The sequence below is a fragment of the Sinomonas humi genome (assembly GCF_000802235.1).
GTDB lineage: Bacteria > Actinomycetota > Actinomycetes > Actinomycetales > Micrococcaceae > Sinomonas > Sinomonas humi.
Window position 1 is genome coordinate 1 of the sequence record NZ_JTDL01000153.1, and the last position, 57,193, is coordinate 57,193.

General features: G+C 66.4%; 52 protein-coding genes and 2 tRNA genes (1 of these 54 cut by a window edge). 35 read left to right on the top strand and 19 right to left on the bottom strand.

Annotated features, from left to right (window positions below):
- Positions 1-562 (top strand): cytochrome c oxidase subunit I (locus LK10_RS20225; RefSeq protein WP_043128085.1); only part of this gene is annotated, 562 nt, incomplete at its 5' end.
- A gap of 82 nt (positions 563-644) precedes the next feature.
- Here the strand turns inward: LK10_RS20225 and LK10_RS20230 are convergent.
- Positions 645-1,235, bottom strand: coding sequence for a TetR/AcrR family transcriptional regulator (locus LK10_RS20230; RefSeq protein WP_043128088.1), 591 nt, complete (start codon positions 1,233-1,235; stop codon positions 645-647).
- A gap of 234 nt (positions 1,236-1,469) precedes the next feature.
- Here LK10_RS20230 and LK10_RS20235 point away from each other — a divergent pair, with 234 nt between their 5' ends.
- Complete coding sequence (locus tag LK10_RS20235) at positions 1,470-2,477, top strand: potassium channel family protein (RefSeq protein ID WP_043128090.1); 1,008 nt, start codon at positions 1,470-1,472, stop codon at positions 2,475-2,477.
- A gap of 48 nt (positions 2,478-2,525) precedes the next feature.
- Here the strand turns inward: LK10_RS20235 and LK10_RS20240 are convergent, their stop codons facing one another.
- On the bottom strand, positions 2,526-2,801 hold the full coding sequence (locus LK10_RS20240) for a hypothetical protein (protein WP_043128092.1): 276 nt from the start codon (positions 2,799-2,801) through the stop codon (positions 2,526-2,528).
- A 224-nt stretch (positions 2,802-3,025) separates the two neighbouring features.
- Positions 3,026-4,078 carry a YihY/virulence factor BrkB family protein gene (locus LK10_RS20245; RefSeq protein WP_052207637.1) on the bottom strand — a complete coding sequence of 351 codons (1,053 nt, stop codon included), beginning with the start codon at positions 4,076-4,078 and terminating at the stop codon, positions 3,026-3,028.
- Positions 4,079-4,284: 206 nt separating this feature from the next.
- Here LK10_RS20245 and LK10_RS20250 point away from each other — a divergent pair, with 206 nt between their 5' ends.
- On the top strand, positions 4,285-4,542 hold the full coding sequence (locus LK10_RS20250) for a type B 50S ribosomal protein L31 (protein ID WP_043128095.1): 258 nt from the start codon (positions 4,285-4,287) through the stop codon (positions 4,540-4,542).
- A gap of 146 nt (positions 4,543-4,688) precedes the next feature.
- Complete coding sequence (locus LK10_RS20255) at positions 4,689-5,747, top strand: lipoyl protein ligase domain-containing protein (protein WP_043128096.1); 1,059 nt, start codon at positions 4,689-4,691, stop codon at positions 5,745-5,747.
- A 21-nt stretch (positions 5,748-5,768) separates the two neighbouring features.
- Here the strand turns inward: LK10_RS20255 and pepN are convergent, their stop codons facing one another.
- The gene (pepN, locus tag LK10_RS20260; RefSeq protein WP_043128098.1) at positions 5,769-8,399 is read right to left on the bottom strand and encodes an aminopeptidase N; all 2,631 of its coding nucleotides are present in this window, start codon (positions 8,397-8,399) and stop codon (positions 5,769-5,771) included.
- Between the two features lie 98 nt (positions 8,400-8,497).
- Here pepN and LK10_RS20265 point away from each other — a divergent pair, with 98 nt between their 5' ends.
- From LK10_RS20265 to LK10_RS20275, 3 genes are read left to right on the top strand one after another with little or no spacing between them, the layout of a single operon-like run.
- The gene (locus LK10_RS20265; RefSeq protein ID WP_043128100.1) at positions 8,498-10,051 is read left to right on the top strand and encodes a circularly permuted type 2 ATP-grasp protein; all 1,554 of its coding nucleotides are present in this window, start codon (positions 8,498-8,500) and stop codon (positions 10,049-10,051) included.
- Positions 10,052-10,078: 27 nt separating this feature from the next.
- The gene (locus tag LK10_RS20270) at positions 10,079-11,005 is read left to right on the top strand and encodes an alpha-E domain-containing protein (protein WP_043128102.1); all 927 of its coding nucleotides are present in this window, start codon (positions 10,079-10,081) and stop codon (positions 11,003-11,005) included.
- Positions 11,002-11,853 carry a transglutaminase family protein gene (locus LK10_RS20275; protein WP_043128105.1) on the top strand — a complete coding sequence of 284 codons (852 nt, stop codon included), beginning with the start codon at positions 11,002-11,004 and terminating at the stop codon, positions 11,851-11,853. The genes LK10_RS20270 and LK10_RS20275 overlap by 4 nt, the downstream gene beginning before the upstream one ends.
- 7 nt (positions 11,854-11,860) lie before the next feature.
- Here the strand turns inward: LK10_RS20275 and LK10_RS20280 are convergent, their stop codons facing one another.
- Together LK10_RS20280 and glgC are read right to left on the bottom strand one after the other, a co-directional pair.
- Positions 11,861-13,330 (bottom strand): SDR family oxidoreductase, encoded by a 1,470-nt coding sequence (locus tag LK10_RS20280; protein WP_043128107.1) that lies wholly within the window; start codon positions 13,328-13,330, stop codon positions 11,861-11,863.
- Between the two features lie 11 nt (positions 13,331-13,341).
- Positions 13,342-14,751, bottom strand: coding sequence for a glucose-1-phosphate adenylyltransferase (gene glgC / locus LK10_RS20285; RefSeq protein ID WP_043128109.1), 1,410 nt, complete (start codon positions 14,749-14,751; stop codon positions 13,342-13,344).
- A 107-nt stretch (positions 14,752-14,858) separates the two neighbouring features.
- Between glgC and glgA the strand changes: the two genes are divergently transcribed.
- Positions 14,859-16,055 (top strand): glycogen synthase, encoded by a 1,197-nt coding sequence (gene glgA / locus LK10_RS20290; protein ID WP_043128111.1) that lies wholly within the window; start codon positions 14,859-14,861, stop codon positions 16,053-16,055.
- Between the two features lie 120 nt (positions 16,056-16,175).
- Here glgA and LK10_RS20295 read toward each other — a convergent pair whose 3' ends face one another.
- The 3 genes from LK10_RS20295 to LK10_RS20305 all read right to left on the bottom strand — a co-directional run bounded on the left by LK10_RS20295 (position 16,176) and on the right by LK10_RS20305 (position 19,606).
- Positions 16,176-16,625 carry an Hsp20/alpha crystallin family protein gene (locus LK10_RS20295; RefSeq protein WP_043128114.1) on the bottom strand — a complete coding sequence of 150 codons (450 nt, stop codon included), beginning with the start codon at positions 16,623-16,625 and terminating at the stop codon, positions 16,176-16,178.
- A 120-nt stretch (positions 16,626-16,745) separates the two neighbouring features.
- On the bottom strand, positions 16,746-18,833 hold the full coding sequence (locus LK10_RS20300) for an acyl-CoA dehydrogenase family protein (RefSeq protein WP_043128116.1): 2,088 nt from the start codon (positions 18,831-18,833) through the stop codon (positions 16,746-16,748).
- The gene (locus LK10_RS20305) at positions 18,830-19,606 is read right to left on the bottom strand and encodes a TetR/AcrR family transcriptional regulator (protein ID WP_081998724.1); all 777 of its coding nucleotides are present in this window, start codon (positions 19,604-19,606) and stop codon (positions 18,830-18,832) included. The genes LK10_RS20300 and LK10_RS20305 overlap by 4 nt, the downstream gene beginning before the upstream one ends.
- A gap of 90 nt (positions 19,607-19,696) precedes the next feature.
- Between LK10_RS20305 and LK10_RS20310 the strand changes: the two genes are divergently transcribed.
- The 3 genes from LK10_RS20310 to LK10_RS20320 are packed head-to-tail and all read left to right on the top strand — an operon-like array spanning position 19,697 to position 23,307.
- Positions 19,697-20,998 (top strand): acetyl-CoA C-acetyltransferase, encoded by a 1,302-nt coding sequence (locus LK10_RS20310; protein WP_043128118.1) that lies wholly within the window; start codon positions 19,697-19,699, stop codon positions 20,996-20,998.
- A 9-nt stretch (positions 20,999-21,007) separates the two neighbouring features.
- Positions 21,008-22,387 carry a 3-oxoacyl-ACP reductase gene (locus LK10_RS20315; protein ID WP_043128120.1) on the top strand — a complete coding sequence of 460 codons (1,380 nt, stop codon included), beginning with the start codon at positions 21,008-21,010 and terminating at the stop codon, positions 22,385-22,387.
- A 41-nt stretch (positions 22,388-22,428) separates the two neighbouring features.
- Positions 22,429-23,307: a MaoC/PaaZ C-terminal domain-containing protein gene (locus tag LK10_RS20320; protein WP_043128181.1), complete on the top strand. Its 879-nt coding sequence runs from the start codon at positions 22,429-22,431 to the stop codon at positions 23,305-23,307.
- A 41-nt stretch (positions 23,308-23,348) separates the two neighbouring features.
- Here the strand turns inward: LK10_RS20320 and LK10_RS20325 are convergent.
- Both LK10_RS20325 and LK10_RS20330 read right to left on the bottom strand, forming a co-directional pair.
- Positions 23,349-23,432 (bottom strand) — tRNA-Leu (locus LK10_RS20325).
- Between the two features lie 162 nt (positions 23,433-23,594).
- Positions 23,595-23,678 (bottom strand) — tRNA-Leu (locus LK10_RS20330).
- Between the two features lie 161 nt (positions 23,679-23,839).
- Between LK10_RS20330 and LK10_RS20335 the strand changes: the two genes are divergently transcribed.
- Together LK10_RS20335 and LK10_RS20340 are read left to right on the top strand one after the other, a co-directional pair.
- On the top strand, positions 23,840-25,162 hold the full coding sequence (locus tag LK10_RS20335) for a M20/M25/M40 family metallo-hydrolase (RefSeq protein WP_052207638.1): 1,323 nt from the start codon (positions 23,840-23,842) through the stop codon (positions 25,160-25,162).
- 11 nt (positions 25,163-25,173) lie between these two features.
- On the top strand, positions 25,174-26,367 hold the full coding sequence (locus LK10_RS20340; protein WP_043128122.1) for an acyl-CoA dehydrogenase family protein: 1,194 nt from the start codon (positions 25,174-25,176) through the stop codon (positions 26,365-26,367).
- Here the strand turns inward: LK10_RS20340 and LK10_RS20345 are convergent.
- A complete protein-coding gene (locus LK10_RS20345; RefSeq protein WP_043128125.1) occupies positions 26,364-26,591 on the bottom strand; it encodes a DUF5703 family protein in 228 nt (75 codons plus the stop codon). The two genes, LK10_RS20340 and LK10_RS20345, sit on opposite strands and share 4 nt — an antisense overlap.
- 91 nt (positions 26,592-26,682) lie before the next feature.
- Between LK10_RS20345 and LK10_RS20350 the strand changes: the two genes are divergently transcribed.
- Entirely contained in the window at positions 26,683-26,898 is a 216-nt protein-coding gene (locus LK10_RS20350) for a hypothetical protein (protein ID WP_043128126.1), read from the top strand.
- Positions 26,899-26,950: 52 nt separating this feature from the next.
- Positions 26,951-28,225 (top strand): cysteine--1-D-myo-inosityl 2-amino-2-deoxy-alpha-D-glucopyranoside ligase, encoded by a 1,275-nt coding sequence (gene mshC / locus LK10_RS20355; protein ID WP_043128128.1) that lies wholly within the window; start codon positions 26,951-26,953, stop codon positions 28,223-28,225.
- Positions 28,226-28,286: 61 nt separating this feature from the next.
- Here mshC and LK10_RS20360 read toward each other — a convergent pair whose 3' ends face one another.
- A complete protein-coding gene (locus LK10_RS20360) occupies positions 28,287-29,186 on the bottom strand; it encodes a proteasome assembly chaperone family protein (protein ID WP_043128131.1) in 900 nt (299 codons plus the stop codon).
- Positions 29,187-29,292: 106 nt separating this feature from the next.
- Here LK10_RS20360 and LK10_RS20365 point away from each other — a divergent pair, with 106 nt between their 5' ends.
- From LK10_RS20365 to LK10_RS20450, 18 genes are all read left to right on the top strand, one after another.
- Positions 29,293-30,042 carry an HAD family hydrolase gene (locus LK10_RS20365; RefSeq protein WP_052207639.1) on the top strand — a complete coding sequence of 250 codons (750 nt, stop codon included), beginning with the start codon at positions 29,293-29,295 and terminating at the stop codon, positions 30,040-30,042.
- A complete protein-coding gene (locus LK10_RS20370) occupies positions 30,039-31,217 on the top strand; it encodes a site-2 protease family protein (RefSeq protein WP_043128133.1) in 1,179 nt (392 codons plus the stop codon). The genes LK10_RS20365 and LK10_RS20370 overlap by 4 nt, the downstream gene beginning before the upstream one ends.
- Before the next feature lie 39 nt (positions 31,218-31,256).
- Complete coding sequence (locus LK10_RS20375; RefSeq protein WP_052207640.1) at positions 31,257-32,273, top strand: tRNA (adenine-N1)-methyltransferase; 1,017 nt, start codon at positions 31,257-31,259, stop codon at positions 32,271-32,273.
- A gap of 166 nt (positions 32,274-32,439) precedes the next feature.
- Entirely contained in the window at positions 32,440-34,191 is a 1,752-nt protein-coding gene (arc, locus tag LK10_RS20380; protein WP_043128135.1) for a proteasome ATPase, read from the top strand.
- Positions 34,192-34,214: 23 nt separating this feature from the next.
- A complete protein-coding gene (gene dop / locus LK10_RS20385) occupies positions 34,215-35,864 on the top strand; it encodes a depupylase/deamidase Dop (protein ID WP_043128136.1) in 1,650 nt (549 codons plus the stop codon).
- A gap of 93 nt (positions 35,865-35,957) precedes the next feature.
- On the top strand, positions 35,958-36,161 hold the full coding sequence (locus LK10_RS20390; RefSeq protein ID WP_043128138.1) for a ubiquitin-like protein Pup: 204 nt from the start codon (positions 35,958-35,960) through the stop codon (positions 36,159-36,161).
- Positions 36,162-36,168: 7 nt separating this feature from the next.
- Positions 36,169-36,978: a proteasome subunit beta gene (gene prcB / locus LK10_RS20395; protein ID WP_043128140.1), complete on the top strand. Its 810-nt coding sequence runs from the start codon at positions 36,169-36,171 to the stop codon at positions 36,976-36,978.
- Position 36,979: 1 nt separating this feature from the next.
- Positions 36,980-37,678 (top strand): proteasome subunit alpha, encoded by a 699-nt coding sequence (gene prcA / locus LK10_RS20400; protein ID WP_043128142.1) that lies wholly within the window; start codon positions 36,980-36,982, stop codon positions 37,676-37,678.
- 43 nt (positions 37,679-37,721) lie between these two features.
- Positions 37,722-39,098, top strand: a complete 1,377-nt coding sequence (gene pafA / locus LK10_RS20405) for a Pup--protein ligase (RefSeq protein ID WP_043128144.1) — start codon at positions 37,722-37,724, stop codon at positions 39,096-39,098.
- A 102-nt stretch (positions 39,099-39,200) separates the two neighbouring features.
- On the top strand, positions 39,201-40,136 hold the full coding sequence (locus LK10_RS20410; protein WP_043128146.1) for an FKBP-type peptidyl-prolyl cis-trans isomerase: 936 nt from the start codon (positions 39,201-39,203) through the stop codon (positions 40,134-40,136).
- Between the two features lie 54 nt (positions 40,137-40,190).
- Entirely contained in the window at positions 40,191-40,586 is a 396-nt protein-coding gene (locus LK10_RS20415; RefSeq protein ID WP_043128148.1) for an FKBP-type peptidyl-prolyl cis-trans isomerase, read from the top strand.
- 73 nt (positions 40,587-40,659) lie between these two features.
- Positions 40,660-42,633 carry a helix-turn-helix transcriptional regulator gene (locus tag LK10_RS20420; protein WP_043128150.1) on the top strand — a complete coding sequence of 658 codons (1,974 nt, stop codon included), beginning with the start codon at positions 40,660-40,662 and terminating at the stop codon, positions 42,631-42,633.
- A gap of 9 nt (positions 42,634-42,642) precedes the next feature.
- Entirely contained in the window at positions 42,643-42,999 is a 357-nt protein-coding gene (locus LK10_RS20425; protein ID WP_043128152.1) for a hypothetical protein, read from the top strand.
- Between the two features lie 26 nt (positions 43,000-43,025).
- The gene (gene tatA / locus LK10_RS20430) at positions 43,026-43,328 is read left to right on the top strand and encodes a Sec-independent protein translocase subunit TatA (RefSeq protein WP_043128154.1); all 303 of its coding nucleotides are present in this window, start codon (positions 43,026-43,028) and stop codon (positions 43,326-43,328) included.
- 44 nt (positions 43,329-43,372) lie between these two features.
- Positions 43,373-44,167, top strand: coding sequence for a twin-arginine translocase subunit TatC (tatC, locus tag LK10_RS20435; protein ID WP_043128157.1), 795 nt, complete (start codon positions 43,373-43,375; stop codon positions 44,165-44,167).
- A gap of 9 nt (positions 44,168-44,176) precedes the next feature.
- Positions 44,177-47,113, top strand: a complete 2,937-nt coding sequence (locus LK10_RS20440; protein WP_043128159.1) for a DEAD/DEAH box helicase — start codon at positions 44,177-44,179, stop codon at positions 47,111-47,113.
- Between the two features lie 50 nt (positions 47,114-47,163).
- On the top strand, positions 47,164-48,819 hold the full coding sequence (locus LK10_RS20445; RefSeq protein ID WP_052207641.1) for an amidohydrolase: 1,656 nt from the start codon (positions 47,164-47,166) through the stop codon (positions 48,817-48,819).
- A gap of 369 nt (positions 48,820-49,188) precedes the next feature.
- Positions 49,189-49,923 (top strand): polyprenol monophosphomannose synthase, encoded by a 735-nt coding sequence (locus tag LK10_RS20450; RefSeq protein ID WP_043128161.1) that lies wholly within the window; start codon positions 49,189-49,191, stop codon positions 49,921-49,923.
- Positions 49,924-50,046: 123 nt separating this feature from the next.
- On the opposite strand, the gene LK10_RS20455 is transcribed toward LK10_RS20450, so the two are convergent.
- From LK10_RS20455 to LK10_RS20470, 4 genes are all read right to left on the bottom strand, one after another.
- Entirely contained in the window at positions 50,047-50,388 is a 342-nt protein-coding gene (locus tag LK10_RS20455) for an RNA polymerase-binding protein RbpA (RefSeq protein ID WP_043128164.1), read from the bottom strand.
- A 123-nt stretch (positions 50,389-50,511) separates the two neighbouring features.
- Complete coding sequence (locus tag LK10_RS20460; protein ID WP_081998725.1) at positions 50,512-51,687, bottom strand: SPFH domain-containing protein; 1,176 nt, start codon at positions 51,685-51,687, stop codon at positions 50,512-50,514.
- A 43-nt stretch (positions 51,688-51,730) separates the two neighbouring features.
- A complete protein-coding gene (locus tag LK10_RS20465) occupies positions 51,731-52,195 on the bottom strand; it encodes an NfeD family protein (RefSeq protein WP_231567865.1) in 465 nt (154 codons plus the stop codon).
- Between the two features lie 123 nt (positions 52,196-52,318).
- Positions 52,319-53,167: a putative RNA methyltransferase gene (locus tag LK10_RS20470; RefSeq protein ID WP_043128195.1), complete on the bottom strand. Its 849-nt coding sequence runs from the start codon at positions 53,165-53,167 to the stop codon at positions 52,319-52,321.
- A 43-nt stretch (positions 53,168-53,210) separates the two neighbouring features.
- Between LK10_RS20470 and LK10_RS20475 the strand changes: the two genes are divergently transcribed.
- Positions 53,211-55,280, top strand: coding sequence for an alpha/beta hydrolase family protein (locus tag LK10_RS20475; protein ID WP_052207645.1), 2,070 nt, complete (start codon positions 53,211-53,213; stop codon positions 55,278-55,280).
- On the opposite strand, the gene LK10_RS20480 is transcribed toward LK10_RS20475, so the two are convergent.
- The gene (locus LK10_RS20480; RefSeq protein WP_043128167.1) at positions 55,277-55,924 is read right to left on the bottom strand and encodes a peptide deformylase; all 648 of its coding nucleotides are present in this window, start codon (positions 55,922-55,924) and stop codon (positions 55,277-55,279) included. The two genes, LK10_RS20475 and LK10_RS20480, sit on opposite strands and share 4 nt — an antisense overlap.
- A 10-nt stretch (positions 55,925-55,934) precedes the next feature.
- Complete coding sequence (locus LK10_RS20485) at positions 55,935-56,816, bottom strand: LysR substrate-binding domain-containing protein (protein WP_043128168.1); 882 nt, start codon at positions 56,814-56,816, stop codon at positions 55,935-55,937.
- Positions 56,817-56,942: 126 nt separating this feature from the next.
- On the opposite strand from LK10_RS20485, the gene LK10_RS20490 reads away from it, so the two are divergent.
- A protein-coding gene (locus tag LK10_RS20490) for an arylsulfotransferase family protein (RefSeq protein WP_197062009.1) crosses the window boundary here: on the top strand, positions 56,943-57,193 show its start. It continues 1,246 nt past the right edge of the window; 251 of the gene's 1,497 nt are visible here — the first part of the coding sequence; its start codon is at positions 56,943-56,945; the stop codon falls past the right edge of the window.

Sequence of the window (57,193 nt, forward strand, 5' to 3'; positions counted from 1 at the left end):
GCTCACCGGCATCATCCTGTCCTCGCCGCCGCTGGACTTCCACGTCTCCGACACGTACTTCGTGGTCGCCCACTTCCACTACGTCGTCTTCGGCACCGTCGTGTTCGCGATGTTCGCCGGGTTCTACTTCTGGTGGCCGAAGTGGACGGGCAAGATGCTCAACGAGCGCCTGGGCAAGATCCACTTCTGGCTCCTGCTCATCGGGTTCCACGGCACGTTCCTGATCCAGCACTGGCTCGGCGTCATGGGCATGCCCCGCCGGTACGCCGACTACCTGCCCCAGGACGGCTTCACCTGGATGAACCAGTTCTCCACGATCTCCTCGTTCGTGCTCGGCGCCTCGCTCATCCCGTTCTTCTGGAACGTCTACATCACCGCCCGCAGCGGCAAGCGGGTGACCGTGGACGATCCTTGGGGCTTCGGCGCCTCGCTCGAGTGGGCGACCTCGTGCCCGCCCCCGCGCCACAACTTCACCTCACTCCCGCGCATCCGCTCCAACCGTCCGGCCCTCGACCTGCACCACCCCGAACTGTCGATGCCCGTCGGGGAATACCGGTACTAGCAGGTGCCGACTGGGCCGAGGTCTGGACGGTCCCTACGACAGCCCAGAACTTGCGCTGCTCGTTCCGGGTGCCCTGCCTTTCTCAGGAGCGGGCGTGGGCGTCTATGAGGAGGGCGGCCATCGTTCTTGCACGCGAAGCGGCATGGGGGTCGCCTTCCGCGGCTGCGACGATCGCTCCCTTGATGAGGATGTGCATGGACCAGGCGAAGTCGTCAGGGTCGTCAAGGTCTGCCGCTGCGGCAAGCTGGGCCAGCTGTCGACGCGTCCCCTCCATGTAGTCGATGCTTGCCCTGCCGAGCGGGTGCTCACGACCCATCTCCATCATCACCTGTACGAAGGTGATGACCTCGGCCCTGCCGTGGCGGAACCAGAAGTCGAAGACGTCGAAGACGGCAAGCAGTGCGCCTTCGTGGGCGGCGTTGCGGGCGACGGCGGCATCTATCGCCTCGCTCCGTTCCCAGTACCACTGGTCCAGATAGGCGAGGACCACTTCGTCTTTAGAGCGGAAGTGCCTGTAGAAGGTCGCCTTGGCCACTCCCGAGGCCCGGATCAGCTCCTCGATCCCGACATCGCGGACGCCCCGCCGGGCAAACAGCTCGCAGGCTGCGGCAACGATCCTCTCGGACGCTCCGGCCGGCTGCTCGGCTGGCCCGGCCTGTCCTTGGCCTTGCATCTCCACTCCGTGGTGGTACCCATCGGCCTACGGGCCAGACACCTGGGGTGACCATGGCCGAGAGCACCAAGAGGGCGATGGCGTCCCCGGAGCCCAAGCGCGCGCTCGGGATGGTCCTCTGTTTCTGGCCCTCATCCAGGGGTAGGCCTAAAGCAACCGGGGTCCCGTGCCCGACACCGGCTTCGGATGGATTCCTCCGAGGGGCCATCGCGGGGAAGAGATCTGGAGGTTCCGATGTCCGGCATTCCTCGGTCCGCCCTTCCCGATCGGGAGGAGGTCCGCGAGCGGCTTGACGGGTTCCTGAATCCGCCGATGACGCTGGCAGGCGCCGCCATCGCGCTTGTCATCGTCTGCGAGGTCGTCGCGCCCCCCGGCCCGTGGGGCCCGGCACTGTGGGCGATCGCGGCAGCGTTGTACGCGATGATCCTGCTCGACTTCGCAAGCAAGCTGGCACTCTCGAGGGACCGCGCCGCCTACCTGCGCACCCATTGGCCGGACGCGGTGTTCGCCGTGCTGCCCGTCCTGCGTCCGCTCACGTACCTTCGCCGCCTGCACATCTACCGGCTTGTCGAATCCCTGTTCGCGCTGCTTTTCGGGCGCCATCCGGACGGGCGGGCGGCACGTCTGGGAGTGAGGATCCTCAAGCGCCGCCAGCTCGGCAAACTGATGCTCTCGACCCTGATGCTCACCCTGATCTTCGCCGAACTGTTCTATCTCGCGGAGATCAATGCGAAGGGAAGCCAGATCACTTCCTTCGGAGGCGCGCTCTGGTTCACCGCGTCCTACATCACCACCGTGGGCAGCGAGGTCTACCCAGTAACCTTCGCCGGAAGGGTGGTCGGGTGGGCCCTCATGATCTACGCCGTGACCGTCTTCACCTATCTGGCCGCTTCGCTGGCCTCTGTCATGGTGGGCGGGGACAGCGAGCAGGGCAGTGCCGATGCGCCCGCCTCCGGCCCGTCGTCGTCCTCCAGTGCGCCTGCCTCCGCTCCTGCCGCCCCGACCGGGAACGGGGCCGAACCGTCCTCCCTCCCTCCCGAGCCAAGCGAGGCAGCTGAGGGCGAGCCGCGCAAGGACGCGGAGTCCCCTTCGGACATGGGCGAGAAAGGCCCCGCATCAGGCGGAATGCCTGCGGGCGTGCCGCATGCCGAAGGGGACCAAGCACGCGAGCTGCTGCGCCAGGCCGAGGAACTGCTAGCCCGTGCCCAAGCCCTGCTAGCCCGCGCCCACGGCTCAGAGTAGCCGCCTCTCCTCAGGGCGAGGCGCCTGCCAAGGGCGCGGTCGCTGTTCTCAGACTTCTTCGAGGGCGTCGCCGAATTCCTTGAGGGCATTGCTCCTAGAAGACCGGGCGAGGAGGTGTCCGGCGGCCAGGATCCCCGCCAGAGGCCATTCGAGGATCCCGGCTGTGGCGAGCACCCCGACCCCGCCGACGAAGCCCAGGTCTTCGACGGGCGGCAGGCGGACCGAGCCGAGGCCTTCGAAGTTGATGGTCACTGTACGGTGGTGGGCCGCCTTCCGCCCGGCCTTGCTGAAGGCGCCCTGAGGGCGTGCGTTGGTGTCAGGCATCGTTGTCCTCCGTTGTCCGTGGCGCTGGCGGTTGCTGCTGGTGGACTGCTGGGTGCTGCGGGGAGACCCCGCGAGCCCCGCGAGAACAGTTGCGTCAGCGCAACCATATGAGTGTTGAGTACCCTCGATCGCGGCCGGGAAACGGCCAAGCGAGCAGTGCGACAGGACCGGGAGCGGCCGTAGGGAGGCAGATGTGGGGGAGGGTGCTGTGAGCTGGCCTGCTCTCATCGGCCGTGTCGGCGGCGGAGCTCGCGTGCCCGGCGGATGTCCTCTTGGGCCCGCTTCTGGCGTTTCCTGATCCCTGCGACGGACTTTGGCGGGAGCTGGATCTGCTCCTCGGCAGGCAGCCCGGCCTCTAGCTCGCGGCCGCGCTCGGTCTCGGCGTCGAACACGGCCCCGAGCAGGAGGGACATGTTCAGCAGCCATACCCACAGCAGGAGGATGATGACGCCGCCGAGCGCTCCATAGGTCCTGTTGTAGTGCCCGAAATTGCCCACGTAGAAGCCGAAGCCTGCCGTGGCGAGGGCGAAGACGGCCAGGGCAATGGAGGAGCCGACACTCATCCACCGGAACTTGGGCTGGCGGACGTTCGGGGTGAAGTAGTAGAGGACGGCGATCAGTCCTACCACGAGCACGACGGCGGCCGGCCACTTCAGGATGTTCCATCCCACCTCAGCGGGGCCTCCTAGCCCGATGGCATTGCCGATGGCATCGGCGATCGGCCCGCTGAGGACCAGGACCGCGGAGACCACTGCGACGACGACCACGTAGACGACCGTGATCCCCAGCATGGTGCCGAAGAGCCGAACCAATGAGCGCCCCTCTGCGATGCCGTAGATTCGGTTCATTGCCCGCGCGAAGGCGCGGACGTATCCTGAGGCGGCCCACAGGGCCCCAGCCAGGCCTCCGATGAGCGCCAGGCCCGCAGCTGGGGCGTGGACGAGGTCCTCGACGGGCTGTCGGATGGATGCGGCCGTGGCACCGGGAGCGATGTGCTGGATGATGTCCATCATTCCCGAAACCGTGTTCCCGCTCTGGCCGAACAGACCGAGAAGCGAGACGATCGCCAAGAGCGCCGGGAAGAGCGAGAGGACCGCGTGGTAGGTCAGCCCTGCGGCGAGGTCCATGCACTGATGGTCCATGAACCCGCGCAGCGTCCTGAGCGCGACGTACCGCCACACCGGCTCGGTCACCTCGCTCAGGCGCTGCGGCTCGCGCGGGTCGTCAGGGGAGCTCTCTGCCCAGCGCTGCGGGGACTCGGGCTCCTGATCACCCATGCGGGCCTCCTCGGCACACTCGACATCACACCGGCCATCCCGGCCCTCTTCCGATACCCTCAGGCCTTCCTCGCAAAGCCGATTGGCCTCCGGGGCTGCGATGGCGCCCGTCCGACCACATGCTAAAATTCATGGCTGGCCCTCCAATCGGTGGGCGTTCACACCTGGCTTCTGGCAAAATCCAGAGCCCTAGCAAAGGTCCCATTGTGAAGTCTGATATCCACCCCAAGTACGCGCCGATCGTCTTCAACGATCTCGCGTCCGGCACCAAGTTCCTGACCCGCTCCACGGCCACCTCGGACAAGACGATCGAGTGGGAGGACGGCAACACCTACCCGGTCATCGACGTCGAGATCTCCTCTGAGTCGCACCCGTTCTACACGGGCAAGCAGCGCATCATGGACTCCGCAGGCCGCGTAGAGCGCTTCAACGCGCGCTTCAAGAACTTCGGCAAGAAGGCCTGATTCAAGCCCTTGCTGTACGGAAGGCGTCGCCCAGAAGGGCGGCGCCTTCCGTCGTCGGGCCTTCCGTCAGTTCCAGATTCTTCCCTTCCGGTCCCCTCCGAGCTGTCGTTCCCTGGTCGTCTGGTCGGCGGGGCTAGGCTTGTCGGGTGGCTGAACATCACGGCGAATACAAGGTGCCAGGCGGCAAGCTCGTCGTCGCCGACCTCGTGACGGACGACGGCGTCATCACCAAGGCGAGCATCAACGGGGACTTCTTCCTCGAGCCGGATGAGGCCCTCGACGACATCAACGAGGCCTTGGTCGGCCTTTCGAGCGAGGCGCCGAATGTGGCGATTACGGCGGCGGTTCACGATGCCGTGGATTCGTCCGCCGTCATGTTCGGCTTCGATCCGGCCGCCGTCGCGGTCGCGGTCCGCCGCGCCTTGGGCCACGCTACGACGTGGGCGGACCACGACTGGGAGGTGATCCCGCCGACTGCCTTGCCGATCACCGAACAGGTCGCCCTCGACGAGGTGCTCACCCGCGAGGTCGGGGAAGGGCGGCGCAAGCCCACACTTCGCTTCTGGGAGTGGGACGAGCCCTCCGTGGTCATCGGGACGTTCCAGTCCTATCGGAATGAGGTAGATCCGGACGGGGTTGCGCGCTACGGCATCACCGTCGTCCGGCGAGTCAGCGGCGGCGGTGCGATGTTCATGGAAGCCGGGAACTGCATCACGTATTCGCTCTACCTGCCGACGTCGCTCGTTGACGGCCTCTCGTTCGCCGATTCCTATCCGTTTCTAGACGCCTGGGTCATGGAGGCCTTGGCCTCGGTCGGCGTCAAGGCCTTCTACAAGCCACTCAATGACATCGCCACAGAGGAGGGCAAGATCGGCGGTGCGGCCCAAAAGAGGTTCGGCAACGGCGCAATGCTCCACCACGTGACCATGAGCTACGACATCGACGCTGCCAAGATGACCGAGGTCCTGCGCATAGGCCGCGAGAAGATCTCGGACAAGGGGATCGCGAGCGCGAAGAAGCGCGTTGATCCGCTCAAGCGACAGACCGGGCTGGACCGCAAGGACCTTCTCGAAGCCATGATCGGAACTTTCGAGCAGCGCTACGGAGCGCGGCGCGCCGAGCTTTCCACGGAATCACGCGAGGCTGCGCGACGCCTGGCGGCATCCAAGTTCGGCACCGAGGCATGGTTGCACCGAGTGCCGTAGACGGCTCCGTTCACGCTTGCTTTACGTCGTCGCTGAGCGGGACTGGGCCACAAGGGCACGCCTCAGGTGGTCGCGCTGCTCGACGACGACCCGCCGCAGCGCGTGCGGAGCGTCCGCATGGCGGGCGAGCCACGAATCGGCGAGCCTCAGTACCTCGTCAGCATCGGGCTCGCCACTGAGCTGGAGGTCGCTGTCAGGGAACAAGCCCATTACGATCCTGCTGGCGAGTTCGTTCGACTTCTCGGCCCACACCTCCTCGAGAGAGGAGAAGTAGGCGTCCCGGTAGGGCAGCCTGAGTTCGTTCGGACCGAGCCCGAAGCCCTCGATGGTCGCCTTGAGGAGCTCGTTGGAGAGATCGTCCCGTTCGACGACGGCGCTCCACGCTTCTGCCTTTGCCTCGGGCGTAGGGCGGGCCGCGAGGGCGAGGCAATGTCCGACTCGTCCGCGGGCTGTCGCATCGCGGGCGAGTTCCGCCTCCAGATCCGCCTCGTCCGCGGCGCCTTGAGCCGCCAAGGCCTGCCACAGAGACCAGCGCAGGTCCGCGTCCGCGGCAATGCCCCGAATGCCGCCGTCGTCCTCAATCAGGGAACGCACGAGCTCGAGCTGGCCGCCCCCGAAGCGGCTGCCGCGCGCGAGCGCCCGGGCCCACGCAAGCTGCTCGTCGGAGCCCGGAGCGGACGCCTTCAGATGCTCTGCAACTGCGGCAAGGTACTCTTCGCGTAACGCGGGCCGTTCCCCCACGGATGCATAGCGCTCGATCGCGGTTCGGGCGTTGTCGAGCACGGTGAGGAGGACTCCGATCGTCGTCTCGGCTGGTCCGAAGCGCGCAACCGCGCGGACGTAGTCGCGTGCTGGGGATTTGCCGTCGCGCACCTCGTGCCACAGGGCGGTCCAACACAAGGCGCGTGCGAGCGGATCGGCGATGTCTCCGAGGGAATTGCGCACAGTCCGCTCCGACGCCGGATCGAGACGGACCTTCGCGTACGTGAGGTCCTCATCATTGACGAGGAGCAGGTCAGGAGAGGGGAGCCCCGAGAGTTCGGGGACTTCCGTCAGCTCGCCTGCCGGTCCGGCAGCGACGACGACGTCGACTGAACGGGCGCGCACAATCTTGCCGTCAGATGCCCGCGAGTAGAGACCCACGCGGAGACGATGCGGGCGCGGCGCCGAGATGCCGGTCGCGGGGTCGAACGCCGCCTGCCGAACCGCGACTCTGGCGAGGCGGTCGCCGTCGTACTCCACCTCCGGCACCAGCAGCGGTAGCCCCGCCGTCTGAAGCCAAGCGGCAGCCCACTCTTCCATCGGCTTGCCGGAGGCGCGACCCAACGCGTCGAGAAGGTCCGTCAGCGATGTATTCCCATAGGCGTGCTTCCCGAAGTACTCTCGGGCCGCGACGAAGAACGCGTCCTCGCCCACATAGGCGACGAGCTGCTTGAGCACGGAGGCGCCCTTCGCGTAGGTGATGCCGTCGAAGTTCTGCTCCGCGGCCTCAAGGTCCGGCACGTCGGCGACGATCGGGTGCGTGGTCGGGAGTTGGTCCTGCACGTAGGCCCACGCCTTGCGGCGGTTCGCAAAGTTCACCCACGCGGTATCCCAGTCCGTGGCCCTTTCCACGGCGAGAGTCCCCATGTACTCGGCGAACGACTCCTTGAGCCAGAGATCGTCCCACCAGCGCATCGTCACGAGGTCCCCAAACCACATATGCGCCATCTCATGCAGGAGCGTGTTCGCACGCCCCTCGTACTGTGAGTCGGCAGCACGCGAGGCAAAGACGTACTGCTCGGTGAACGTAACGATGCCCGGGTTCTCCATTGCGCCGAGGTTGTACTCCGGCACGAAGGCCTGCTCGTACTTCCCCCAGGGGTAAGCGGGTGAGAACACCGAATGGTAGAAGTCCAGACCACGTTTCGTGAGCGCGAAGAGGCGCTCGGCGTCGAAATGCTCGGCAAGTGAAGCGCGGCAGTAGGCAGCGAGCGGCACGGTGAGCGGGGCGTCGTCGTCCGCGCTCCCGACCCACACGTCTTGGGCGCGGTGGTAAGGGCCGGCGACGACGGCGGCGAGGTAGGTCGAGATCGGCGGCGTGGGCGCGAAGTCCCACCGCCCGACGGAGGGGTCTTCGCCTTCGGCGTGAAGCGTGGCTTGAGTGATGGCCGAACCATTGGCAGTGACGACCCACTGTGCAGGCGCGAGGACGGTGAAGGCGATCGACGCCTTGAGGTCCGGCTGCTCGAAGTTCGGGAAGTAGCGGCGAGCATCGGCAGGCTCGCACTGGGTGTAGAGGTAGGTCCGGCCGTCGGCGGGGTCGACGAAGCGGTGCAGTCCCTCGCCGCTCCGACTGTAGCGGGCCTGCGCGGTGACCTCGAGACGGTTCCGGCCCTCAAGCCCATCCAGCCGGATCCGCGCACCGTCGTACACGGTCGACTCGTCCAGCAGCCGACCGTTGAGCGCGGCCGACGAGACGCTCTCGCCCACGAAATCGGCGAACGTGGACGATCCCGGGACGGCGCTGAAGTCAATCACACTCGTGGTTTCGAAGGTCGCGCTGTCGGGATCCTCGGCTGCGCGGAGATCAAGGGTCACATGGTAGGACTCGACGTTGATGAGGCGAGCACGTTCGGCAGCCTCCTCACGACTCAGGTTCTCGTTCGACACGCGGCCATTCAACCACGCCCCTCCGACAGCCCAAGGTGCGGGAACGCGGAGACAGGCCGAATATGCACGGGCAGCCGATTGATGAAAAGCTGTCCTCTATGTCGGATCTCTTCGAGGACTACGCCGTCGCCGCTGCCCGGACGGGCGCGTACGACGAGATGTTCGCCCCCGACCAGGTGGCCCGCTCCACGTACCGCCAGCTGGAGGGTGCGCTCGCGAGCCTCGATCTCGCCGATGTCAGTTCCCGTGCCGATTCCATGGCGCGCACATTCCTCGATAGGGGAGTCACGTTCGACTACGCGGGCGAGGAGCGCCCGTTCCCGCTCGACATCGTGCCCCGGGTGATCTCGGCAGGCGAGTGGGACGTCCTCGAGCGCGGGGTGGCCCAGCGGGTGCGAGCCCTTGAAGCGTTCCTCAACGACGTCTACAGCAAGATGTCGGTAGCGTCAGACGGCGTCGTGCCGCGTCGGATCATCACGTCCAGCAAGCACTTTCATCGCCAGGTGCACGGCTTCGAGCCCGCGGGCGGGGTACGAGTGCACATCTCGGGCATAGATGTGGTGCGCGACGGTGCTGGCACCTTCCGAGTCCTCGAAGACAACGTCCGTGTGCCATCAGGGGTGAGCTACGTGCTCGAGAACCGGCGAGCCATGGCGAAGGGTCTTCCCGAGGCGTTCAGCCAGCAGCCGATTCGGCCTGTGGAGGAGTACCCGCGGCGTCTCCTCTCGGCGCTGCGCCGCACTGCGCCGGCAGGCGTCGACGAACCGACCGTCGTCGTGCTCACGCCAGGTGTCTTCAATTCGGCCTACTTCGAGCACACGCTTCTGGCCGGGCTCATGGGCGTCGAACTTGTCGAGGGCCGCGACCTCATCTGCCGTGGGAACCGGGTCTACATGCGGACGACGGCGGGCGAGCAGCGCGTCGACGTCATCTACAAGCGGATCGACGACGATTTCCTCGATCCGCTCCAGTTCCGCTCGGACTCGATGCTCGGCTGCCCTGGTCTCGTCAACGCGGCCCGAGCGGGCGGCGTGACCATTGCGAACGCCGTCGGCAACGGGGTGGCGGACGACAAGCTCGTGTACTCCTACGTGCCTGATCTCATCCGGTACTACCTCGGTGAGGAGCCGATCATCGCCAACGTCGACACGTTTCGGCTAGAGGAGGACGACGCGCGCGAGGAGGTCCTCGACCGGCTCGATGAGCTCGTCGTGAAGCCGGTCGACGGGTCTGGAGGGAAGGGGCTCGTCATCGGTCCCGACGCCAGTCCAGAGGAACTCGAGACGCTGCGTCGCCGACTCATCGAGGATCCGCGCGGCTGGATCGCGCAGCCCGTGCTCCAGCTCAGTACGGTGCCGACATTGAGCGGCAACAAGTTCGGTCCGCGCCACGTCGATCTTCGCCCCTTCGCCGTGAACGACGGCGAGGACGTATGGGTCCTGCCAGGTGGCCTGACCCGCGTCGCCCTCAAGGAGGGCAGCCTCATCGTCAATTCGAGCCAGGGCGGCGGGTCGAAGGACACATGGGTGCTCGCACAATCGCGGAACGTGCCGATCGAGGCGGAGCCGCGCCACTCGATCAGCATCCGGGAACGCACCAGCGTCTGGCCGGTCGAGAGCAGCTGGCGGGACCGGCAGGCAGAACAGCAGTGATCGCACCGAATTTCCAAGGAGGCTTCCTTGCTCAGCCGGATTGCTGAATCCCTGTTCTGGATCGGGCGCTACGTCGAACGCGCGGACGGTACGGCGCGAATTCTCGACGTCCATCTGGAGCGGCTCAACCACCTCCCTCCTGAAGACCAGCGCAGCGTGGCCCAGGAACTGCTCGGTGTCATGGGCTCGCGTCCCGACCACGACGAGTTCGGGCTCCCCGAACTCCTCCACGCCATCGCATACGACCGCACTCACGCAACGTCGATCGCCGGCTCTCTGGGCGCTGCGCGCGAGAACGCGCGCAGGGCCCGCGAGACGGTTTCCTCAAGCCTCTGGGAATGCCTCAACACCACGTATTACGGTCTGAGCCAGCATCGGAAGGACGTGGTGGGCACTTACCGCTTCTGCCACTGGGTGCTCGAACGGACCGCGATGGTCGGTGGCCTGACCGACACTACGATGAGCCACGACGAGAGTTGGCTCTTCCTAGTGCTCGGCCGTTCCCTCGAACGCGCTGACATGACGGCGCGAATGCTCTCGACCCGTGAGGTCCACACTGCAGGGATGTCGTGGGTCAATATGCTGCGGTGTGCGGGCGCCTACGAGTCCTTCCTCCGCACTCGGCGCGCGGCGTTCGACGACCGCCATGCGGCCGAGTTCCTGCTCATGGACCGGCTGTTCCCGCGCTCGATCGTCTACGCGCTTCGGGACGCCGATGAAGCCCTCGCCAAGCTGGATCCCTCCGACACTCGTCTGGGACACATCAACGACGCGCGACGGATCGTGGGGCAGGCGAGGACGTTTCTCGAGTTCCATCGCACCGACGACCTCATGGTCGAGCTGCCGGAGCACATGGAACGAGTCCAGCGCGCCGTGGCGCAGGCGTCGGACGCCATCTCACGGAAGTATTTCAATCGGGCTGACGAGCTGGCCTGGGTGGGAGAGGTTTCATGACGAGGCTGAGGATCGTCCACAAGACGGCCTATCGCTACAACCAGAGGGTGACGCTCAGCTACAACGAGGCACGCATGACTCCTCTCACGGAGCCGCAACAGGTGGTGCTCGAATCGCAAGTGCGTGTCCTGCCGTCCCAGGCGGCGGTGAGCACCTACCGCGACTATTGGGGAACCCGGGTGACCGCGTTCGACATGCAGTTGCCGCACGAATACCTTGAGGTCACCTCGACGACGACCGTCGAAGTGCACCGCGTCGAGAGGGTACCTGCCGAGGGATCGATCGTGCCTTGGGAACGGCTGAGGGGCACTGAGGTTCAGGACCAGTTCAGCGATTGGCTCCCGCAATCGCGCCTCTCCGGGCCCGGCGCCGAAGTACTCGCGCTCGTCCCCGAGATCGCTCGAGGACTCGATCCGAACGCGGCGGCTCATGCCGTCTTCGAGTGGCTGCGCGGAGAAATGCGTTACATGGCAGGTTCCACTGGTGTCACGACCGACGCCGAGCAGGCATGGAACCAGCGGCAGGGAGTCTGCCAAGACCTCGCGCACCTGGCGATCGGTTCTCTCCGCAGTTTGGGCATCCCGGCGCGGTACATCTCCGGCTATCTGCATCCTCGGTCTTCAGCGGACGTGGGCGAGGTCGTCGCCGGGCAGTCGCATGCGTGGCTCGAGTGGTGGGACGGCGACTGGCGCAGCTGGGATCCGACCAACCACAAGCCCGCCGGTGACTTCCACGTCACTGTCGCCCGTGGTCGCGACTACCGGGACGTGCCTCCGCTCAAGGGCATCCTCTCGGGTGGCGGGGGCTCCCACTTGGACGTAGGGGTCGAAATAATGCGCCTCGCCTAACCACCCGTCACCAGGGGGAGGGCTTGTAGTCCTTGAGGAACACCCCGTACAAGTCCGTGCCTTCCTCGCCCATTACGAGGGGGTCGTAGACTCGGGCGGCGCCGTCCACGAGATCGAGCGGGGCGTGGAATCCCTCGTCTGCGAGCCGCACCTTGGTGTAGTGCGGCCGCTCGTCGGTGATCCATCCGGTATCCACCGCGGTCATCAGGATCCGGTCAGACGTGAACATCTCGCCCGCACTTGTCCGGGTGAGCATGTTGAGCGAGGCCTTGGCCATGTTGGTGTGCGGGTGGCCGGGGCCCTTGTACTTTCGCCCGAACTGCCCCTCCATCGCGGACACATTCACGATGTACTTCCGGCGAGCCGTCGAACGCCGCATCGCCTCCCGCAGGCGGCTGATGAGCAAGAACGGCGCCGTCACGTTGCAGAGCTGAACCTCGAGCATCTCGAGGGGATCCACTTGGTCCACGACCTGTGTCCAGGAGTTGATGCTCGCCACATCGGGCACGAGCCCTCCCGCGTCGATGGCCGTTCCGGCCTCGATCCGTTCGAGCGACGCCGATCCCGTAGAGAGCGCCAACGCAGTGACTTCATCTGGAGCCAGGACGGGATGCCCCGTCAGGCTGCCGGCGATCGAGAGCGGGTGCCGATCATGGGCATGCCCGAAGGTGAGCAGTTCGGGGCCCCCGTTTGAGGCCAGGAGCTCGGAGGGCAGCGGCTCATCCTCGGCTTCGGCGAGCGGGCGGTAGGCAGTGGGGGACCGCCGGACGGTCTGAGCAGCGTTGTTGATGATGATGTCCAGAGGGCCCTCGGCGTCGACCGAGTCCGCGAGGGAGATGACCTGGGACGGGTCGCGCAGGTCGATCCCGACAATCCGCAGCCGGTGAAGCCACTCCGCACTGTCCTCCATCGCTGCGAAGCGCCGGGCAGCATCCTTGGGAAAGCGCGTCGTGATGGTGGTATGAGCGCCGTCGCGCAGGAGCCGCAGCGCGATGTACATCCCGATCTTGGCTCTGCCGCCGGTCAAGAGCGCTCGTCGGCCCGTCAGGTCCGTCCTGGCGTCCCGCTTTGCATGGCTGAACGCCGCGCACGCCGGGCAGAGTTGGTGATAGAAGGCATCGACCTGCGTATAGGGCTGCTTGCAGATGTAGCAGGCCCGCGCCCTGATCAGGTGACCCGCGACGTCGCCTGTCGCCGACGGCGAGAGCTTGTTGCCCTTTGTCTCGTCGTCAATCCGGTCGGGCGCCGCCGTCGCAGTCTGCGCGATGACGGCCCTGTCCGCCGCGGCGACGGCGTCACGCTTCTGGTTGCGAGTGTAGCGCCGGTGCGCTTTGAACATCTTGCCGGTAGCCCGGCGTACGGCGACGAAGTCCGGGTGCTCCTCGTCGTACTCGTGGATCTTCCCGAGTACCTTGAGGCAGGCTTGGATGTCCTCTGGGCTCAGGGCGTGGAGGCTCGCGGGATCGGTAGAGCTCATGACCTCCTAGTCTACCGGGATGTAGCCTCCGCGGATTCCGACGACGGCGCCGCACCGGCGGTCACGGGGCTGCCGTTGTCGCTTCCTCTGGAGGAACGGTCATCGTTGTCAGCCCGATCCTCGTAGTCAGCTGGATGCTTCGAGACCCACGCTGAAGCGAGCTTCCGCTCGTCCTCGTCGGGCTCCGGGACTATCTGGCCCTTGGACAGGACCGTGATCCCCGAATCCGTCACCTGGAAACCTCGCCGCTTGTCGAGGCGCACGTCGAGACCAATTGTCGCCCCCGGCGGAACGATCACGTTCTTGTCGAGAATCACTCGGTTGAGGACCGCGCCCTCGCCGATGACGCAGCCGTCCATGACGACTGAGTCGAGGACACGTGCCCCGGCGTTGACACGCACGTCGTGGGAGAGGACGGATCCCTCGACCGACCCGCCGGTCACCACCACGCCGCTTGCAACGATTGAGTCGAGCGCCGAGCCCACACTGCCGCCCACTCCTCGGACGAACTTGGCGGGCGGCGAAACGAACTGGCGGGTGTAGATCGGCCATTTGGCGTTGTAGAGGTTGAAGACCGGCAGCGGCGAGATGAGGTCCATGTGCGCCTCGTAGAACGAGTCGATCGTGCCTACGTCCCGCCAGTAGGTGCGGTCGCGTTCGGTCGAGCCCGGGATCTCGTTGCGGGTGAAGTCGTAGACGCCGGCCTCACCGCGCTCCACGAAGTACGGCACGATATCCCCGCCCATGTCGTGCTTGGTGTCGAGGCGTTCCGCGTCGCGCTTGAGCGCTTCCACGAGCGCGTCTGAGTCGAAGACGTAGTTTCCCATCGAGGCGAGGAACTGATCGGGATCATCGGGGAGTCCCGGGGTGGTGGGTGGCTTCTCGACGAAGGCTGAGATGCGGCCTGGGTTCGACGGATCTGTCTCGATCACGCCGAATTGGTTCGCCATGCTGAGCGGCTGACGCACGGCTGCGACCGTCGCCTTTGCTCCGGACTCAATATGCGACTGGACCATCTGGTCGAAGTCCATGCGGTACACGTGGTCGGCACCGACGACGACGACGATGTCGGGCTGGTCGTCGTGGATGAGGTTGAGCGACTGGTAGATGGCATTCGCGCTACCGAGGAACCAGCTCTTGCCGACGCGCTGCTGTGCGGGAACGGACGCAACGTAGTTCTGCAGGAGCGGAGTCAGTCGCCAAGTCTCGGAGATGTGCCGGTCGAGGCTATGGGACTTGTATTGGGTCAGCACGACGATCCGCCGGTAGCCCGAGTTGACCAAATTGGACAGCGCGAAGTCGATGAGCCGGTACGCCCCGCCAAACGGAACAGCCGGCTTTGCACGATCCGCCGTGAGCGGCATGAGCCGCTTGCCCTCTCCACCGGCCAAGACGATTGCCAATACTCGTTTCGGCGCCATGACGCACCCCCGTCTCTTCCTGATCGGCCCGTTGGGCCCCTCCATCGCTGGAGGAGGCCTCCCGGTTCACACTAGAACACGTACCCAGCAGCGACTACGTTGGTGCCGTGCGAATTGACATTGTGACCAAAGAGTTTCCCCCCGAAATCTATGGCGGGGCAGGAGTGCACGTCTCCGAGCTGAGCAAAGTGCTCGCACGAGAGGTTGATCTGCGTGTCCACGCCTTCGGCGCGCCCCGCGATTCCAACGTGGGCGGGGCAACGGTCACGTCGCACCAGGTTCCGCCGCAGCTCTCGGGCGCGAACGCCGCGCTGCAGACCCTCGGCATCGACGTAGACATTGTGCCCGAGGTCGCGGGAGCCGACGTCGTGCATTCGCACACGTGGTACGCCAACATGGCAGGCCACATCGCATCGATCCTGTACGGCATCCCGCATGTCCTGAGCGCGCACAGCCTCGAGCCGCTTCGGCCGTGGAAGGCGGAGCAGCTCGGGGGCGGATATCGTCTCTCGTCGTGGGTCGAGAAGACGGCCTACGAGGCGGCATCCGCGATCATCGCCGTTTCCCATGGGATGCGCGAGGACATCCTGCGCTGCTACCCGGAGGTGGATCCGGCCAAGGTGCGAGTGGTGCACAACGGCATCGACGTCTCGCTCTGGGGCAGGGACGAGGGCACCAACCACCTTGAGGCGCTCGGCGTCGACCCTGCCAAGCCATCGGTCGTGTTCGTCGGCCGCAACACTCGGCAGAAGGGTGTGCCCTACCTGCTGCGGGCGGCGGCCAAACTTCCCGCGGATGTCCAGCTCGTGCTGTGCCTCGGCGCCGCCGACACACCTGAGCTCGCCAAGGAGACGGGTGCGCTCATCGACAGCCTGAAGGCGGAGCGAGAAGGCGTGATCGTGATCGAGCGCATGCTCCCGCGCGCCGAGCTCATTCAGGTCCTGAGTCACGCGACCGCGTTCGCGTGCCCGAGCATCTACGAGCCCTTGGGCATCGTGAACCTCGAGGCCATGGCATGCGGTGCTGCGGTGGTTGCCACGGCCACCGGAGGCATTCCTGAGGTCGTCGACCATGGAGCGACAGGATTGCTCGTGCCGATCGAGCAGGCCACGGATGGCACGGGAACGCCCCTGGACCCGGAGAAGTTCGTAGCCGACTTCGGCGCGGCCCTCACCGAGGTCGTCTCCGACCCTGCTCGAGCCCGCAAGATGGGCGAGGCGGGCCGCCTGCGCGCCGAGCGAAACTTCTCGTGGGACAGCATCGGCAAGGAGACCCTCGAGGTCTACCGCTCCCTGCTCGCCTAGCGCTTCCCGCAGCGATCTTGCCCTGCCCTCCGTTCGGGGGAGCGAACGACGACGGCGGGCGCCCCGCGTGGGTCGCCCGCCGTCGTCGTGATCGCACCTAGGTCCCCGCAGAGCAGGTGATCAGTCGCGGCTCACGTTGATCTTCGTGGGGCCGGGGCCGCTCTCGGGTGCCGCGGGGACACGTATCTCGAGGACGCCGTCCTTGTAGCTCGCCTTGATGTCCTCCTGCCGTGCGCCACGCGGCAGCTGTACGGTTCGAGTGAACGAGCCGTACCGAAACTCGGAGCGGTAGCCGTCCTTGCCCCTGTTCTCGGTGCTTTCCTGCCGCTCTGCGCGAATGTTGAGCTCCCCGTCGCGGACGCTCACGTCGACGTCCTTCTCGGGGTCGATGCCCGGAAGCTCCGCGCGCACCACGAGCGTTTCTCCCTCTCGATACTCTTCAACGCGCAGCCACCCGGTGTCCCAATCGCCCTCCATGAAGCGCCGCACCTGCTCGGGGAATCCGAAACGGCGGAACGGCGGCGGAACCGGCATGTCCCAGCTCCCGCGACGGGACCATCCATCACCCATGGCAACCTCCTCGTGGGTTCGCCCAGTCCTTTGGCCGGGCCTTGCCCTCAGGCTAGACCTCGGCAATTGGCCGGGGAAGGTGCGGGAAAACGGCCCAGAGCGAACATGTGTGGCTGCGTTTCAGGACTTCCGCTCCGAGGTCTTCGTGTGCTTCTCCAGCCTGGGGGCTGCACCGGAGGCCCGCTGAGCTTCAAAGTACGCCGCCGCTTCTGCCTGCCGCTGCGCTTCCTCGCCTGTCGCGATGCTCGCCCGCAGATGCTCCGGGCCGTAGCCGAAGGCCGCGACGAGGTCGAGGGCGTGCGGGCGGAGTTTGGTCAGGAGCCTGTTGATGTACTCCCCGACAGTGCGCCCGCGTTGCATGCTCAGCCGGCCGTTCATGAGGTACCACGCAAGATGCTTTTCGACGAGCGAGAGTCCGAACAGGTCCCGGAGCCACGTGAGGACTTTCCGCGTCCCTGGATCGGCGATCTCCGCGAGCGCCTCGGTGAACGCTTCCCACTGGAGTAGCTCGCCGTGAGCACGGGCCGCCTCGATGAGCTCGTTCTGGTGCGCGTTGAAGCGCGCGGCTGCCTCGGCTTGGGGGAGGCGATTGGCTCCGTGCAGAGCCTGGGCTACTTCGGCGACCATCGTCTGGACCCGGTCGGCGAGCAGGAAGCGTTGCGTGTCCTCGTCACGGAGCGCCAGCGCGGCACGCTGCGCCCGGCCGCTGTCCCGGACGAATTGGGCGACGGCGCCGAGCCCGGTCTTGTAGGCGACACCGGTCGCCTGTCCGAGTGCGAACTTCGCGAGAGCACCGATGCTTACCGTGCGGAACTCCTTCGCATAGTCGTTGAGGAGCCGCTTGGCGACGAGCTGGAGGAGGACGTTGTTGTCCCCCTCGAAAGTGGCATAGACGTCGAGGTCCGCACGGAGGGAGGCGAAGCGGTTCTCGATGAGGAAGCCGGAACCTCCACACGCCTCGCGGCACTCCTGCAGGATATCGAGGGCATTCCACGTCGAGAGCGGCTTGAGTGCCGCTGCGAGCGTCTCCAGATCCTGCCGGTCCTTGTCGGTGTCGCTTCGGCCCGAGAAGACACCGTCGAACTTCTCGAGGAGCTGTTCGTGGGCGAAGCTCATGGCATAGGTGGTCGCGAGGCGGGGGAGGAGCCGGCGCTGGTGTCGCTGGTAGTCGAGGAGGACCTCTTCCGCGACCTCGGAGGATGCATTGAACTGCCTTCGCTCCGCGGCATAACGGAGAGCCACCGTGAGCGCGAGCTTCGACGCCACGGTCGCAGCCCCGTCCAGGGAGACCCGGCCTTGGACAAGCGTCCCCAGCATCGTGAAGAAGCGTCGGCCCGGGCTGGCGATCGGCGATGAATACGTGCCGTCAGTCGCGACTGACCCATAACGGTTGAGGAGGTTGGTGCGGGGAACGCGGACGTTGTCGAAGTGGAGGCGCCCGTTGTCGATGCCGTTGAGGCCCCCCTTGATGCCGTCGTCCTCACCTCCAACGCCGGGGAGGAACTCGTGCGTCTCAGCATCGCGCAGCGGAACGAAGAACGCGTGGACGCCGTGGTTGACTCCCTTCGTGATCAGCTGGGCGAAGACGACGGCGGCCAGCCCGTCCTTCGCGGCGTTCCCGATGTAGTCCTTCCACGCCGCCTTGAAGGGTGTGTGGATGATGAACTCTTCTGCCTTCGGGTCATACGTGGCAGTCGTGGCGATGCTTGCGACGTCCGAACCGTGGCCAATTTCGGTCATGGCAAAGCAGCCGGGGATGTCGAGGGACATGATGCCGGGCAGCCACTTCGCGTGGTGTTCCTCAGTTCCGAGGTGCAGCACGGCGGCACCGAAAAGGCCCCACTGGACGCCCGCCTTGATCTGGAGGGAGGGGTCGGCCGCGACGAGTTCCTCGAATCCGGCGATATTCGCACCGTGGTCCTCATAGCCTCCGTGCTCCCTCGGGTAGGCCCGGTGCACAGCCTTGTGGTCCACGAGGTACTTGAGCTGGCCGAAGACTCGCTCGCGGTGTTCGTGATGAGTGAGTCCCTCGATCTTGTGCAGCTCGGGGTGGCCGGCGAGTTCGCGGGCCTCGTGCCGGGTGGCGGCCCAAGGGCCGAGGAGCTGTTCGGCGAGCGCGGCGACGTCGATGCGGACGGAGTCGTCGGCGTCGTCGCCAGAGTCGGTGGACGGCGCGGCGTCTGGAAGTTCGAAGTCGAGTTCTGTCATGGCTGCTCCTTCTCACCTCTTTCCAGAGGCATGTTTGATGTGGTGGCGTTGGCCGCGGCTGGAAGGGCCTTCGACGACTCTGCCTCTGCTGTGATGCCGGCGTAGAGCCAGTCGGCGATGAGTCCGGCCATGGCCTCGAGGGTTGGTTTGGCGGGGTCATCGGGGGTTTCGAGCCAGCGTTCGCCCGCAGCGCGAACGAGGCCCATCGCAGCCGTGGGCCAGAACGTGATGGTGGCATGGCGTCCCGGCGAGAGGAGGCGGCGCATTGGCTCCTCGATCATTCCGCCGACGGCGCCGAAGAAGTTGCCGAAGGCTGCTCCGGCTCCGGCATCGGCTTGGCTCTCCGGCGGCACGCGCGTCACGAACTCGTAGACATGAGGAGAACTTGCGGCCATGCCGAGATAGGCGGTCACCATAGCGCGAAGGCCTTCGTAGGGAGACTCGGCGGCGCGAGCGGCCTCGGCGATGCGCTCCTGCATCCGGGTCAGCACTACCTCGCCCATTGCAGCCTGCAGGCCTGCCTTGTCCCCGAAGTAACGGTAGAAGACGGACTTTGATGTCCCGGCGTCGGCGGCGATGTCTTCCATCGGAACCTCCGGGCCAAGACGGTGCACGGCGTGGCGCGCGGCTCGGATGAGGTCCCTGCGTCGTTCCTCCCGGTGGTTCGCCCAGCGCGAGGCGCGGCCGTCGACGGTGGGCGGCGGCTCGTCGTCGTGCGCTCGCGGCGTCTTGGGGCCGCGCTCGAAACTCGGGTCCGCAAAGGGGAGGTTCACGATACCCAGCGTATCAGGTACGCTTGGTATCGGTAATTCAGCTCACATTCGTGCCCGCTCCGGCATGCGGTCCCACCCCCAGGAGGCATCATGACCACGCTGCGAAAGGCCGTCGTCGTCGGCGGTAACCGCATCCCCTTCGCCCGTGCGAACGGCGCCTATGCGATGACTTCCAATCAGGACATGCTCACGGCAGCCCTCGACGGTCTTGTGGCGCGCTACGGGCTGCAGGACGAGCGAATCGGTGAGGTGGCTGCGGGTGCCGTACTCAAGCATTCTCGCGACTTCAACCTCACTCGGGAGGCGGTCCTCGGTTCCGCGCTCTCACCAGAGACCCCCGCCTACGACGTCCAGCAGGCCTGCGCCACCGGTCTCGAAACGGTGCTCGGGCTCTGCGACAAGATCAAACTCGGGCGCATCGATTCTGGCGTCGCCGGTGGGGTTGACAGTGCGTCGGATGCCCCGATCGTGGTGAGCGAGGGGCTCCGCCATGCCCTGCTCGAGCTCGCTCGCGCAAAGACCGCCCAGCAGAAGCTCAAGGCGCTCTCCAAGATTCGCCCGAGGGACGTCGCACCCGTCGCCCCAGGCACGAATGAGCCCCGCACTGGGCTCTCTATGGGCGAGCATCAGGCCCTCACCACGGCGCAATGGAACATCAGCCGTGAAGCGCAGGACGAGTTGGCGCTCTCGAGCCACCGGAACCTCGCGGAGGCGTACGAGCGGGGATTCTTCGACGACCTCATGACGCCGTACCGGGGCCTCACCCGCGACGCGAATATGCGGCCGGATACCTCAATGGAAAAGCTCGGATCCCTCAAGACGGTGTTCGGCCGGCAGCTCGGGGACGAAGCGACGATGACGGCCGGCAACTCCACGCCCCTCACCGACGGCGCTTCGACCGTCCTGCTGGCCTCTGAGGAGTGGGCCGAATCGCGTGATCTGCCCATCCTGGCGGAGGTCGTCGATGGTGAGGCAGCCGCCGTCGACTTCGTCCACGGCAAGGACGGGCTGCTCATGGCGCCGGTCTTTGCCGTACCGCGGCTCCTAGGCCGTCTGGGTCTGACCTTCGAGGACATCGACTATTTCGAGATCCACGAGGCCTTCGCTGCGACCGTGCTGTGCCACCTCGCCGCGTGGGAGGACGAGGAGTTCTGCCGTGAACGGCTCGGCCTCGACGGGGCTTTCGGCAAAGTAGACCGCGCGAAGCTCAATGTGAACGGTTCGTCTCTCGCGGCTGGTCACCCGTTCGCCGCGACCGGCGGACGGATCGTCGCCGTGCTCGCAAAGCAGCTTCACGAGCGCGGGTCCGTCGGTGGCCGTCCGGCCCGCGGGCTCATCTCGGTGTGCGCCGCTGGGGGGCTCGGCGTAGCCGCCGTGCTCGAGGCTCGCTGAGGGGGCGGAGTGGCAGACAAGTACACATCCCTTGTAAGCCGCGGTTGGGGCCGCGACGTTGCCAAGCGCCTCGGCCTGCCCCAGCCCGTCGAGCTGCGCCGCTACCGTCCAGGCGAGGCGATCCTGTCGGGCCCTGCACTCCTCATCGGCTCGGGGCCTGCTGCCGAGGCGATTGCCTCTGCCCTTTCGAGCTGGGGGATCGAGGCGCGGCGCGAAGGGGCCGCGGACGCTGCAGCACCCAGAGCAGCGGACGACGGCGCGCGCTCGCCGAAGCTGGGCGCGATTGTTCTCGTGCTGGATGGGATCGAGCGGCCCGAAGACCTGAGCGCACCTCTGCTCGCGGCAGGCCGTGCGCTTCGGTCGCTCGCTCCGTCCGGGCGGGTCATCACACTTTCCCGTCGGGCCTCGACTCAGGATGAGCCGTCGCTCGGCGCCGCGCGCCAGGGAGTCGAGGGAGCCCTCAGGTCGCTCGCCAGGGAACTCCGAGCCGGGGCCACTGGGAACGGCATACTGCTCGCCGAGGACGTCCCCGTCGACGCCCCCAGTGTGCTTGGCGCCCTGCGTTTCCTGCTCTCGGGTCGCTCGGCGTTCGTCGATGGCCAATTCCTCACGGTGGGCACGTCAGCGGGCGGGCTGCCCGCCGACCCGGATCGCCCGCTCGAGGGGAAAGTCGCCGTCGTTACGGGCGCTGCTCGCAACATCGGGGCGGCAATCGCCAAGACCCTCGCAAGGGACGGTGCAAAGGTCATAGCCGTGGACATCCCGGCTGCCGGAGAGTCCTTGGCCCAAGTGGCCAATGATGTTCGTGGCACGGCGCTCCAGCTCGACATCACGAGGCGCGACGCCGGGGAGCGAATCCTCGAGCACGCCCTCGGCCGTCACGGGCGCCTTGACGTGGTGGTCCACAACGCAGGGATCACCCGGGACAAGCTGCTCGCGAACATGGATGCCGCGAAATGGGACTCGGTCATCGACGTCAACATCGCTGCCCAGCTTCGAATCAACGAGGCCCTCTTGGCCTCGGAACACTTCGGCGACCGCGCCCACATCGTCTCCGTCTCGTCGACAAGTGGGATTGCCGGGAACCGCGGCCAGACGAACTACGCCGCGTCCAAGGCAGGAGTGATCGGCATGGTGCGTTCGACGGCGGCGCGGCTGGCTGCGCGAGGCGGGACGGCCAACGCCGTGGCCCCAGGCTTCATCGAGACTGAGATGACGGCCAGAATGCCCTTCGCTACCCGTGAGGTGGCGCGCCGCCTCAACTCGCTCCAACAGGGCGGCCGGCCGCAGGACGTCGCCGAGGCCATCGCCTTCCTTGCTTCAGACGGCGCCAGCGGCATCTCCGGAAACGTACTGCGCGTCTGTGGCCAGAACTGGATGGGCCAGTGAGCGCGCCGGCGCGCGGTCTCGAGACCGTTGAGCTCCCCGAGATGCCGTCGCTCGCGCGGCTGTATGTCGCAGCAGCGCGAGACGCGGCGAAGAAGCTCGTGGGCAAGGCGACCGCGAGGGCGTCCCTCCCCAACGCCCGGCACCACGTCGTCGGCATACGGCCTGACCTGATCAAGATGACCGAGTACCAGACTCTCCTCGGGGAGGCGAAGCGGGACATTGCACCTGCCGGCTACGTCCACACGCTTGCATTCCCAGCGGCGATGTCGGTGATGGGCCGTGAGGACTTTCCGCTTCCTCTGCTCGGCATGGTGCACTTGAGCAATCACGTCGAATACCGCGTCCCGATCTTCTACGGGGACCTCCTCGACGTCACCGCCTGGGCCGAGAAGCTCGAGGGTCATCGCTCAGGGACGCAGGTAGCGCTCGTCGTCGAGGTCCAGCACGCGGGCAACGACGACGTCGCGTGGCGCGGCGTATCGACGTACCTCGCCAAGGGCGTCTACCTGCCGGGCACGGACAAGCCAGGCCTGAATGGACAGCGTGACGAGTTCAGGCCGCCGCTCCCGACTGCCATGTGGAGTCTTGATTCGGAGACGGGCCGTGACTACGCCGCCGTCTCGGGCGACTTCAACCCGATTCATCTGAGCTCGATCTCCGCGCGGGCGCTCGGTATGCGGCGCTCAATCGCCCACGGCATGTACACAGCCTCACGCGCTCTGGCGGAGGTGGGGTCCCAGAAGGGCGACACCTTCACGTGGGACGTGACTTTCGAGGCGCCGGTCTTCCTGCCGGCGCGAGTGTGCCTGAACATCAAGGATGCGGTGGACGGCGGCGGCGCGTGGGAGGAGTCCGAATTCGTGGGGTGGAACCCGTCGTCGGGACGCCGGCACTTCAGGGGTACTGTCACTCGACTCTGAAAGCGAAAGCCCCCGGCCTCAAGACCGGGGGCTTTCGACTGTGCGCGGAGGGGGACTTGAACCCCCACGCCCTAATCGGGCACTAGCACCTCAAGCTAGCGCGTCTGCCATTCCGCCACCCGCGCAGGTGGTCGCCGGAGTGCTTACACAAGGTAATCCTCGGAGGCAACGAGTAAATACTCTACACCATTCTGAAGCCATCGTCCGCCATCCAGCTGCGGCCTGCACCGGCAAGGAGGGCGTAAAAAATGGGAATGCCCCGGTCGAAAGACCGGGGCATTCCGTTGTGCGCGGAGGGGGACTTGAACCCCCACGCCCTAATCGGGCACTAGCACCTCAAGCTAGCGCGTCTGCCATTCCGCCACCCGCGCAGGTGATCACCGGAAGGTCCGCTTCTGCGGTTCCCTCCGGGCAGCGAGTAAGACTGTACACGATTTGCGGCTCCCGAAGAAATCGAATGAGTCCACCGACCATCACCAGGGCGGGGGATAGGCTGGCCTCACCGATCCGCCGCAGCCGAGGAGGAATTCCCATGTCTGACCGCCCGCTTGAGACGTCCCTTCGCGCCGAGGATGAAGTGGTCGAGATCTGCCAGAACCTCATCCGTTACGACACCAGCAATTACGGCGACGGATCAGGGCCGGGGGAGCGCGCGGCGGCGGAGTACACGGCCGAGCTCCTGGAGGAAGTGGGTCTCGAAGCCGAGCTCTTCGAGTCGGCTCCGGGGCGGGCGTCCGTCGTTGCCCGCATCGAAGGTGCTGACCCGAGCGCGACCGCTCTCGTCGTCCACGGGCATCTGGATGTCGTGCCAGCACAGAAGGAAGACTGGAGCGTCGACCCGTTCGCGGCCGAGCTTCGCGACGGTCTCATATGGGGCCGCGGCGCCGTCGACATGAAGGATATGGACGCCATGGTGCTCTCGGTAGTCCGCGAGCTGCAGCGAACAGGTGCGCGCCCTAAGCGCGACCTTGTGATCGCGATGTTCGCCGATGAGGAGGCCGGCGGCACTTACGGGGCCCGTTGGGCGGTGGACAACCGCCCCGAGCTCTTCGATGGGGCCAAAGAGGCAATCAGCGAAGTCGGGGGCTTCTCTGCTGAAATCGGGGGCCAGCGGACCTACATGCTGCAGACAGCCGAAAAGGGCCTCTCGTGGCTCAAGCTCACGGCGAGCGGGCGGGCAGGACACGGTTCCCAGACCAACCCCGACAACGCGGTCACTCGCCTCGCCCGCGCCGTCAGCCGGATCGGAGCCCATGAATGGCCGATCGAACTCACTGACACCACCCGCCGCTTCTTGGACGGCGTCACCGAACTGACAGGGGTCGAATTCGATCAGGAGAACCCCGAGATTCTCCTCAAGGAACTCGGAACGTTCGCCCGCTTCGTGGGCGCGACTCTCCAGAACACGTCCAATCCAACCGTCCTCAAAGCGGGCTACAAGGACAACGTGATCCCGGGAAGCGCGGAGGCGCGCATCGACGTCCGAACGCTTCCTGGCCAGGACGAACTCGTGCTGGAAAAGATCAAGGAGCTTGCTGGCGACGGCATCGATTTCGCCTTCGTGCACCACGACGTCTCGCTCGAGACGCCCTTCGAGGGCGCCCTCGTGGAGTCTATGGTCGGTGCGCTCGAGGCCGAGGACCCGGGGGCTCGGGTCCTGCCGTACACCCTCTCGGGCGGCACCGACAACAAGTCGCTGAGCCGCCTCGGCATCACTGGGTACGGTTTCGCACCGCTGCAGCTGCCCGCCGATCTCGACTTCGCGGGCATGTTCCACGGCGTCGACGAGCGCGTACCCGCCGAGTCGCTCCGCTTCGGCGCGCGCGTTCTCCGGCGGCTGCTCACCACCTACTGACCCGAGTGGCAATGCGCCGAGAGGAGGAGGACTTGGCCCTCGACCCGTCCGCTGTGCTTCCCGACGAGCTTCTCGAGCGCATCCGGTCCCGCGCTCCCGGCTACGACGAGCGGAATGAGTTCTTCCGTGAAGACTTCGAGGAGCTCACCGCGGCTGGATACCTCAAGGCGTTCGTCGCCAAGGACGACGGCGGGCTGGGAGCCAGCCTTGCCGACGTCGTCCGCCTCCAGCGGCGCCTCGCGGCCGCGGCTCCGGCTACAGCGCTCGGCGTCAACATGCATCTCGTCTGGACGGGCGTTGCCCGCGTCTTCCAAGCCCGCGGGGACTCCTCGCTTGACTTCGTCCTCGAAGAGGCTGCGGCCGGGGAAGTCTTCGCATTCGGCATCTCCGAGGCCGGGAATGACTCTGTGCTCTTCGACTCCACCACAACCGCCACTCCGCTCCCGGACGGTGCCTACTCCTTCACTGGGGTGAAGGTGTTCACGAGCCTCTCGCCGGTGTGGACCCGGATGGGAACGTTCGGCAAGGACGGGACGGGGCCAGAACCTCGGCTCGTCTACGGCTTCATTCGGCGGGATCAGCCTGGGTGGCGGCATCTTGACGACTGGGACACGCTGGGCATGCGGGCAAGCCAGTCGTGCACCACGATCCTCGAGGGCGCAGTGGCCCCGGCGGACAGGATCGCCCGTACCCTTCCCGTGGGTCCCAATCCGGACCTGCTCATCTTCGGGATCTTCGCCGTCTTCGAGACGTTGCTCGCTGCCGTCTACACAGGAATCGGGGAGCGCGCTCTGGAGTTGGCCGTCGCGGCCGCCCACCGTAGAAAATCCCTCAGAAACGGCGGAAGGCCGTACTCACAGGATCCTGACGTCCGCTGGCAGCTCGCCGACGCGGCGATTGCGGTCGACGGCGTTCTGCCGCAGCTCGAGCGCATCGCCGAGGACGTCGATGGGATCGCCGAGCGGGGGAGCGCCTGGTTTCCTGCACTCAGCGGACTCAAGCATCGGGCGACGGAGACCGCTCGTCAGGTGGTCGAGGCCGCGATGCGGGTGGGAGGCGGAGGCGGCTACTTTCGGTCAAGCGAGCTGCAGCGCCTCTACAGGGACGTGCTTGCCGGGCTCTACCACCCCTCGGATCCCGAATCTGCGCACGCAACTGTTGCGACCGCCCTCCTCGGTCCCATCGAGGATCCGGCAGGAAGCTAGGCCGTCCTTTCGACGACCATCACCTTGCGGCGCAGCCAATAGCGCCGCACCCCGCCCATGTAGAGCCTGCTCCGCTCGAGTTCCCATTTGCCGTATTCGGAGTGTTCGCGAACGCGCTGCCGTGCGGCCGCGATCGATTCTCCGGGGTTGACCGATAGGACGAGGTACTCGTACTTCCCTTGCGCGGCGCTGCGGGCCGGGCTCGAGCTGAGGATCTCCTTCATGGCCCTCGCTTTCTGACGTGCCGTTCCAAGACCTAGACCGGGCGCAACGCCCGTCTAGGCAGGTCCCCCGCATTCAGATTACCGTGGGGCCATGAGCATCGACCCACGCGTGGCCCTCGGTTCGCTGACGGCGGCACTCGAGGAGCACCTCGTGGCCGCGGCCTCCCGGCGTGGTGACGACGATCCGGCCGTCGAGGCTGCCTATTTCGCCATTGCCGATGCGTTCGAGGCCTACGCGGACGCGCTCTACGACGCCTACGGCGAGGACTTGCCGATGGACCTCCTCGACGACGGCGACGACGGCTAGGAGCCTGTGTACCTGTGCAGAGCGCATCGCGCGGGGCACTAGGCTTGAGGGCGTGAAGACTTGGCGTCAGGTTCCGGTTCCCTCCCTTCCCGGCCAGAGCGGGGCGATTCGGCTCTGGGACTCTGCGCGGAACGAGATGGCCGAGATCCCTGTGGATGCCGAGCAATCGATGTACGTGTGCGGCATCACCCCGTACGACGCCACTCATCTGGGCCATGCCGCCACCTACGTTGCCTTCGACCTCCTCAACCGCGTGTGGCGCGACGCCGGAAGCGCGGTTGCCTATGTGCAGAACACGACCGACGTCGATGACCCGCTGCTCGAACGCGCTGACGCAACGGGCGTGGACTGGCGCACGCTTGCCAAGGAACAGATCGCCCTCTTCCAGCGCGACATGGAGGCCCTGAACGTCCTCCCGCCTGATCATTACATCGGGGCCGTCGAGTCAATTCCCTGGATCGTTCCCGAGATCGAGCGTCTCCTCGAAGAGGGATTGGCCTACCAGCTCGCGGGCGCGGAGGGCGAGCCGGACGGCGACGTCTATTACGACGTCACCGAGGCGACGCGCCGTGCCGACACGCCCGAGGCTTGGCGCCTCGGGCAAGTCTCGCATCTCACAGTCGCCCAGATGATTGAGGTGTTCGGCGAGCGGGGCGGGGATCCTGAGCGCCCCGGCAAGCACAGCCCGTTGGATCCGATCCTGTGGCGCGAGGCCCGTCTTGGGGAGCCGCGGTGGGACGGAGGCACTCTCGGACGAGGGCGCCCCGGGTGGCACATCGAGTGCACCGTCATCGCCCAGCGCTTCCTTCCTGCGCCCTTCACCGTTCAGGGAGGGGGTTCCGATCTCCAGTTCCCGCATCACGAAATGGGTGCAGGCCACGCGTGGTCCCTCCACCGGGTGCCGCTCGCGCGCCACTTCGCCCATACGGGGATGGTGGGCCTCGATGGGCAGAAGATGAGCAAGTCACTCGGCAACCTCGTGCTCGTCTCGAAGCTCAGGGCTGCTGGGGAGGCGCCAGAGGCCATCCGGTTGGCCATTCTCGCAAACCACTACCGCTCCGACTGGGAGTGGACCGCCGAGGTCTTCGAGATTGCGAAGGCGCGGCTGAACCGCTGGCGCGAGGCGATTCCCCGCGCGGGGCGCGGGTCAGCTGATCTTCTCATCGCCGAGATCCGTGGCGCCCTCGCGGACGATCTCGACGCTCCTCGCGCCCTCGCAGCGGTCGACAAGTGGGCAGACGACGCCCTCGCGGGCACCGAAGGGGAAGCGTCCGACGGCGCGCTCGTCGCCGCCGCTGTCGACGCGCTGCTCGGCGTGCGACTCTGACAATTCAAACCCTCGCGGCCTGCCCCTGACGCCTCAGCTGGTCGCGGGTGCCGCTGACGCCTCAGTTGGTCGCCCCGCCGTCCTTGCCCCTCCGCTTGAGGTAGCGCTCGAACTCGCGAGCAATCGATTCCCCTGTCGCCTCAGGCAGGTCGGCAGTGTCCTTCGCCTCTTCGAGCTGTTGGATGTAGGCGGCGATTTCAGGGTCCTCGGTGGCGAGCTCGTTGACTCCGCGCTCCCAGGCCTCTGCGTCCTCGGCAAGCTCGTTGGTCTCGAGCGGCACCTGGATGAGCTCCTCGATGCGGTGCATCAGGGCAAGCTGAGCCTTAGGCGAAGGGGCCTGGGCGACATAGTGCGGCACGGCAGCCCAGAGCGAAACCGTCGGAATCCCGTGGTGGTCCGCCGCATCCGCGAACACCCCTACGATGCCCGTCGGCCCTTCGTACTGGGACGCTTCGAGATTGAGCCGCTCCCGGAGGTCGCCGGCCTCGCTCGTGGCGGTGACCGGAATGGGACGGCTGTGCGGGACATCCGCGAGGAGCGCGCCCACGACAATCAGGTAGTCGACGTCGAGATCCTCGACGTACTCCATCAGGTCCTCCGTGAACCCCCGCCAACGGTAGGAAGGCTCCGTGCCCTGCACGAACACGAGGTTGATGGGGTAGCCCTCGAGGCGCGCTGTGGACACGCGGGTTGAAGGCCAGCGGATGCGGCGGCGGCCGGAACCAGAGCGACGAACCGTCGGCCTCGTGAACTGGAAGTCGTAGTAGTCATCGGCGTCGATGGCACCGACCTTCTGAGCACCGAACTGGCGCTTGATGGCCCTGATGGCCTCACTCGCTGCCTCGCCGGCGTCGTTCCAACCCTCGAAGGCCGCGAGCATGACCGTAACCCGTTCGCCCTCTTCAGGCGTCGGAAAGAGGCCAGGATGGGGGGCCGGAGCGTCGGCGTCGAACTCATTCATCGCTCCAGACTATGACCAAGCGGGCCGCTTCGCAGGGCCTGTCCAGCAGTCGCCCGCAAGTTTCGCGCACGGAGGACAGGCTGAGGGTCCACGTAGACTGGTCCATATGCGCCTTCCCGCCCAAACCGACGCCGTGCCCGACGCCGATTCCGACACAGCACCCCTGCGTGCCGTCCTGTGGGACATGGACGGAACGCTCGTGGACACCGAGCCGTATTGGATCGTCGCCGAGGGGGAACTGGTCGCAGCTCACGGCGGGACTTGGAGCCATGAGCAGGCCATGCGGCTCGTCGGGCAGGCCCTCCCCACATCCGCAGGAATCCTCCAGGACGCGGGAGTGGCCCTGGACAAGCGCGAGATCATAGATCGGCTCACGGAACGCGTGATCGAACAGCTCGGCGAGGCCGTCCCGTGGCGGCCGGGTGCGCAGGAGCTACTCGCGTCGCTGTCCGAGGAGGGCGTCGCCTGCGGCCTCGTCACAATGTCCGAGCGACCGATGGTGGAGAAGATCCTCGATCAGCTGCCTACGGGGGCGTTCAGGGCAGTTGTCACGGGCGACGCCGTGACGCACGGCAAGCCGCACCCGGAGCCCTACCTCAAGGGTCTCGCGCGCCTCACGCACGAAATCGACGGGTTGACCCCGAGTGAGTGCGTCGCGATCGAGGATTCCACTCCCGGCGCGTCGTCGGCTGAGGCTGCCGGCCTCACGACGATCGTCGTCCCCAGCGCCGTTGCTGTCCCGCCCGAACTAGGCGCCGCGCAATGGGAAACGCTCGCGGGGCGTACCCCCGCCGATCTGGCCCGCGTCCTCCTCGCACGGAATTCGGCGGACTTCGTCGGTCAGGCGCGCGCATGACCTCCGGCGACCCACACCCCCAGCACGACGGGGGCGCGCACAGTCATGCGTCTGAAAGCCGGGCGCGCGACGGCATAAAGCTTGGTCGCATCGCGGGTGTTCCCGTCTACCTTGCTTATTCCTGGTTCCTCATCGCCGGCTTCACGGTTGTGGTGTACGGGCCCACGCTTGCGCTCCGCGAACCGCAGCTCGGCAACGGCGCCTACCTCGTGGCCTTCGCGTACGCCGTTCTCTTGCTGCTGTCCGTACTTGTACATGAACTGGCTCATGCACTCAGCGCGCGGTCCTTCGGGTGGCCGAGCCAGAAGATCGTCCTCAATCTATGGGGCGGCCACACTCAGTTCGAGGCCTTCACCGCTTCACCCCTGCGCTCCGTCGTCGTCGCTTTCGCGGGCCCGATTGCAAATCTGGTCCTTGCAGGCGCCGCGTGGCTCCTCGTGACCTCGGTAGAACTGACGGACGTGCCGAACATCCTGGCGAACATCTTCATGTGGGCCAACTTCCTCATCGGGCTCTTCAATGTGCTTCCCGGTCTGCCTCTCGACGGCGGCCGACTGGTCGAGAGCGTCGTCTGGAAGGTAACGGGTTCGCAGGAGAAGGGCACGATCGCCGCGGGCTGGGCAGGTCGCGTCGTGGTGGCAGGCATCGTCTTCTTCGGCCTCGTCCTCCCATGGCTCCAAGGCGAGGCGCCCGATATCTCGTTCACTCTCGTCATGCTCCTTGTGGCCGTATTCCTCTGGCAGGGCGCGTCGGCGTCGATCCGGAACGCCGGTTTCCGGAGCCGCCTTCCTAGCATCGTGGCTGGCCGGCTTGCAGTTCCCGCCGTGGGAGTGCCCAACTTCGCCTCTGTCGATCAGGCTGTGCAGGCGGGCGCAGGCCAGGGGGTCGTCGTCGTCCTCTGCGCGCCGGACGGCAAGCCGCAGGGCGTCGTCGATCCCGCAGCCATTGCCCGCGTACCTGACGAGGCCCGGGGGAGCACCCCCGTGACCGCCGTTGGATACGCGCTCGCGCCGGGCGCCTATGTGCCTGAGAGCGCATCCGGCCAGGAGCTTGTCCAGTACCTCGCCCAGCTTCAGGGCACCGAGTATGCCGTCATCGACGCGGCAGGCCTGGTCGTCGGTCTGCTCAGCCAGCGCGCCGTGGTGTCAGCTATCTCCGGCCGCCCGGCCCGCTAGCAGACCCCGCTCATCCCACCACATTCGAAGAAGGGACCCATGACCGAGAGCAGCACCCCGATCTCCCCCGAGCTCGTGCCCGAGCCCACCGGAGCCGCCAACCGACGGGGCCCGTTCCGGGTAGGGGAGCGCGTCCAGCTCACCGACGAGCGCGGGCGGATGAACACGATCACGCTCGAGGCCGGCGGGGCGTTCCACACGCACAAGGGGTTCCTCAACCACGACGTGATCATCGGGGAACCCGACGGCTCTGTCGTGACTAACACGGCGGGACATCAGTACCAGGCCCTCCGCCCGCTCCTCTCGGACTTCGTGCTGTCGATGCCGCGCGGCGCCGCGGTGGTGTACCCGAAGGACGCAGGCCAGATCATCACGATGGCGGATATCTTCCCGGGGGCCCGCGTGGTCGAAGCCGGAGTCGGTTCCGGGGCCCTCTCGATCTCCCTTCTCCGCGCCGTGGGCGACTCCGGCTACCTCCACTCGTTCGAGCGTCGCCAGGAATTCGCAGACATCGCGCGTGGGAACGTCGAGACCATCTTCGGCGGCCCGCACCCCGCGTGGCGGATTTCCCTGGGCGACTTCCAGGACGAGGTTGTGCAGGCGGAGGAGCCGGGATCGGTCGACCGTGTGGTGCTCGACATGCTAGCGCCGTGGGAGTGCCTCGATGCCGTCGCCACCGTTCTCGCCCCGGGCGGTGTCTGGATCAATTACGTGGCGACCGCGACCCAGCTCTCGCGTACTGCTGAGGCCATCCGCGCCGACGGGCGCTTCACCGAACCCGACGCGTGGGAGTCAATGGTTCGGGGTTGGCACCTCGAGGGACTCGCTGTGCGCCCGGAACACCGGATGGTGGGCCACACAGGTTTCTTGCTGGTGACTCGTCGGCTCGCAGGCGGCGTGGCCCCTCTGGTCCGCAGGAAGCGTGCCAAGGGTGAGTTCGCGCAGGAGGACCTCAATGCGTGGACGCCCGAGTCCGTGGGGGAGCGACCCGTGTCGGATCGCAAGCTCCGCCGCGCCGCCCGTGACGCCCGGGCAGGGAGGACCGAGGAGTCCTGACTGCTTCCTCCGGGTGAATTAATCTCCGCGGAACCTTTCCCCAACGCCGAACATTGCGTGAATGTAACGCTTAGCTTCTCTGGTGCTCAAAGCGGTTTGCACAGGGCTAAGGAGGGCTAGTGTCGAAGTATCGGAATGTTCCGAGGCACGGGAGGGTGTGAGAGTGATGGAAGAGCGTGACGGCACCGGAACGGGTCGTGAGGACGCCACCGCACGAGCACACGCTGAGCAGTTGGGCGTCCTCGAGCGTCAGGTGAATGTCCTCCGGGACAAGCTCCGGACGGTGGACCGGCAGCTCTCGGCGGCCACGTCGAACAACACTCGCATGGCAGAAATGCTCCAGACGGCCAAAGGCGAGATCGTCCGCCTGAAGTCCGCGCTCGAGCACGAGGGCCAGCCGCCCTACAGCTATGGGACGATCGTTCAGCTCAACCGCCGCCGCCCGGCCGGCGGATCGGCCGCTGCGGTCACTGACGAGAGCGCGGACGTCGTGACTGCTGGCCGCAAGATTCGCGTGGGCCTGAGCCCCCTCGTGTCCATTTCGGAACTGAGCGTGGGGCAGGAAGTCCTCCTCAACGAGGCGTTCGAAGTAGTCGCAGGGCTCGGCTACGAGCGCTCGGGTGAACTCGTCACGATCAAGGAGCTTCTCGGCGCCGACCGCGTCCTCGTCATCGGACGAGGCGATGAAGAGCGCGTCCTGCGCCTTTCAGGTCCGCTCCAGCTCGAACAGCTTCGCGTCGGGGACGCCGTCTCCGTAGACAACCGCACCCAAACCGCTCTCGAGAAAGTGCCCCGCTCTGAGGTCGAGAACCTCGTGCTCGAGGAAGTTCCAGACATCAGCTACGCCGACATCGGTGGGCTTGCGTCCCAGATCGAGCAGATCCGGGACGCCGTCGAACTCCCGTTCCTGCATCCGGGCCTCTACCGCGAGCACGGACTCAAGGCGCCCAAGGGCATCCTGCTCTACGGCCCTCCAGGCTGTGGCAAGACCCTCATCGCGAAGGCCGTGGCGAACTCGCTCGCGGCGCGGGCGATGGAACGCGCGGGGACCCAGGACGTCAAGAGCTATTTCCTCAACATCAAGGGCCCCGAGCTCCTCGACAAGTACGTCGGCGAGACCGAGCGGCACATCCGCCTCATCTTCTCGAGGGCGCGGGAGAAGGCCTCGGATGGAAGCCCGGTGGTGGTGTTCTTCGACGAGATGGACTCGCTGTTCCGGACGCGCGGAACGGGTGTCTCCTCGGACGTCGAGACGACGATCGTCCCTCAGCTCCTGAGCGAGATCGATGGTGTCGAGCGACTCGACAACGTGATCGTGATCGGCGCGTCCAACCGCGAGGACATGATCGACCCCGCCATTCTGCGCCCCGGACGTCTCGACGTGAAGATCAAGATCCAGCGCCCGGACGCGGAGGCGGCCGCCGACATCTTCTCGAAGTACCTCACGAGCGAACTGCCGATCCACCCTGCGGATCTGGCAGAGCACGGAGGCGATCGGGCGGCGACCGTGAACCTGATGATCCAGCGGACAGTCGAGGCCATGTACTCGACCGACAAGGCGAACGAATACCTCGAGGTCACTTACGCCAACGGCGACACCGAAATCCTGTACTTCAAGGACTTCAATTCAGGCGCCGTGATCCAGAACGTGGTGGACCGCGCCAAGAAGTCTGCCATCAAGGATCTGCTGACGACCGGCTCGAAGGGCATCCGGGTGGAACACCTCCTCAGGGCGGTGGCCGATGAGTTCCGCGAGCACGAGGACATGCCCAACACGACGAATCCAGACGACTGGGCGCGGATCTCGGGCAAGAAGGGCGAGCGGATCACTTACATCCGCACGATCATCCAGGGCAAGGGTGGAAGTGAGCCCGGGCGCACGATCGAGACGACGCAGAGCACGGGCCAGTACCTGTGACCCCAGCCGTGAAGGGGAATGAAATGCCGAGCACCGAGCACGGTCCCGAGGGTCTTCCCGCGGGAGGTGCCCTTCGCGTCATGGGGTCTGAGACCGAGTATGGGATCCACGCTCCCGCGACGCCTGGTGCCAACGCAACGTATCTCTCCTCCCAAGTCATTGCTGCCTATGCGAAGCTCACGCGGGAGCGGCTCCACGCCTCGCCGGGCGCGGGTTGGGACTACACCGACGAAACTCCGCTGCGTGACGCGAGAGGCTGGTCGGTACGGCGCAATCAGGCTCATCCCGACCTCTTGACGGATCTGGAGCCGGTGCTGACCGCGGAAGGCGTGGCTCTCGCCCACGGTCCGGCCGAGCTCGAGCTCGACGGGGATCAGGAACCAGCGCTCATGAACCTCGTGCTCGGTAACGGAGCGAGGCTCTACGTGGACCACGCGCATCCGGAGTACTCGAGCCCCGAGGTGACGAACCCCCTCGATGCCGTCCTGTGGGACTCGGCGGGGGATGCGGTCGTGCTCACGGCGGTCCGTGCTCTTAGCTCGGACTCCGAGCGTGGGCCGATCAATCTCTACAAGAACAATACGGATGGCAAAGGCGCATCGTACGGCTCGCACGAGAACTACCTCGTGCCGCGCGCTGTGCCGTTCACGGACCTTGTCCGCGGGCTCACTCCGTTCTTCGTCACACGTCAGCTCGTGTGCGGCGCGGGACGCGTCGGCCTGGGTCAGGACGGGCGCACTCCCGGCTATCAGGTAAGCCAGCGGGCGGACTTCTTCGAGGCCGAGGTCGGGCTTGAGACTACGATGCGGCGGCCGATCATCAACACGCGCGACGAGCCGCATGCTGTTGCCGACAAGTACCGCCGGCTGCACGTCATCGTCGGGGACGCAAACTGCAGTCACGTTGCGAACTACCTGAAATTCGGCACCACCGCTCTGGTCTTGAGTCTTGTCGAGGCGGGCGCAGCCCCCGAGATCGAGGTGCACGAGCCCGTGGGCGCCATGCATCGGCTGAGCCACGACACCGCCCTCCGCGAGACGGTGCGCCTCCTCGACGGCCGCCGGCTCACGGGACTTGAGGTTCAGTGGCTGTACCTGGAGGCCGCAGCGAAGCTGGCGGCAGACGCCGGCGTCGCCGCTGAGCATGGCGGAGACGGGCACACGGCGACAGTCCTCCGCCTCTGGGAGCGCGCTCTTACCGATCTCGAGACGGATCAGGACGCCGCGTCGGGCTACATCGAGTGGATGGCGAAGCAGAGGGTGCTCGAGGGCTACCGGGCACGCGACGGTCTCGCCTGGAACGATGCCCGGCTGGGCCTGATCGACATTCAGTGGTCCGATGTTCGCCCCGAGCGGGGCCTCGCGTACCGGCTCATCTCGAAAGGAAGCCTCGAGCGCCTCGTCGACGACCGCGACATTGCGCGCGCTGCGATCGACCCGCCGTCGGACACACGCGCGTGGTTCCGCGGCAAGAGCATCCAGAGGTTCCCGGCCAACGTCGCGAGCGCAAGCTGGGACTCCGTCGTCTTCTCACCCCCGGGCAGCTACCGGCTCCAGCGGGTTCCAACCCGCGAACCGCTCCGCGGAACGCGGGCTCTCACGGAGCCGCTCTTCGAGGGGCACAAGGACATTCAGGGCTTTCTCGATGCCTTGCTCGGGGAACACCAGACGTAAGGTTCCGCAGGCCGCGTCGCGGCCGTGAAAGAGTGACAGTATAGGTTCCAAAGCCCGTCGCAGGGGCGCCGGGTTCGACGCAAGGAGGCGGCCATGGCCGGTCAGGAGCAGAAGAGCAGCCAGTCACGGGACGAGAACGAGGACGTCGACCCGGGCACGCCCGCGCCCGCGCCCGCCGCCCCTCAGGCGTCCGAGGCGACAGAGGGTGTGGACGACCTGCTCGACGAGATCGACGGCGTGCTTGAGAGCAACGCCGAGGAGTTCGTGCGCGGGTTCGTCCAGAAGGGCGGCCAGTAGGCCCAGGATGAACGACTTCCTCGCAGAACGCGTCGCCGCCCAGTCGACGTCGTCCTTCACCGAGCACCTTGCTTCAGCCCGTCCCGACCTGCTTCCCTCCAATAGGCTCCTTCCCACCGACGCGTCCCATCTCGCGCCGCACGGCACGACCGTCGTCGCCATCGCCTTCGCTGGCGGCGTCGTCATGGCCGGCGACCGCCGAGCGACGATGGGGAGCATGATCGCGAGCCGGCATATCGAGAAGGTCTTTCCGGCCGATCGCTATTCCGTGCTCGGGATTGCGGGTACAGCCGGCCTTGCGATCGATATCGTCCGTCTCTTCCAAGTCGAGCTCGAGCACTACGAGAAGATCGAGGGGACGCGTCTGAGCCTCGAAGGGAAGGCTACAAGGCTCGGGGCCATGATCCGCGCGAATCTCGGCCTCGCCCTCCAAGGACTCGCCGTAGTCCCGTTGTTCGCGGGGTTCGACTTGGAACAAGGCGTGGGCCGGCTCTTCTCGTACGACGTCACAGGTGGCCGGTACGAGGAGCCTGAGCACCATTCGGTAGGCTCGGGATCCGTCTTCGCACGCGGCGCGCTCAAGAAGCTCTGGCGACCGGGGCTTTCAGAGGAGGACGCCGTGCGAATCGCTGTCGAGTCGCTCTTCGACGCAGCCGACGACGATTCCGCCACCGGGGGACCTGACCCTCTGCGCCAGTTGTGGCCGGTCGTCTACACGGTGACTCGGGCTGGGCACAGGCGGGCGTCCGAACATGAGCTGAGCCAGATCGCTGGGGACATCTTCGAGCAGCGCAGCATCGCCGGACGGGAGGCCTGAAATGACCCAGCCGTTCTATGTCTCGCCCGAGCAGGTGATGAAGGACCGAGCCGACTTCGCCCGCAAGGGCATCGCACGCGGCCGTTCCGTCGTCGTGCTGAGCTGCCGCGAGGGGATCGCCCTCGTCGCGGAGAATCCTTCGCCGTCGCTCCACAAGATCGGGGAGATCTACGACAAGATCGCCTTCGCTGCGGTGGGCAAGTACAACGAGTTCGAGAGCCTGCGGCAGGCAGGTGTCCGGTACGCCGACGTCCGTGGCTATTCGTATGACCGGGTCGACGTGACGGGACGAGGCCTTGCGAGCGTGTACGCCCAGAGCTTGGGGGCCGTCTTCACTGCCGAGCAGAAGCCTTTCGAGGTCGAGCTCACGGTGGCAGAGGTGGGGCACGACGTCGGGTCGGACCATCTCTTCCGGCTCACCTTCGACGGCTCGATCGCCGACGAGCGGCGGTTCGTCGTCATGGGCGGCGCGGCCGAACGCGTGGCCGAGTCCGTGATTGCGGGCTGGAGCGCCGAGGCTTCGTTCACGGAAGCGATCCAGCTCGCCGCGAAGGCGCTCCGAGAGGATCGCACCGAGACTCCGCTGAGCCTCGAAGTGGGCGTCCTCGATCGCCACTCCGAGACCGAGCGCGGCGTCCGCCGTGCGTTCAGGCGGATTGCCGGCGAGGAGCTCGACGAACTCCTGGCCGTGCCTATCTGAGGCCGACCTCGTCCCGGACCAGCAACTAGTTCTAAGGAGCCGCGTGGACCGCCGCATCTTCGGTGTCGAGACTGAGTTCGGCATCGCCTACTCAAGCCCTCAGGGCCGTCCACTCGCGCCCGAAGAAGTCGCCCGCTATCTATTCCGAAAGGTCGTGAGCTGGGGGCGGTCCTCCAACGTGTTCCTGGGCAACGGCTCCCGCCTGTACCTGGATGTGGGGTCCCACCCTGAGTACGCAACGGCCGAATGCGACGACGTCGCCCAGCTAGTGGCGCATGACAGGGCGGGGGAGCGCATCCTCGTCGACCTTATTGACGAGGCCCAGAAGCGCCTTCGCGAGGAGGGCTTCGACGGTAGCGTCTACCTGTTCAAGAACAACACGGACACCGCGGGCAACTCCTACGGGAGTCACGAGAACTACCTCATTCCGCGGCGCACCGAGTTCTCGCGCCTCGCGGAGATCCTCATCCCATTCCTTGTGACCCGCCAGCTCCTGTGCGGGGCGGGCAAGGTTCTCCGCACTCCTCACGGACCCATCTACGCCTTCTCTCAGCGAGCCGATCACATCTGGGAGGGACTCTCGTCGGCCACGACCCGTTCCCGACCCATCATCAACACCCGGGACGAACCGCACGCCGACGCAGAGCACTTCCGACGGCTCCACGTCATCGTCGGTGACTCGACCATGGCAGAGACGACCACCATGATGAAGGTCGGAACGGTCGATCTCGTCCTCCGCATGATCGAGTCTGGCGTCATCATGCGGGACCTTCGGATGGAGAACCCGATCCGCAGCATCCGCGAGATTTCCCATGACCTCTCGGGCCGCGCCGTCGTCCGTCTCGCCAACGGCTCGGAGGTCACCGCCATCGACATGCAGCGGGTCTACCTCGAGAAGGTCACCCAGTTCGTGCAGGAGTACGGCGCGCACACCCCGCACGTGCCCCGCATCCTCGACCTGTGGGACCGCACTCTGACGGCCATAGAAACGGGCGACACGTCTCGGATCGACACCGAGGTGGATTGGGCCATCAAGAAGAAGCTCATCGACTCCTACTGCTCCCGCCACGACGTCGATCTCGATTCTGCACGCGTTGCTCAGCTCGACCTGACGTACCACGACATCAGCCCCGAGCGCGGACTCTTCTTCCTCCTGCAGCATCACGGCGGCGCCGCGCGGCTGATCGACGACGCCGCGATCAAGGAGGCGATGGATACCCCACCGCAGACAACGCGCGCAAGGCTGCGGGGCCGGTTCGTGCAGGCGGCGCAGGCCGCAGGGGCGGACTACACAGTGGATTGGGTGCACCTCAAGCTCAACGATCGAGCCCACCACACCATCCTCTGCAAAGACCCCTTCGCAAACGAGGATCCGCGGGTGGACGAGCTCCTCGATACGCTCCGTCCCTTCGCGGGGTAGCGCCGAGCGAGCGCTCACAGGCAGAGCCGTTACCCTAGAGGGGGCCGGAGGGCCCCGACCGACGCCACGGACGTGGCGGACACCCCCACAGGAAGTTGATCAGTGCGCCGACTCTTTGCGCTCTTGCTGCCACTCGCCCTGCTCCTTGCGGGGTGCAGTTCCGGAGGCTCGTCAGGCCAGCCCACGACGCAGGCGACGAGTCAGGACGCGGGCGACGTGAGCGCCCTCAGCTCGCTCAAGGTCACGACCACGGACAAGGCTCCGACCGTGGACTTCGCGAAGCCGCTCACCGTCTCTTCCCTTACTGTGAAGACGGTCCAGGAGGGAACTGGCGCCGCTGTGAAGGCGGGCCAGTCCGCCGTCGTCAATGTCCTCGCCCTCAAGGGGACGGACGGCAGCGTCCTCGGTGACACGTTCTCGTCGGGCCAGCCGGAAAAGGTCCCTGTCGACAGCAGCCTCCAGCAGCAGAACGCGACCCTCTACAACGCGCTCGTCGGCGCCAAGGTCGGCTCCTACCTCGCGTACGCGACGCCCCCGGTTAGCGCAGAGCAGGGCGGCGACGGTACGACCACGCTCCTCATCCTCAAGATCACGGACGCCAAGGATGTCCCGGCGCCGCTCTCGGGGCCCCAGGGGGACACCGTTACGCCTCCTCCGGGACTCCCCAAGGTGACGACCGATTCCAAGGGCGTCCCGCAGATCGACGTCAAGGGCGTCGCGAAGCCCACCAAGCTCATCTCCCAGGACCTCATCAAGGGCAAGGGCGCCGTCGTCCAGTCGAGCGACACCATCGTGGCGAACTACGTGGGCGTCAACCTCTCGGACGGCACCAAGTTCGACTCGAGCTATGATCGGGGCACACCCGCTACCTTCGCGCTGAGCCAGGTGATCCAAGGCTGGACCGACGGACTGACCGGGAAGACGGTCGGATCACGGGTTCTGCTGGTCATCCCCGCCGCCCAGGCCTACGGTGATCAAGGCCAAGGCGGGGCGAAGGGCGATCTCGTCTTCGTCGTCGACATTCTCGGCGTCCAGTAGGATTCCGGCTCGAGCCCCTTCCGCTCACAGATCCGCCCAAAGAGAGGAACAGTCATGTCCTTCGGACAGCGCAAGTACGATCGGCAGAAGCCGGAGATCGAGTTCCCCGAGGGGCCGGTGCCCAGCGAGCTCAACATCGTCGACCTGATCGAAGGCGATGGGCGTGAGGTCGCGCCCGGCGACACGGTCTCAGCTCATTACGTGGGAGTCGCATGGTCGAGCGGCGAGGAGTTCGACTCAAGCTGGAACCGGGGGGCGCCGCTCGACTTCCGGGTCGGTGTGGGACAGGTCATCCAGGGATGGGACCAGGGGCTTCTGGGGATGAAGCTCGGCGGTCGTCGCCGGCTCGAGATCCCCTCCGACCTGGCTTACGGCTCGCGCGGTGCTGGCGGGGCGATCGGGCCCAACGAAGCCCTCATCTTTGTCGTGGATCTCGTCGGGATCCGCTGAGGCTTGATTCGCCACTGGCCGCGGACGATTTCGCCGTCCGCGGCCAGTCGCGTGTTCCGGGTAGCCTGCACATGTGTCCCAGAAGAAGACCGAACGTCTCCTGAATCTCCTGATCGCCCTCCTTCACACGGAACGGGGGATCTCCCGCGATCGGCTGCTCCGGGACGTCTACGAGTGGTCACCGGGCGGGAAGCGAGACCGCGAGGCGGTCGAGCGACAGTTCGAAAGAGACAAGGCGGATCTGCGGGCGCTCGGCGCGGAGATCAGCGAACGCCAAGGCTACGAACGCGAGGACAGCTCGGCGACGACCTCGCTCTATCGCATCGACCCCAGCCTCTTCCGCCTTCCTGAGATCGAATTCACGCCGCAGGAGCAATCGCTGCTCGCCCTCGCCGGGCTCGCCTGTCAGGGCGCCCTTGCTGCGGCGCCGGCCCGTGCGGCCCTTCGGCGGCTTGAGGCAGCCGGAGCGCTTCCCGACTCGCCACCGTCGCTTGTGCAGCCACGCATCCGCATTGCTGATCCTCGTTATGCAATCCTCGCCGATGCGGCCTCCAAGCAGGCCGAGATCAGATTCCACTACTACGCGACCAGCACGGGGCGCGAGGAGGAGCGGTCGGTTCAGCCCTGGGGTCTGGGACAGCGCTACGGACAGTGGTATCTCGTGGGCTTCGACGTGGCGCGGGGTGCCGCCCGTGTCTTCCGCCTCTCGCGGATCCGGGGACGCGTCCTCGTCGGGACTGAGCACTCCTTTGACCCAGCCCGAGCCGGCGCTGTCCACGAACAGCTCGAGGAGCTCGCGGCGATGCCCGCACAGCATGCGCGTCTCCGTATCGCCGAAGGGCGCGCTCTCGAGCTCAGGATGGCCTGGACTCAGCTCCCTGCAGGTGACGCGCCCGAGGGCTGGGATGTGGGGGAGTACACCTATCAGGACCTGAGCGTCGCCGCTGATTACCTCGCGGGCTTCGGCGACGCGCTCGCTGTCGAGACACCCGACGAGCTTGCTGATGCCGTTGTACGGCGCTTCGAGGGGGCCCTTGCGGTCCTCGGTACGCAGGGAGCGCCTCCCGTGCCTGCTGGCCCTACTGCTCGACGCACTACGAGCTCGGACGAACGCCTCAGCCGGATCGTCGACCTTGTACCGTTCCTCATGCGGGGCCCCGTCCGGGTGGATGATGCTGCGGCTCGCTATGGGATCACCCCGCGCGAACTCCTCCAGGAGCTCGGCGCGCTCCAGTTCTCGGGTCCGACGGACCTCGGCGGATGGCAGGACCTCATCGACGTACAGGTAGACGACGACGTTGTGAGCCTGGCAAATGCTCCCGAGCTTGCCCGACCTCGGCGGCTCAGCATCGAGGAGGCGCTGTCGTTGCAGCTCGGCCTCCAGACTCTCTTGCCCATGGCGTCTGTGGACGAGCAGCCGAGCATTCGTTCCCTGGCGGAAAAGGTAAGTGCCGCAACGTTGAAGGGCGCGGGCTCGATTCCCGAAATCGACCTGAAGTCCGAACCGCAGCGCAACGCCGAGCTTCTTCCCGAACTACGCGCGGCGGTCGCCGAAGGAAGTACCCTTCGGCTCGAGTACCTGAACCCCACGAAGGACGAGCGCACCGAGCGCCTTGTGAATCCGCTGGGCCTGCGTTCGGACGGTGATCGATGGTATGTCGATGCCTATTGCCATCGGGTCGACGAACGGCGAGTCTTTCGGGTGGACCGCATCGTGGGCCTTGAGGCTGCGGCGCCCATACCGCTCCCTGCAGACTACGACCCCTTCCCAGCGCCACGGATGTTCGAGCCGCGGGACACCGACATCGTGGCAGTCCTGCGACTTGCGCCAGAGGCGTTATGGATCGAGCACGAATACGCTGCCGAGGACGGAATCGACCTCGAGGATGGCAGCCGGCGGGTGAAGATGCGCGTTTCCGGCCTCGACTGGCTTCCACGGTTCCTTGCCCAGTTCGGCGGCTCGGTGGCTTTGGAGGGACCGGAGGAGGCAGTCGAGGAGAGTCGGGCGTGGCTCGCGCGCGCGCTCCGCACGGCACGCAGCAGATAGGCTCTTCGCATGCCGTGGTGGTTCTGGATCCTGTTGTGGGCGGCGTTGCTTGCCGGCAGCGCCGTGATGGCCGCTGTCGGTGGCTTCTGGCTCGTCCGCAAGGCGCTCCGGGTCTTTCGCGACGCCGGTTCGTCGTTCGGGCACGTGGTCTCCTCGCCTCCTCGAACGAACGACGCAGGCGAGGGCGCGCGCCCCGGCACGGGTCAAGCCTTGGCGGGAAGCGCGGTGTTCGCCCGGCCGGATGAGGTGCGCCGCGTGTACGAACAGGGAAAAGCGGAGCGCCGTGAGGCACGACGCGCGCGGAGAGTCGCCCGGCGAACGCAGCGGGGGCAAGCACAGTCCCTCCGTGACCTAGGACTCATCTAGACTGGTAGAGAAGGAAAGGACTTCTAGTGGGACGACTCTTCGATAGCCCATGGCCTATCGTCATCATCATCGTTGTGGCGCTGCTTCTGTTCGCAGGCCCCAAGCTTCCGACCATGGCGCGGAGCCTGGGTCAATCCATGCGGATCCTCCGCTCTGAGGTCAAGGAGATGAGGAACGAGGGGGGCCAATCGCAGTCCTCGTCGTCGACCTCCTCGGCTTCGACCTCGTCTTCGGACGCCGGAGAGCCTCCCGTGGAGGGCAAGGTCATGCCGCCCAAGGGCGCTGAAGAGGGCGACGGCGGTACCGCCGGCCCGTCCCAGCGCGCCTGAGCGTGGCCGCGCCCAAGGGGCGGAAGGCCAATCCTGAAGGCCGAATGCCCCTCATGGAGCACCTTCGGGAGCTCAAGAACCGCCTCATCAAGTCAGCCGCAGGTGTGCTCGTCGGTGCCGTTATCGGCTGGTTCCTCTACGACCCAATTCTTGAGGCGCTTCAGCAGCCGGTCCGCGATATCGCCCAGCGGACCGGCGGGATCTCCGGGGTCAACTTCTCCACCGTCGGCTCGCCGTTCGACTTCAAGCTGCAGCTTGCCATTCAGATCGGCCTGGTGATTTCGAGCCCGATCTGGATCTATCAGATCTGGGCCTTCGTCATGCCCGGGCTGACGGTCAAGGAGCGGCGCTACACGCTCGGCTACATGGGCGCTGCGGTTCCGCTGTTCCTCGCAGGCGTCTGGATCGGCTGGATCGTGACCCCGAACGTGGTACGTGCACTCACGCAGTTCACGCCATCGGGGTTCTCCAACCTCATCGACGGGCGCGAGTACATCGACTTCGTGACCCACATGGTCCTCTTCCTGGGTCTTGCGTTCCTGGTGCCCGTTGTCTTGGTCGGCCTCAACACGGCTGGCGTTCTCCCGGGGCGGGTCATTCTCAAGGCGTGGCGCATCACGGTGCTGCTCGTATTCGTATTGGCTGCAGTCGCTGCCCCCGGGGCCGACGCCATCTCGATGTTCATGCTCGCTGTCCCACTGCTCGCGCTGTTCTTCGCCGCGATCGGTCTCTGTCTCCTCCAGGACAAGAGGAAAGCCCGCCGCCAGATCAAGGCCATGCAGGAGACCGAGGCCATCGCTGATACCCCTACGTCACGCGAGGACCTCGACAAGTTCTAGGCTGGACCTATGTCCACCGCCCCCGAGAACCTGACCCCGGCCGAGCGTTTCGCACTCGACGCAGAACGCCGGGCCTTCGCAAAGACCGAGCTAGGGGCGTTTTCGGCGGAGCTACCGTTCCCTCTCGATCCCTTCCAGCGTGAGGCCTGCCGCGCCCTCGAGGCTGGCAGGGGAGTCCTCGTCGCGGCTCCGACTGGCGCAGGCAAGACCGTAGTGGGCGAATTCGCTGTTCATCTCGCGCTACGCAAGGGTCTCAAGGCCTTCTACACGACTCCGATCAAGGCGCTTTCGAATCAGAAGTACACCGAGCTCGCCGAAGCCTACGGGCAGGACCGGGTTGGGCTCCTGACAGGTGACGTGACCGTCAACGGCGAGGCGCCCGTCGTCGTCATGACGACTGAGGTCCTGCGCAACATGCTGTATGCCGGATCGTCGACGCTCGACGGCCTCGGCTACGTGGTGATGGACGAAGTCCACTACCTCGCAGACCGCTTCCGAGGCGCTGTCTGGGAAGAGGTCATCATCCACCTTCCGAGGGACGTGCGCCTCGTCTCACTCAGCGCGACCGTTTCGAACGCGGAGGAATTCGGGGCGTGGCTCGATACCGTCCGCGGTGAGACCGACATCGTCGTGTCCGAGCACCGCCCTGTTCCGCTGTGGCAGCATGTCATGGTCGGCCGTCGACTTGTAGATCTCTTCGCCACACGGCAGTCTTTCGAGGATCTAGCCGACGTCCATGACCACGTCGGAGATGCAGCGGAAGGGGCGAGAGCGGCCGTCGGGCCCGCTTCCTCAGACGAGCCGCGCGACTTGACTGCGGTCAACCCCGAGCTGGTCGAGATCGCACGCCGCGAGGTGCACGCCCAGCACCGCTCCAGGTTCTCGCACGGCGGCCGAGCGAACCGGCGGGACGAACGCCAGCGGGGGATCAAGGCCGGCGCGGGTCGTGGCGAAACGGGCACGCAGACTGCGGGGACCCGGGCGAGCCGCCCGCAGATGATCCAGTCACTCGAGCGTCAGGGACTTCTGCCCTGCATCGATTTCATCTTCTCCCGAGCGGGTTGTGATGCTGCTGTCCAGCAGTGTGTGGACGCGGGCCTCGACCTCACGTCACCGGCCGAGAAGGCCGAGGTGTCGGCTGTCATCGAAGAGGCGGCGAAGGATCTGCCGCCCGCAGACCTCGGCGTCCTCAACTTCTGGTCCTGGCGCGAGGGCCTCCTCAGGGGGGTCGCGGCACACCATGCGGGTCTTCTGCCCGCCTTCAAGGAGGTCGTCGAGAAGCTGTTTGCAGTCGGCCTCGTGAAAGCCGTCTTCGCGACCGAGACCCTCGCCCTGGGGATCAATATGCCGGCGCGCAGCGTGCTCATTGAGAAGCTCGAGAAGTTCAACGGCGAGGCCCACGTCGACATCACGGCGGGGGAGTACACGCAGCTCACTGGACGGGCCGGCCGCCGGGGGATCGACGTCGAAGGCCACGCGGTCGTGCAGTGGCGCCCTGGGCTGGATCCCGCCGCTCTCGCGGGCCTCGCTTCGCGGCGCACCTACCCGCTCAATTCGAGCTTCCGGCCCACTTACAACATGAGCATCAATCTCGTGGCCCAGTTCGGTCGGAGGCGCACCCGCGAGATCCTCGAGAGTTCCTTCGCGCAGTTCCAAGCGGACCGATCGGTGGTCGGGCTCGCGCGGCAAGTGAGGGAGCGCGAGGAGTCGCTCGCAGGCTACGAGAGGGCGATGACGTGCCATCTCGGAGACTTCAGGGATTATCAGCGTCTCCGCGAGGAACTCACGGCAGCCGAGAAGTATGCGTCGCGGGAGGCGGGCCGGGCGCGGCGGAACATGGTCGTCGACTCGCTCGCGCGCCTCCAGCCTGGTGACGTGGTAGAGATCGCGCATGGTCGCCTCGGCGGCTCAGCAGTAGTCCTTTCGGCGGATACGAACGCACGCGAGCCGCGCCCCCACGTGCTCACGTTCGACCACAACCTCCGGCGGATCGGCTTCCAGGATATTGAAGGGCCGATCGAGCCGATCGCAAGAATCCGCATCCCGAAGCATTTCGACCCGAAGCGACCCAAGGACCGGCGCGACCTCGCCGCGTCCATGCGCCACGCCGTCAACCGCTCCCGCTCGGAAGGCCCGGAGACGGGCAGGAAGCGCCGCTCGCGCCGAGACTTCGCGTTCGCGGAAGGCTACGAGGACACGGAGCGACGCATCGTCGAACTCCGGAGGCAGCTCCGCGCCCATCCATGCCACGGGTGTGCCGAGCGGGAGGAACACGCCCGCTGGGCGGACCGATGGACGAAGCTTCGCAAAGAGACTGACCGGCTCGCGGAGCAGATTCGAGGGCGGACGAACACGATCGCCAAGACCTTCGACAGGGTCTGCGAGGTGCTCGAATCCTACGGTTGCCTCGAGCGGGCAGAGGGGGACGTTCGGGTCACCGACGAGGGTCAGAAGCTGCGTCGGATCTACGGGGACAAGGATCTTCTGACGGCTCTGGCGTTGCGAGCGGGCGCGTTCGACGACGTCGACGAGGCTGAGCTCGCAGCCCTCGCCAGCACCCTCGTGTACCAGGCGAAGCGCGACGAGCCTGGACTTCCGCCGAAGATGCCCAGCATCTCTCTCGATGTCGCCGTCGATGTGCTGGTTCGCGAATGGTCGCGGCTCGAGGACGTCGAGGAACAGCATCGGCTTCCCCGCACAGCAGAACCCGATTTCGGTCTGGTGTGGCCCATCTACAAGTGGGCGCGCGGGCGCGACCTGCAGAATGTGCTCTCGGGAACCGAGCTTGCTGCGGGCGATTTCGTTCGCTGGGTCAAGCAGGTCGTAGACCTTCTCGATCAGCTTGCAGACGTACCGGGGATAGAGCCTCGGCTCCGCCGCATCTGCCACGCCGCCATCGAGAGCATCAAGCGCGGCGTGGTCGCGTACTCGGGCGTCTCCGACTAGCTCCCGTCCCGCAGCGCCATCCGCTGCCGAACCAACCGAAAGGCACATTCATGTCCTCCGGGCACCAGCTCACTCTGTACCGCAACGGTTCCGTGTATTCGACGGCAGACCCCCTCGCCTCCGCGATGCTGGTCGACGGCGGCACGGTTGCTTGGGTGGGCTCCGAGCAGGCGGCGACCTCGATTGCCGATTCGAGCATGCGGACTGTGGACCTAGACGGGGCCGTCGTAACCCCGGGCTTCGTCGATTCCCACGTCCATGTTTCCGACACCGGCCTGGCGCTTCGATCGCTCGACCTGTCCGGCATTCGCTCGGCGTCCGAGCTGCTTCAGGCTGTCGAACAGGCTGCCTCGGCCGACAGTGGCACTCTGCACGGTCATGGTTGGGACGAGTCCGAGTGGGCCGATCCCGCTCTGCCCACGGCTGGGGAACTGGAGCGGGCCGCAGGGGGGCGCAAGGTCCTGTTGACCCGCGTGGACGTGCACTCGGCGCTCGTCTCGCCGGCGCTTGCCGCGGCTGCTGGCCTCGACGGCGCCGACGCGGGCCAGGCCGACGGGTGGAACGGCGTCGTAGCTTCCCAAGCCGCCCTGACGGCCGCGCGGGCTGAGGCTCGCCCCACCGATGAGCGTGAGATCCGTGCGCTGCATCGGGCCGCACGGGAGCACGCGGCGGCCCGAGGCTACGTTGCCCTCGTTGAGCACGCAGCCCCCCAGATCAGCGGGATTGAGGACATCCGCCTCCTCCTCGCGGCATCCGACGGCGACCCTGCCGAAGAGCCCAGCCTCCCCGAAGTCTTCGCCTACTGGGGTCAGCTGGCGCAGTCGGCCGAGGAAGCGCGCGAGATCCTTTCCTCGCTCGGCGTGCCCGTCCTCGGGCTCGCAGGAGATCTGAATATCGACGGCTCGATTGGGTCCCACACCGCGCTGCTTTCTGCAGATTATGACGACGCAGCGGGCCAACGCGGAACCGCGTACCTCAGCGCCGAACAGGTGGGCAGGCACCTCGCCGCATGCTCGGAGCTGAGGGTCCAAGGCGGCTTCCACGTGATCGGCGACGCCGCCCTTGAGATCGCACTCGATGGCCTGGCCCTTGCGTCCGAACTCGCAGGTTCCTCGGCTGTGCGGGCGTCCGGACACCGGCTCGAGCACGTCGAGATGGCGTCTCCCGACGCGATCTCAGCACTTGCAGGCTACGCGGTGACCGTAAGCGCGCAGCCGCTTTTCGACGCTGCCTGGGGCGGGGAAGGAGGCCTCTACGAGCGTCGGCTCGGCGAACGAAGTACGCGGATGAACCCCTTCGCCCGCTTTGCTGCAGCCGGGGTGCCAGTGTGCTTCGGGAGCGACAGCCCCGTGTGTGAGCTTGACCCGTGGGCGAGCATCTCAGCTTGCCTGCGTCACTCGAACCCATCAGAGCGCATTTCGGCGCGGGCCGCATTCATAGGCCACACGAGGGCCGGATGGCGCGCGATCCGACATCGCGATCCGCTCATGGGCCAGCTGGTGCCTGGCGCACCCGCAAGCTTCGCTGTCTGGGAGGTCGATGAACTGATGGTCCAGGTCGCGGACGAGCGCGTCCAAGCCTGGAGCACTGATCCTCGCGCGAGGACGCCGCTCCTTCCCGCTCTCGACACCGAGAACGCTCCGCGGTGCCTTGCGACAGTCCACCGAGGGCAGGAGCTCTACCGGGCCGAGGGTTTCGGGGCCTGAGACCGAGCGGGAACGCGGCCCTCGACACGAAATTCTGGGTCGTTTTCACGTCCCGGAAGGTGCTCCTGAGCAGGAGAAACACCCGTCTTCGCAGGTGGGGGGACGGTTGACACACCGGACGGGCCACGTAGGATCGATTGACATCGGGCCGCCGCTTGCGGAAGGCCCAGTCGCTGCCCATCGCGGGCGGTGGCACTGCCCTCGGGGCAGGCCCACGTGTCAGTAGAAAACAGTCGGGGGACTGACCAGCTGCCAGCCCCGCGACTGGCCCGAAGGCGCGTGGGCCTGCCGACGAGCTGGATATAATGGTCGACTGTGCCCTCGCGCGGGGGCACGGACCCGTTAACCAGCCTCGAAAGGGACTCCTGCGTGCGCATTTTGACGATCATCCCGACGTACAACGAGCTCGAGTCCCTCCCCAAGACACTTGGCCGCCTGCGCTCTGCCGTTCCCGCGTCCGATGTCCTGGTGGCAGACGACAACAGCCCTGACGGTACGGGTGAGCTCGCAGACCGCATCGCAGCCGAAGATCCGCAGGTCCATGTCATGCACCGCAAGGGCAAGGAAGGCCTCGGAGCCGCCTACATTGCGGGTTTCAAGTGGGCGCTAGAGCGGGACTACGACGTCGTGGTCGAGATGGACGCCGACGGGTCACATCAGCCCGAGCAGTTGCCGCGCCTCCTGGAGGCCGTTGAACAGGGCGCGGATCTCGTAATCGGCTCTCGCTGGGTGCGGGGCGGAACAGTCGTCAACTGGCCGGTCTACCGGCAGGCCATTTCGCGCACCGGCAGCACCTACGCCCGCCTGATGCTCGGCCTCAAGATCAAGGACATGACTGCGGGTTACCGCGCGTTCCGTCGCACGACCCTCGAGAAGCTCGACCTCGACGCCGTGGAATCGGTTGGCTACGGCTTCCAGGTGGACCTTGCTTGGCGCGTAGCGAGGATGGGGCTCAAGGTCGCGGAAGTGCCCGTCACGTTCGTCGAGCGTGAGCTCGGTGCTTCCAAGATGAGCGGCAACATCGTGGTCGAGGCGATGCTCAACGTCACGAAGTGGGGTCTCTCAGACCGATGGAAGAGGGTCACGCACCGCCGGCAGCGATAGCCTTCGAAGAGCTTGGTGCTTCACTAGGCGCGACTGCCGGAACGCGCGCAATTGCCGGAACGCGAGTGGGCACAGAAAAAGGGCGGGAACCAACGGTTCCCGCCCTTTGGCTTTGTCCCCGCGTCAGACGCGCTCGCCGCGCTTCTCTCGAAGCAGTGTGAGGCGGTCTTGGAGGATCTGCTCGAGTTCGGGGATGCTACGACGTTCCAAGAGCATGTCCCAGTGCGTTCGGACAGCCTTCTCGGAGTTCTCGGAGGGGCGCTCACCGTCGACGAGGTAGGCTTCCTTCCCCGTCTTGGACATCCAGACGGGAGGGATCTCTGCCTCCGAAGAGAATGTGACGAAGACCTGCTCGCCGTCCTCGCAGCGGTACTCGACGCGCTGGCGAGGGGCCGGCTCGACACCGGCTTCGCTCTCCATGGACTGTGCACCCAGACGCATGCCGCGCAGGCTGCGGTCGCTCATATTTTCTCCCTCGCGTTCTTCGGTTCGGGCCGTCGAACCGACTCAAGTCTCAACGCCCGCAGACCCCCACATGTTCCCGGGCGGACTATCCATTATAGGACTGAGTGGCGGGGCTGCGGGCTTTCAGGGCCGGTGCGAGTCGTCTCCTGGGGCTTCTGCGTCTGAAATGTCCGCCTCGGGGACATCCGCGTCCGGAATATCGGCGTCAGGGATGTTCAGGCCAGCCACGCCGGCGTGGTGCTGCAGGATGCGCTCCGCCTCCGCGTCCAGCTCCGAGCGCCGCGCTGCTTCCTCCTCGAAGGCCCTCGCGTCCTCCTCGAGTCCGCGACTCTTGGTGGCTGATCTTTGAGGGGCTGCGCCGCCCGTGGTTTCGCCGGAGCCACTTGGCTGGTCGGTTTGGGCCCCAGGGGAGGCCTGACCCATGTTGCCGAGGACGCCGCCAATGCCCTTAAGCGCGTCACCTACCTCACTCGGGATGATCCAGAGCTTGTTCGAGTTGCCATCGGCGATCTTTGGGAGGGTTTGGAGGTATTGATAGGCGAGAAGCTTCGGGTCTGGGTCTCCGAGGTGGATCGCTTCGAACACCTTCTGGATGGCTTGGGACTCACCGTCCGCCTTGAGGACCGCCGCCTTCGCCTGGCCCTCGGCCTTGAGGATCTGCGCCTGCCGCTCGCCCTCAGCAGTGAGGATCGCAGACTGCTTTGTGCCTTCGGCCGTAAGGATCAGGGCGCGGCGGTCGCGCTCGGCACGCATCTGCTTCTCCATCGAGTCCTGAATGGAGTGCGGGGGTTCAATCGCCTTGAGTTCGACGCGGGAGACGCGCAGGCCCCATCGACCGGTGGCCTCGTCCAGGACTCCTCGAAGCTGGCCATTGATCTGGTCACGGGAGGTGAGGGCTTCCTCGAGGTTGAGTCCACCGACGACATTGCGAAGGGTCGTGATGGTGAGCTGCTCGACGGCTTGGATGTAGTTGGCGATCTCGTAGGTCGCCGCCCGGGCATCGGTCACCTGGAAGTACACCACTGTGTCGATCGATACCACGAGGTTGTCGGACGTGATGACTGGCTGGGGCGGGAAGGAGACAACCTGCTCGCGGAGGTCGAGAAGCGGCAGGAGCCTATCGACGAACGGGATGAGCAGTGTGAGCCCCGGGAGGAGCGTGCGCTGGTACTTGCCGAGGCGTTCGACGACGCCGGCGCGCGCCTGCGGGATGATCCGGACCGAACGGCCGATGACGGTTGCGACGAACAGGATGAGCGCGATGACGACGACGAGAAGAAGAATTCCTCCGGCATCCATGGTGTCCCCTTTGCGGTGGTCGGCTGCGGCCCGGGAGAGGCTGTCAGCTTCTGTAAGGTGAGGTCTCGCCGCCCGGCGCGACGACGGCGGTGGCCCCTTCGATTGCGACGACTTGAACGACATCGCCGGGCAGGAACTCGCCCCGCTCGGCTCGGGCCGTCCATACGTCCCCGCCGATCTTGACGAGGCCCTTGCTGCTGTCGACTGCCTCCATCACCGTCGCGCGGGAGCCGACGAGGCGGTCGACGTTGGTCCTGATATCTTCGATGCCCGGCCGCATGTGCCGCATGGCAACGGGGCGGACGAACGCAATCATGCCGACTGACACGGCCGCGAAGACAAGCCCCTGAAGCCAGGTGGGGCCGCCGAGAATAGCGGCCACGAAAGCCGCGAGGGCGCCCCCGCCGAGCATCGCGAAGACGAGGCTGAGGCTGATCATCTCGATCCCGCCCAGAACGAGGGCCAGGACGAGCCAGAGCATCCATGCGTTGTGCGCGATCCAGTCCACCGAACCCTCCGTCCCCCCGCTCCTTCCACTACCCTAGCCCAGCAGAACACCACGGAGAGGGCCTTGCGAATAACATATTCGCCACGGCAATCCAAGCGCGGTCCACACCGCAGAATGTCCCGCTCAGCGTCGACGGAGCACGGTGACTTGGACCGCTCCCTCGGCCTGAAGCGGACCGTCGGGAAGGCGGGCGAGGAGGTCCGCGCGCGCGACGTGATGCCCCGCCGGCCCCATAAGAGCGAGGTCGACTGCGGCTTGCGGATCGAGTTCCAGGCCGAAGCGGACCCCGCGAACCTCGACCCTGTCGAAGTGGGCAGCTGCGGCACGCTCGACGTCGTCGACCTTCCCCGCTGGGACGTCGAGCATCGGGAGGATGCTGCGGAGCGCTGCGAGGTGGTCCGGTTCCGGCGTCACCACGCAGGCGAGACCGCCGCGCCGTAGGACCCGCGCGAACTCGGGGAAGTTCCGCGGCGCGAAGACATCGATGACTGCATCCACGACCCCGTCCGGCAACGGGAGGGGGCGCCAGAGGTCCCATACGACGGCCGCCGTGCCCGGCAGCTTCGCTGCTCGACCGAGCGCATGGCGGGAGAGATCGAGAGCGACGGCGTGCGAACCGGGAACGCGGGAGAGCAACACCGCGAGGTAGTAGCCCGTGCCCGCGCCAGCGTCGAGCACGGCGCCGGCCCGCTCGTCGTCGTCCGTAAGCGCTGGGGCCGCAGCATCGGCAAGCGCTTCGGCTATCGGCGCGTAGTAGCCGGCGGCGAGGAAGCGCTCGCGTGCAGCCACCATCTCGGCCGTGTCGGGCCGAAATCGGGTACCCCTGCCAGTCAGGAAGTTCACGTACCCCTGCCGGGCCGCGTCGAACCGATGGCCCGAGGTGCAGACGAGGGAGCGGTCAGTTGGGGCGGAGGCCAGCCAAGCGCCAGCGCACACCGGACAGCGAAGGAGCTCTTGGGCGGCGAGGGGCACGGCCTCCATGCTAGCGGCGGTGGTCGGGACTAGGCTTCACCGCGTGAAGCCCAGCCAGCTCGATGCCATCGTGACCCTGTCCGCCCCGACCATCCATCCCTCTGGAACGCGTTGCGCCGTTGGCGCCACCCGCCCCGACTTCAGAGCTGACTCCTCGGTGGGCCAGATCTGGGAGGTCCCGTTGGACGGCGGCTCCCCACGTCGGCTGACGCGCGGCTTCCGGGACACAGCTCCCCAGTATTCCCCGGATGGTCACAGCCTCGCCTTCTTGCGGGCAGCCCCGGCCGGACGGCCGCAGCTCTTCGTCGTCGAAGCGGGGGGCGGGGAGCCCCGCGCACTCACGGACAGACTGCTCGGAGTGGAATCCTTCTCCTGGTCGCCCGATTCCCGGCGGATCGCATTCCTCTCGAGGGACCCGGATGCGGGTCGCTATGGAAGCGTCGACGGCGTTGGGCCCGCCGCAGAGGATCCGCGCCTCGTCACGGATCTCAACTACCGATTGAACGGGCGAGGCTACACGGGCGACCAGCGCTCCCAGATCTTCGTAGTGAACGTCCCTGACCTCAGTGATGAACCTTTCGTCCCTCCGCGAGGTCGCGCCGTGGCAGCTGAGTCCGAGTCCGACGACGGCGCAACGAGCGGGCTGCCCCATGCTCGGCAGCTGACCTCCCGCGGTCTGGATCACGAAGGCGCCTCGTTCAGCGCCGATGGCGAATTCATCTACACCGTCTCGCAATTGGACCCCGCGAAAGTCGACACACTCGGGTCCCAGGTGGTGCGTACGTCCGTTGCCACGGGGGAGAGCACCGTCGTCGGCCTCGCGAACACTGAGGCGGCGTCTGTGCAAGCGGTCCGAGAAGCCCCCGACGGTTCGGGCCTGTTCGTGCTTGCATCCTCCCTCGGGGACTCGGGCACTGATTTCGTGGGGCGGAGCACCCACCTGTTCTGGCATTCATTAGACGACGGCAGGACTGTGCGGTTGAGCGATGCTGATGAGGACGACTTCGGCGAAGCGCCGAGCGCCCTGCGTGTTCGCTCCGACGGCCAGGCGCTCGTGCTGGGACGCCACCGGGGTACCGTGCGGCTCGTCGGTTTCCGGGCCGACGGTGAGCGTTCCCTCCTTACTGGCGGAGACGCCGTCGTGACTGGCGTCGATGCGGCGCGCGGCGCCGTCGTCGTCGCTTTCGCCGATGCGATGTCTCCAGGGGAAGTGGGCCTCGTGCGGGAGGGGACGGTCGAGCGGGTGACTGACTTCGCCTTCAGGCTCCGCGAGGAGACCCAGCCGCTCCCTCCGCGGGAGTTCACGGGCGAGAGCGCTGATGGTACTCCCGTGCATGGCTGGATCGTGGAGCCCGAGGGCGAGGGACCGCATCCTGTGCTGCTCATGATCCACGGCGGTCCGTTTGCCCAATACACCGGGGCGTGGTTCGACGAGGCTCAGGTCTACGCCTCGGCGGGTTACGCAGTCGTCATGTGCAACCCCCGCGGCTCCGCGGGATACGGCGAGACCCACGGCCGAGCCATCAAGGGGCGCATGGGCACCGTGGACTACCAAGACGTCCTCGGGTTCCTCGGGTCCGCGCTCGAGTCGTTCCCAGCCCTCGACCCCGATCGCCTCGGGATCCTCGGCGGATCCTACGGCGGATACCTCACGGCCTGGACCATCGCCCACGACCATCGCTTCCAAGCCGCCATCGTCGAGCGAGGATTCCTGGACCCCGTGAGCTTCGTCGGCTCATCCGATATCGGCTGGTTCTTCCCGGGCGAATATACGGGCTGGGACCCGGGGCAAATGGCTGCCCAGAGCCCTATGGCATTCGTCGGGCAGGTGGAGACGCCTTGCCTCGTGGTGCACTCCGAGGAGGATTGGCGGTGCCCGATCGAGCAGGCGCAGCGCTACTACGCTGCGCTCAAGCTCCGCGGTGTCGAGACGGGACTGCTCGTGTTCCCCGGCGAGAACCACGAGCTTTCACGTTCGGGGACCCCGCATCACCGCCGAGAGCGTTTCGAGCACATCCTCCGATGGTGGGGACGGTACCTGCCGACGGCGGCCAACCCGCGTGAGGCTCTCGAGAACGCCGAGCCGGTTGCGGACCAAGCCGTGAGTGCCTAGAAGCCCAGCTCTCGGGCGGCGGCCTCTGGGGTTGGATCCGCCCAGCGCCCGGCGTATTCCTCGTTCGTGCAGAGTGACCTCGGCTCAGCTTTGTCGAGGTAGAGGGTCCCCGCGAGATGGTCGGTCTCGTGCTGGAGAATTCGAGCCTGCCACCCCGAGAATTCCGCTCTGCGGGCAGCGCCGGTCGGCGCTGTCCAGCGTGCTTCGATGCGCGCTGGACGGCGGACGACGGCGGTGTAGCCGCGTACGGATAGGCACCCCTCATAGAACGCGACATGTTCGTCGTCGAGCGCTGCGTAGCGCGGGTTCAGAACGGCGAAGAACGGCAGGGGAGCACGATCGCGCGCTCGAACGAGGTCCTCATCCGTGGCCCACATGTCCTCGATGACGGCGAGCCTAAGCGGAAGGCCAATCTGTGGGGCGGCGAGCCCCACGCCCGGGGCAGCATGCATTGTGCGCCGCATGACCTCGATGAGGGCGTTCAGGAGCGCGTCGTCGAGTTGGCCGTCGAACGGGAGCGCCTGTGTGCGCAGGACAGGGTGGCCGGCTTGGACTATCGACGGAAGCTCGGGGCCGGCGACGATCTCGGCTGCGGCCTCCGCCAGACGCGACGCGGTCCAGCGGCTTTCGGGTGCGGGGCTCATGGTGCCAAGCCTAGGCGCCCACGAGCCTCAGGAATTCCTCCCCGGAGCGCGGCAGGGGCATGGCCGCGGACCACACCGCCCTCAGCATGCGCCTCAGCTTGAGCCCCGGCGTTGGCACCTCGACGAGTCGGCCACTGCGAAGCGGGACCTGGACAGCGAGACGGCTCATGACCCCAGGCCCGAGGCCAGCAGCGACGCTCGCCGCGAGCGCCGCATTGCTGCCGACTTCGAAGCGGGGCCCGGGTTCGTAGGGTGCAAGGGCACGGTCGGTCGTCTGGCGCGTCCCCGAACCAGGCTCGCGCACCACGAGTCCCGCAGCTGCCACCTCCTCGGGCACCACCGAGCCGGCCTTCGCCCAAGGGTGATCTGGGCGTACGACCACCACGAGTTCGTCCGGCGCGACATCGAGATAGCGGAAGCCGGTCTGGACGGTCGGCCCCTCGACAAAGCCCAGCTCTGCCGCACCAGAGCGGAGCCGCTCGAAAACCTCGTCGGAGTTCCCGACGTCGAGCGTGACGCTTACGTCGGGCAGGCGTTGTTGCGCGCAGGCGAGCCACTGCGGCATGAGGTGTTCGGCAACCGTCATGCTTGCGCACACGTGCAGGGCCCCTCGGGCTCGTTCAAGGGCGTCGACGGCGCGGACCACGCTCTCGGCAGCCTCGAGGACATCCGCCGCTAGGCCCGCGACGACTCTCCCTCGGTCGGTGAGCTGGGTGCCGCGCGGCGTGCGACGCGCGAGGGCGAAACCCGCCGAACGCTCCATGTGCTCGAGCAACCGCGAGGCATTCGGCTGCGCCATGCCGGTTTCCCTCGCAGCTGCGCCGATGCTCCCTCCTGCAGCGAGCGCGGCCATGAGGCGGTAGTGTCTCAGTTCCCAGTCTCGAACGGTCATATCAACAGCATATGGCTCTTCCGGGTGCCTTTCTCTTACCTGGCACACGCGGCGCTCGGCACGCTCTCAGTAAAACTACAGGTTGGGACTCCCGCCGCCACAGGGTCCCTTCGTACGATGACAAGCATGGTCAGGGTCAGTCGTCGTCATTTCATTCAAGGGGCGGGATTGGCGGTTTTCGGCGCAGCCGCCGGAGCAACCGTCGCCCGCTCGAGCATCTTCCCGTTGCCGCCCAGCGCCTCCGCGGCGACTCCGGCTCCATCCGCGACGGCAGGGGCCACGGCGCCTCCTGACCGCACATTCGTAAGCACGAAGCTCACGACCCCGCACGTCGATGTGTGGTCATCTGGTGCGACCGCTCCCGGTCTCATCTTCGC

What these genes read in the sequence shown, in the direction of transcription:
- LK10_RS20345 (WP_043128125.1), bottom strand. Translation starts at nt 26,591, where the DNA reads ATGAAGGAGATCCTCAGCTCGAGCCCGGCCCGCAGCGCCGCGCAAGGG.
- LK10_RS20295 (WP_043128114.1), bottom strand. Translation starts at nt 16,625, where the DNA reads ATGGGTGATGGATGGTCCCGTCGCGGGAGCTGGGACATGCCGGTTCCG.
- LK10_RS20340 (WP_043128122.1), top strand. Translation starts at nt 25,174, where the DNA reads ATGCGCCGAGAGGAGGAGGACTTGGCCCTCGACCCGTCCGCTGTGCTT.
- LK10_RS20245 (WP_052207637.1), bottom strand. Translation starts at nt 4,078, where the DNA reads ATGGGTGATCAGGAGCCCGAGTCCCCGCAGCGCTGGGCAGAGAGCTCC.
- LK10_RS20360 (WP_043128131.1), bottom strand. Translation starts at nt 29,186, where the DNA reads ATGAATGAGTTCGACGCCGACGCTCCGGCCCCCCATCCTGGCCTCTTT.
- LK10_RS20425 (WP_043128152.1), top strand. Translation starts at nt 42,643, where the DNA reads ATGCCGTGGTGGTTCTGGATCCTGTTGTGGGCGGCGTTGCTTGCCGGC.
- LK10_RS20365 (WP_052207639.1), top strand. Translation starts at nt 29,293, where the DNA reads ATGCGCCTTCCCGCCCAAACCGACGCCGTGCCCGACGCCGATTCCGAC.
- LK10_RS20350 (WP_043128126.1), top strand. Translation starts at nt 26,683, where the DNA reads ATGAGCATCGACCCACGCGTGGCCCTCGGTTCGCTGACGGCGGCACTC.
- LK10_RS20300 (WP_043128116.1), bottom strand. Translation starts at nt 18,833, where the DNA reads ATGACAGAACTCGACTTCGAACTTCCAGACGCCGCGCCGTCCACCGAC.
- LK10_RS20375 (WP_052207640.1), top strand. Translation starts at nt 31,257, where the DNA reads ATGACCGAGAGCAGCACCCCGATCTCCCCCGAGCTCGTGCCCGAGCCC.
- LK10_RS20230 (WP_043128088.1), bottom strand. Translation starts at nt 1,235, where the DNA reads ATGCAAGGCCAAGGACAGGCCGGGCCAGCCGAGCAGCCGGCCGGAGCG.
- LK10_RS20310 (WP_043128118.1), top strand. Translation starts at nt 19,697, where the DNA reads ATGACCACGCTGCGAAAGGCCGTCGTCGTCGGCGGTAACCGCATCCCC.
- prcA (WP_043128142.1), top strand. Translation starts at nt 36,980, where the DNA reads ATGACCCAGCCGTTCTATGTCTCGCCCGAGCAGGTGATGAAGGACCGA.
- LK10_RS20455 (WP_043128164.1), bottom strand. Translation starts at nt 50,388, where the DNA reads ATGAGCGACCGCAGCCTGCGCGGCATGCGTCTGGGTGCACAGTCCATG.
- LK10_RS20280 (WP_043128107.1), bottom strand. Translation starts at nt 13,330, where the DNA reads ATGAGCTCTACCGATCCCGCGAGCCTCCACGCCCTGAGCCCAGAGGAC.
- arc (WP_043128135.1), top strand. Translation starts at nt 32,440, where the DNA reads ATGGAAGAGCGTGACGGCACCGGAACGGGTCGTGAGGACGCCACCGCA.
- LK10_RS20240 (WP_043128092.1), bottom strand. Translation starts at nt 2,801, where the DNA reads ATGCCTGACACCAACGCACGCCCTCAGGGCGCCTTCAGCAAGGCCGGG.
- LK10_RS20265 (WP_043128100.1), top strand. Translation starts at nt 8,498, where the DNA reads ATGTCGGATCTCTTCGAGGACTACGCCGTCGCCGCTGCCCGGACGGGC.
- LK10_RS20275 (WP_043128105.1), top strand. Translation starts at nt 11,002, where the DNA reads ATGACGAGGCTGAGGATCGTCCACAAGACGGCCTATCGCTACAACCAG.
- LK10_RS20440 (WP_043128159.1), top strand. Translation starts at nt 44,177, where the DNA reads ATGTCCACCGCCCCCGAGAACCTGACCCCGGCCGAGCGTTTCGCACTC.
- glgC (WP_043128109.1), bottom strand. Translation starts at nt 14,751, where the DNA reads ATGGCGCCGAAACGAGTATTGGCAATCGTCTTGGCCGGTGGAGAGGGC.
- LK10_RS20415 (WP_043128148.1), top strand. Translation starts at nt 40,191, where the DNA reads ATGTCCTTCGGACAGCGCAAGTACGATCGGCAGAAGCCGGAGATCGAG.
- LK10_RS20485 (WP_043128168.1), bottom strand. Translation starts at nt 56,816, where the DNA reads ATGACCGTTCGAGACTGGGAACTGAGACACTACCGCCTCATGGCCGCG.
- LK10_RS20370 (WP_043128133.1), top strand. Translation starts at nt 30,039, where the DNA reads ATGACCTCCGGCGACCCACACCCCCAGCACGACGGGGGCGCGCACAGT.
- LK10_RS20480 (WP_043128167.1), bottom strand. Translation starts at nt 55,924, where the DNA reads ATGAGCCCCGCACCCGAAAGCCGCTGGACCGCGTCGCGTCTGGCGGAG.
- LK10_RS20390 (WP_043128138.1), top strand. Translation starts at nt 35,958, where the DNA reads ATGGCCGGTCAGGAGCAGAAGAGCAGCCAGTCACGGGACGAGAACGAG.
- LK10_RS20460 (WP_081998725.1), bottom strand. Translation starts at nt 51,687, where the DNA reads ATGGATGCCGGAGGAATTCTTCTTCTCGTCGTCGTCATCGCGCTCATC.
- LK10_RS20235 (WP_043128090.1), top strand. Translation starts at nt 1,470, where the DNA reads ATGTCCGGCATTCCTCGGTCCGCCCTTCCCGATCGGGAGGAGGTCCGC.
- tatC (WP_043128157.1), top strand. Translation starts at nt 43,373, where the DNA reads ATGCCCCTCATGGAGCACCTTCGGGAGCTCAAGAACCGCCTCATCAAG.
- prcB (WP_043128140.1), top strand. Translation starts at nt 36,169, where the DNA reads ATGAACGACTTCCTCGCAGAACGCGTCGCCGCCCAGTCGACGTCGTCC.
- dop (WP_043128136.1), top strand. Translation starts at nt 34,215, where the DNA reads ATGCCGAGCACCGAGCACGGTCCCGAGGGTCTTCCCGCGGGAGGTGCC.
- LK10_RS20320 (WP_043128181.1), top strand. Translation starts at nt 22,429, where the DNA reads ATGCCGTCGCTCGCGCGGCTGTATGTCGCAGCAGCGCGAGACGCGGCG.
- LK10_RS20335 (WP_052207638.1), top strand. Translation starts at nt 23,840, where the DNA reads ATGTCTGACCGCCCGCTTGAGACGTCCCTTCGCGCCGAGGATGAAGTG.
- LK10_RS20445 (WP_052207641.1), top strand. Translation starts at nt 47,164, where the DNA reads ATGTCCTCCGGGCACCAGCTCACTCTGTACCGCAACGGTTCCGTGTAT.